The sequence below is a fragment of the Nitrospirota bacterium genome, assembly GCA_016235245.1.
Taxonomy (GTDB): Bacteria; Nitrospirota; Thermodesulfovibrionia; order Thermodesulfovibrionales; family UBA6898; genus UBA6898.
In genome coordinates, this window is sequence record JACRLO010000035.1 from 1 (window position 1) to 57,671 (window position 57,671).

Consider the following 57,671-nt stretch of genomic DNA (forward strand, 5'->3'; position numbering starts at 1 on the left):
TCATTGCCCGTCACATTCCAGTACAGCTCATCATACTCGTTAAAGAATCCGAGCTGGTGGTCAGTGGTATATGTCAGTTCATACTCATATATGCCGGGGGCAAGGGTTACGTTATCGCTGCCGATGTAGGTCCTGATCCCATTCTCATAATCCTTCGTGGCATACGGCTCCGGCTTTCCGCCCCTCTTGACGCCGACCATACGGAACCCCACTTTTCTGATCTTGCCTGAGGCCTCTTCATATTTTTGCGGGAAATCCCTGTAGATGCCGTGTTTGATCTTGATCGCTTCACTGCGGATGACAATGGTCTCGGTAACCGTCAGATGTGCATCCTCATGCACCGTGATATCGCTATGAAAGCTGAGGATCCGCTCGTCTGCCTGCGCAACGGGAACAAGCAGACAGAAGAGGAAAAGCAGGGCCAGCAGGCGGGTCTTCATGCCTTATTTATCGAGGCGAAGGCTGATGACCAGCAATACAATGCCGTCAGCCAGCATGAGGAGATTAAGGATTGCGCTCTGGCCATGCAGGGTCCGGAACTTTTTTCTGAGCTGATCATCAGGAGAGGTCTTTTCAAAAGAGGCGATCTCCTGTTTGACTCTTTTAATCTCCGGATGCAGTCTGACACTCACATACAGCGACAGTATGACAGCCGCGGTCAAAAGGAAAAGAGACAGGTTGTAACCGGGAACCGCCCTGTCCTGAACAGAGAGCAGAAAAAGTACAAGGGACAGGACAGCGACAATTATGGAAAAAAGGAAATACGAGGGGAAGAGCTTCCCCACGATATCGCCGGCCATATCCTTGCCATAGGATTTGAAGATCACCGGCGTGACAACAAAGGTGAAGAGAAAAATGCCGCCGACCCAGAGAGAAAGTATGAGGGTATAGAGATGGGTTAGTATCGTTTTCATGGAGACATTATAGCCTAAACTCTATCGGTAATGAAGACGCAGGACCGGCACAGCAGCCTGTACCGTTAAACAGACCTGTATTTCGAGCCAAATATCAGGTAGAGTATAGGAGTATGCGTTTTGACGAACTGAACATCCATCCAAAGGTCCTCGAAGGAATACAGGCTGCGGGATTTTCAACATGTACGCCTGTCCAGGCCTTGACCCTGCCGGAAGCCCTGAAAGGGCGGGATATTGCGGCTCAGGCGCAGACCGGCACCGGCAAGACTGCCGCATTTCTGATCTCGGTATTTTCAAGGATGCTTACCATGCCTGCTCCGGGCCAGGGACCTTCGCCGCGGGCGCTGGTTATTGCGCCTACCCGCGAACTGGTCGTTCAGATTGAGGCAGAGGCAAAACTGTTGGGCGGCTTTACAGGATTTACGATCGTCTCTGCCTACGGCGGCATTGACTATCTGAAGCAGAGAGATGACATCGCCAGAGGGGTTGATATGCTGATCGGCACACCAGGCCGGCTCATCGACTACCTGAAGCAGAAGGTCTATAGTCTGAGAAAAACCCAGTTCCTTGTTATTGACGAGGCTGACCGCATGTTCGACATGGGTTTTATCGCTGACCTCCGCTTCATGCTCAGGAGAATGGCGCCCTACAACGAGCGGCAGTCCATGCTCTTTTCAGCAACCCTTTCAAACCGCGTCATGGAGCTCTGCTATGAACATATGAACAACCCCGAGCGGTTTTCCGTAACGCCCGAACAGATGACGGTCGATATTATCGAGCAGGAACTGTATCACGTGAGCAAGGAAGAGAAGTTCGGCCTTCTTCTGGGACTTCTGAAGCGGGAGCCGGGCGGCCACTATATTATCTTCTGCAACATGAAGTCCACCGCAGACAGGCTGAAGACGCTGCTGAACGCCAATGAGTATCCTGCGGCAGCCATCACCGGAGACCTTCCGCAGGACAAGCGGATCAAGGTGCTGAACCGCTTCAAAAGCGGAGATCTCGCGATTCTGATTGCAACTGACGTTGCCAGCAGAGGCCTGCATGTCGATGGCATCACCCATGTGATCAACTATGACCTTCCCCAGGATTCAGAGGATTATGTCCACCGCATCGGCAGGACAGCACGGGCGGGTGCAGGCGGCAAGGCGATCAGCCTGGCCTGCGAAAGCTACGTGCTTTCGCTCCACGACATAGAAGAATATATAAAGAAAAAGATACCGACTCTGCCCGTAACCGATGAGTTGATCGTTACCGATTATAAAAGAGTATCGTTGCATCAGCCTCAATCGCGAAAAGGGCCTCCTTCTCGCGGGAAAAGACCTTCAGATAAAGGGACAAAAAAATATACGTCCGGATCTGGCAGCAGGAGCACTGGCTCCTCAGGATCAGAAAGCCGCCGCAGACCTGACAGCCAAAAGCGGGCCGGGAAAAAACCTGCGTCTCATGCCAAGCCTGAGCCATCCGGCAGATAGCAGCGATTCAAACACGCAGTTTTCGAACGCTTATTCGTGAAGCAGGGCCAGTTGACAATGATGGTTCATTTCATATAATATCTAAACATTGCAACTATCAAATGCACGAGGAGGCATCCATGTCAGACAAGAAATTCGTTTTTACCCTGTCGCACACAACTACCAACCCTATTGAAGTCCTTGGCATTATGAAAATCGCTTCGAACATCAAGGCCTTTTCGGACGAGTCAGAGATCGCTATTTTTCTTATCGGAGAAGGAGTTCAGTTGGCAAAAAAAGGTGTTATTGAGAATATCTCGATGGAGTTTGAGGGCAAGCAGGTCAATTTCGGCGAAATGCTCGAACTACTGGTCGATTTCGGCGTCAAGTTCTACGTCTGCCATGCCTTTATGCCTGGTTATGGTCTCACCCCGGAAAACATGATTCAAGGGGCAGAGATCAAGTCCAGCTCATATCTTGGAGAACTGCTTCTTCAGGGATACATACCCTTCTCACTCAGCATATAGGCTTTCATTTCGAAAAAAAAAGGCTCCCATGGAAACATGAGGAGCCTTTTTTTTGACTGCAGGAGATTATACAGAGTCGATATCGTCGTACAGCGATGATTCTGTCGAATAGTAAGGGACTTTTTCCGAAGAGATATATTCATAGACACCGGCGGCAACCGAACCCGCAACCATGCCTGCTGTTGCCCCCAATAGACTGCCCTTTGCAGGATGCTTCCGGTCAGACAGCATGCCCATCGCTGTCCCTGCTGCAGTCGCAATTCCAAGCCATATGAGATATCGTGTTTTATTCATCCTCTCCTCTTCAAAAAGCAGTATAGAATACCACGAACGCCTGCATTCGGACAAAGGATATAGACAACATCTGCGCGATACTCCTTCCAGTGATATAATGAACTCATCATGACACCACAGCACGGAAACATGCTCTCCATTGCCTGGCTCTGCGCTGCCCTGGCGGCCATCCTTGCAGTTGTCGCGATAACCGCCGGGTTCGGCACACGGATAGGCTGGTGGGGATATAGGACAGGGCTTTCGCTCCTGAAATGGTCAGCCTGCGCTGAGCTTGCAATTGCAGCCTTCTCACTCGCAGGCAGTATCCTTGCCGCTTTCCGGGGTGGCAGCAGCGGACTTCCTCTGTATCTCCTTGCGTTCGTCATCAGCATTGCTTCGGTCATTGTTCCGTTTCGCATGTATCTTATTTCCCGCAGCGTGCCGGCGATCCATGACATCACTACGGACACGGAAAATCCTCCGCAATTCAATAGAGTCCTCGGCTTGCGAAAGGGCGCACTGAACCCGGCCGAATATGGAGGCCCTGAAATTGCACAACAGCAGAAAAAGGCATATCCGGACATTGCACCCCTGACGCTTGAAGTCCCTCCGGAGAAGGCCTTTGACCGAGCGCTTATCGAAGCAGGGAAGCAGAGATGGCAAGTTGTGAATGCTGACAAAGGCAATGGTCTGATCGAAGCCACGGATACGACATTCTGGTTCGGGTTCAGGGACGATATTGTAATCCGTATCACCCCTGAGGGAAACGGCAGCCGCGTCGATCTTCGCTCATTGTCTCGCGTCGGCAGGAGTGATGTTGGAGCGAATGCAGGCAGGATACGCAGATATCTGAATGCCCTGAAAAAAGGAGCTTAACCATGTTCCTTAAAATAGGCCACCGCGGAGCCGGTGCGTATGAGATCGAAAATACGGTTGAGAGCTTTAAGAAGGCTGTAGAGCTGGGCGCCAATGCCGTTGAACTTGATGTAAGGCAGTCAAAAGACGGGCATCTGATCCTCTCCCATGACGATAACCTCAAGAGAGTATTCGGGATTGACCTGCCCGTCCACGAAGCTTCATTGGCAGAGCTGAAAAAGACGAGCGGCAACAAAATGATCACCCTCGAAGATGCACTTCAGGCCTTGGGCAGCAAGGTCAAAAAGATCCTCGTAGAGTTGAAGGAAATCGGGCATGAAAAGAAGATCCTTGATACGATCAAGAAAGAAAAACGTAAGGGAAAGGTTATCATCGTCTCCTTCCATACCGAGGCACTCGACGCTGTACGAAAACTCGACCAGGAGATCGAGACCGGACTGATCTATACGAAATTCAGGAACCCCATAGAAGCGGCATTAAAGCTTCAGGCCCAGTATCTTGTTCCTCTTTATCGCTTCACCCATACCAGGGATATCGAAAAGGCCCATAAGAACAACCTGAAGGTGATCGTCTGGACCATCAACACAGAAGAAGAAGCACGGACATACAGAGCCAAGGGAGTTGACGGCATCGCAACCGATAAGCCTGATATCTTTCAGGGGATTTCGTGATCATGCCTGCCAGCCCGCTCTCCATGCCCTTTGTTGCCTTCCTTATTTTCACCCGGTAAAATAGATAGCACATATTTACTTCCGGCGACCTGTAGGCATTAACTATCTCTCGCCCCACGTAACAAGGATTCAGTTTAGCTGCGGAAAGAAAGTTCAGGGGAACTAAAAAGTCACTATGGATATATATAAAGAGATTGCGCGGCTCAATCCGCGGCAGGAAGAAGCGGTCATGCAGACTGACGGGCCCCTCCTTATCCTCGCCGGAGCCGGTTCAGGCAAGACCCGGGTCATCACGATGCGGACTGCCTACCTGATAAAGACCGGCATCACCAGGGCAGGCTCTGTCCTTGCCGTCACCTTCACCAACAAGGCGGCAAAAGAGATGCGTGAGCGGGTGAAATCCATGCTGAAGGGAGAGGCCGGCACGCCGGTTATTTCCACCTTTCACTCCCTCTGCCTCAGGATACTCAGGCGTGAGATCGAGCATCTCGGGTACCGGAAAGACTTCACGATCTATGATACGTCCGAACAGGTCTCGCTCCTGCGGAACATCCTGTCTGACATAAAATTCTACGATAAGACATTCAAACCGGAAAATATTCTCGAAAGAATCAGCAGGACAAAAAATGATTTTTCAGCTCCCGAGGCAACCGCATCGGACAAGCCCCTTGAAGAGGCCTCGGCCATGCTCTATCCCAGGTATCTCGATGCGCTCAAATCGCTGAATGCCCTCGATTTCGACGATCTTCTTCTGCTGACGCTGAAGCTCTTCAGAGAGCATCCTGATGTGCTTGCGCAGTATCAGAATATGTTCCGTTATATCATGGTGGACGAGTACCAGGACACAAATAAGGTGCAGTATGATTTCATTAAACTTCTTGCAGGCGAGAGAAAAAATCTCTGCGTGGTCGGCGATGACGATCAGTCCATCTATGGATGGCGGGGAGCCAACCTCGGCAATATCCTCCATTTCGAAAAGGATTTCCCCGGCACAATCATCGTGAGGCTTGAGCAGAACTACCGCTCTTTCGGCAATATCCTGACTGCGGCAAACAGCGTAATAAAGAACAATAAAAGGAGAATGGCAAAATCCCTCTGGTCTGCACGGGGAGAGGGACCGAAGGTCAATATCCTGAAGGCGCGTGACACAGAGGATGAGGCAGCATGGATCGTTGACAGGATCGCGACGATCAAACTCGAAAAAAATACCCCCTACGAGCATTTCGCCGTAATCTACCGCGCAAATATCTTTTCCCGGCCCTTTGAAGAGGCACTCAGAAAACAGCGCATACCCTATTCCGTAGTCGGCGGAACAAGCTATTTCGAAAATAAAGAGATAAAAGACCTCGCGGCGTACCTCAAGATCATCGCCAATCCTTCTGACGACTTGAGCCTGCTGCGGGCGGCAAATGCGCCGAAACGGGGTTTGGGCCCTTCTGCGCTGGGCCTGCTTTCGGAATTCAGCCGCGCCCATTCCATAAGCCTTCTCGATGCCTTTGGCAGGGCAACCGAGGCGCCCGGCCTGGGACCAAAGCCTGCGTCATCAGCCAGGGCCCTTTTCAGCCTGCTTGGGCGATACCGCGACCTGTTCAGCAAAGGCAGAGAAATGGACAAGACGCTCAAGGCCCTTATCGATGAGGTCAATTACCGCGATTATATCAGTGAACTCTACAAAACCCCTGAGGTCTCATTCAGGAAGATAGAAAATCTCGATGGTTTTGCCGAGTCTGTGCGTCACTATGAATCCGCTGAAGTATCACCTTCTATCCATGGATTTCTTGAAACCATGGCGCTCACTGACCTGATGGATGAAAAGGAAGAAAAAGGCGGCTATGGCGTTACGCTCATATCGTTCCACTCCTCCAAAGGTCTTGAGTTCCCTGTCGTATTCATTGCAGGCGCTGAAGAGGATATCCTGCCGCACAAGAAGTCTGCGGACACTGAGGGAGGCCTGGAAGAAGAACGAAGGCTTTTCTATGTAGGGATAACACGGGCAATGCACGAACTGTATATCACCTATACAAACCAGAGAACGAAATACGGAAAAGAAGCACCCTCAAGCCCCTCGCGCTTTCTTGACGAACTTCCTGAGGAGGTCGTTAAAAAACTCGATCGTTTCGAGAAACTTTCCCCTGAAGAGGAAGAGCTCTATGCCAGGAAGTGCTTTGCAAACATACGCGCCAAATTAGGAAAATAAAAGGAACCAATGAACGAATTGCATATATCCATAATCGCAAAAGAGCTTGGCATAACGCCTTCACAGGTAAAGGCAACAAATGCGCTGCTCGATGAAGGGGCAACAATCCCCTTTATCTCCCGGTACCGCAAGGAGGCGACCGGAAGTCTTGACGAGGTCGCTGTCGCTGCCATCAGGGACAGGCTGGAGCAGCTCAGGGAACTGGATAAACGGCGGGAGGCGATCCTGAAGTCTTTGGAAGAACGCAGCCTGCTTACCGATGAGTTAAAAGCAAAGATCGACAGCGCTGATTCCCTGACCATCCTTGAAGATATCTATCTTCCCTTCAGGCCCAAGCGCCGCACACGGGCCATGATGGCAAAGGAAAAGGGGCTGGAACCTCTTGCCGCCGCCCTGTTTGTACAGGAAGAGATGGATATCGAAACCGCGGCCTCTTTGTATCTGGATGAGGAAAAAGGCGTGGCCACTTCAGAGGAGGCCCTGGCCGGAGCGCGGGACATAATTGCCGAATGGATCAGTGAGGACCAGGAAGCGCGTCAGAAGATGCGGGAACTCTATGCCTCTGAAGGCATGCTGCGGTCAAAGGTGATGACCGGCAAAGAAGAGGAAGCAATAAAATACCGTGACTATTTTGACTGGGAAGAACCCATAGCAAAGGCCCCTTCGCACCGGATCCTTGCGATCCGCCGGGGAGAAGCTGAGGGTTTCCTGATCATGCGCATAACCCCTCCTGAAGATGAAGCGCTTAACGTTCTTGAGGCGCTCTTTCTGAAAGGGGACAATGCGGCTTCCGGGCAGGTGAAGCTTGCCCTGCATGACAGCTACAAGAGGCTGCTCACCTCTTCCATGGAAGGCGAGACCCGTCTTGCTGCCAAGAAACGGGCTGACGAAGAGGCGATTCGCGTTTTTGTCGAGAACCTGAGGCAGCTTCTGCTGTCCCCTCCTCTGGGCAGAAAAAGCGTGCTGGCCATTGATCCCGGCTTCAGAACAGGCTGCAAAGTCGTCTGTCTCGACCAGCAGGGGAAGCTTCTCCATCATGACACCATTTATCCCCACTTCTCCGATAAAGGCATTGGCGAGGCAGAAGCCAGGATCAAAGACCTCTGCAGCCGCTTTACTATTGAGGCGATAGCCATAGGCAACGGCACAGCAGGAAGAGAGACCGAAACGTTTGTCAGAAGTCTCGGTCTATCGCCCGCCATACACATTGTTATGGTGAATGAAAGTGGTGCATCGATCTATTCAGCATCAGAGGTGGCGAGAGAGGAATTCCCTGACCTTGATCTCACCGTCCGGGGATCAGTCTCGATCGGCCGTCGTCTCACCGATCCTCTTGCCGAACTGGTGAAGATCGACCCTAAATCCATTGGCGTTGGCCAATACCAGCATGATGTCGATCAGACAGCACTCAGGAAAAGCCTTGATGATGTTGTCAGCAGCTGCGTCAACGGTGTAGGGGTAGAAGTGAATACCGCAAGCAGACAGCTCCTCACCTATGTATCAGGGTTGGGGCCGCAGCTTGCAAAAGGCATTGTTGAATACCGCAATGAGCACGGCCCTTTCAGGTCGCGTGAAGAACTGAAAAAAGTTCCGCGCCTGGGTCCGAAGGCCTTTGAGCAGGCAACAGGGTTCCTCCGTATACGGGACGGTGGAAACCCTCTTGATAGCTCAGCAGTCCATCCGGAAAGCTATCATATTGTCGATGCCATGGCACAGGACATGGGCTGTTCAGTGGTTGACCTGATTAAGGACAATGGCCTCAGACAGCAAATAGACCTCCCCCGATACGTGACGGATACTGTTGGACTTCCAACGTTGAACGATATCATGTCAGAGCTTGCCAAACCGGGACGTGACCCCAGGCAGCAGTTCGAGTCGTTTGCCTTTGCCGAGGGAGTGCAGAAGATCGAGGACCTGCAGCCGGGCATGAAGCTCCCCGGCATTGTCACGAACATCGCTGCATTTGGCGTCTTTGTGGACATTGGAGTACATCAGGACGGTCTTGTGCATATCAGCGAGCTTGCAGACAGGTTCGTGAAGAACCCGGCAGACGTAGTGAAGGTCCATCAGAAGGTGACGGTTACGGTGATGGAAGTCGATCTGCAGAGAAAACGCATTTCGCTTTCGATGAAAAGTCCTCAGACAGACAAGGCGGCTGTCGCAGGGAAGAAAGACCCCGTGTCATTGCCGAAGCCTGAAATAAAGCGCGAAAAAAAGGACAGGCAGCCGGTGCAGTTTTCGAATAATCCCTTTTACGAGGCATTCAGAAAAAAATAATGCATACTATTTTAAAACAGCGACAGGAGTAGCTATGGATATTATTCTTGACGACAGAGAGATACGCATTCTTGGCTGCCTTATTGAAAAGGAGCTGACAACGCCCGAGTATTACCCCCTGTCTTTAAACAGCCTGACCAATGCGTGCAATCAGAAGTCCAACCGTAATCCAATGGTCTCCTATGACGAGGCCGTTGTACAACAGGGACTGGAGGGGCTGCAGGCAAAAGGTCTTGCGCGCAAAACGCACACTGCAGGCAGCCGTGTCGACAAATACCTGCATACCTTCCTGGACCGATTTGATCTGTCAAAGCAGGAAATGGCAGTCCTCTGCGAACTTATGCTGCGAGGTCCTCAAACCGCCGGAGAGATCCGTTCCCGCGCCGAGAGGATGTCACCCTTTGAAAGCCTTGAGGCCGCAGATGAAACCCTGCGGGGGCTGATGGAGCACGATCCTGCGCTGGTATTACATCTGCCGCGGGAGACCGGGAGAAAGGAACGGAGATTTATCCATCTTCTTTCCGGTGACAGCAGTGTTGCAGCCGACGCCGATCAGCCGGAAGCGGCTTCAGCACCTCCGATGAATACGGAACAGCGTCTCCGCATTATGGAGGAAGAGATTGAAAAGCTGACTGCCGAGTTGAAAGAGCTGAAACAGGCCTTCGCAGAGTTCAGATCACAGTTCTGATTCTTCGCCGGAAACGCGCCCGATGGCAGACATGGCCTCAGTGCTGATATCGAAAAAACTGACCCCATACCCCGTTTCATGTTCGTCAGGCAGGATACGCACGACCTCACCGGCGACAGTCAGCTGCCTGCTGCCTGCTACCGAAAAGGTGCAATGGACCGTCGCTCCCTCCGGCATTACTGCTGAGGATCTGAAGAAGAGGCCTGCGGTGCTGATATTTTCGATCATGCCCGTGAATCGTTTCCCCCGCGTCTGACATTCCAGCCTGATCTTCACAGGGACCCTGCAGGTCTTGCGTGGAGCGATATTCAGCAGGCGATGCGCCTCCTGCAGCAATACGGCAACGGAAACCGGCATGGTCACATGGGCATTGGCGTTGCTGCTTACGCAACGTTCGATTTCAGATTCCTGCGCCGCGCATACGAGAAGTATCGAAACGCTGCGCGTCCCCGCAGTATCCCGTATCTGTCTGCAGAGTGCCTCTCCGCTGAATTCGTCGTCAAGGTGCGCGATGATAAGGTCTGCACGTACGGCCCGGTGCAGGGCAAGCGCCTGGCTGTTAGAGCTCGCAGTCCGTATTCTCACATCAGACCTGCTCAGGAAGCTCTGCTCCGGGACCAGAAGAGCATAGACATCTTTCGCAACAATCACATTTTTCATGATGTATCTTTCTATAGTATATCTCATCAATGCGGCTGATTGCCCCTTTCCCCTCTCAAGGTATGCTAAACTTTCTTACTTTTTTACAGAACGCAATACCAATGACAGACCAGAGCCGACTCCATGATAATTCTTATTAATCCGCCTGTTGCAAAGCCGTGCGAGCCTCCGGCAGGCATTGCCCGCTTGTCAGGTATGCTCAACCGGCACGGCGTTGAACACACACTGTTGGATGCAAATATCGAGGGGCTTCTCTACCTCCTGGGACTACCCCTTCCCTCCGGGAACTCAGACAGTGCCTGGACAAAGAGGTCGTTCAGGAATTGCGGACAGAATATTTCTGCCCTCAGAGATCCCCGTCTTTACCAACAGCTCGACCGCTATAAAAGAGCCGTAAAGGATATCGGCAGGGTGCTCCATGAAATCAGCCCCTCAGGCATATCCGTCGGTCTGGCAGATTATGCTGATCAGGGTCTCTCTCCGGTAAAGAGTGCGGACCTTCTCATGGCAGCAGACAAGCCCAGGGCAAATCCTTTTTATCCCTATTTTTCAGCGAGACTGCGTGAGCTTTTCAGCAGGAGGAAACCCGCCATGGTCGGCATATCCCTCAATTATCTGAGTCAGGCCTTATGCACCTTTTCGATGATCGGCTTTATGCGAAGAGAATTCCCCGGATTAACGATAGTCCTGGGCGGAGGGCTTGTCACCTCGTGGATGAAGAACCTTGCCTGGCAGAACCCCTTTGCCGGTCTTGTGGATCACGTTATTGCAGGGCCGGGAGAATACCAGCTTATTGCGCTGCTGGGGAAGACCTCGGAAGAGGAGACATGGCCTCTTCCTGACTATCAATCACTTCCGCGCAATGAATATCTTTCGCCGGGCTTTATTCTGCCCTACAGCGCCTCCTCCGGCTGTTACTGGAACAGATGCGATTTCTGTCCCGAAGAGGCGGAGCAGAACCCCTACATCCTGATCCCTCCAAAACAGGTGATCAGCGATCTGAAGGAGTTGGCAGCAAGAACCAATCCGTCCCTGATTCACCTGCTCGATAACGCCATAAGTCCTGCTCTCCTTGAAGCTTTTTGCGAGGAAAAGCCGGGCGTACCCTGGTATGGCTTTGCACGCGTCGGCAGACATCTTGCTGATCCTGAATTCTGCATGGCTCTGAAACAGGCTGGCTGCGTCATGCTTAAGCTCGGCATCGAGTCTGGCGATCAGGGAGTGCTTGACGCCTTGCGCAAAGGAATAAGCCTTGAAATGACTTCGGTTGTTCTTAAAAATTTGAGGCAGGCTGGGATAGCCACCTATGTATATCTTCTCTTTGGTACGCCGGTAGAAAATGAGGCATCGGCAAGAAAGACCCTTGAATTCACGGCCCAACACAGCGACTGCATCAATTATCTGAACCTTGCGATCTTCAATATGCCGGTCTGCAGCAAGTCCTCCGCTGAGCTGAAGATGAGAAACTTCTCGGAAGGAGACCTTTCACTTTATACTGATTTTCAACATCCGCAGGGTTGGGACAGAAAAAAGGTTCGACTCTTCCTCGACAGGGAATTCAAACGGCATCCGGCCGTTGCCTCAATCCTGAAGAAGGAACTGCCGGTCTTCACCTCAAACCATGCACCGTTTTTTAGAGAATGAACTGGAAGAAAACTAGCCAACCGCTCGCCTCCAGATACAGAGGGCTCGCTAAACTGCATTTAATCAGCGGCCGGCTGCCTTTATGAGCACCGCACTCACGGCAGGGTCAGCGTGAACAAGGTCTAAGGGTGTGCGGCCGTCAGGCAGTTTTTTGCGGGCATCAGCGCCCGCATTCAGCAGAGTCAGGACTGCGTCTGCGTTTCCGCTTGCAGCCGCAAAAAAGAGCGGCGTCCAGCCGTGAGCATCTGCCGCATCGACCTTGACACCTGCCTCAAGAATACGACGGATCATTGCGGCATCGCCCCCTTCAGCCGCCTTGTGGAGGGCGTTTCTTCCGTTCATATCAGCAAGACCGGCATCGGCACCGGCGTTAAGCAGAAGCATTGCGGTTTCGGCATGGTTGCCCTGCACCGCAAGCAGTAAGGCGGTATTGTCACTCAAATTGCTCACATCAGGATTGGCTCCAGCCTTAAGCAGCGCATCCACTGCCCTATCCGCCCCCATCCGTGCAGCGACCATCAATGCCGTCGTACCCTGATCATCGCGCACATCCAGAAACACCCCGGAGCGAGCCGTCTTATTGATGCTCACCGCATCGTTCGCCCTTGCAGCTTCGAAGAGATGGCGGACTTTTTTGACCGCCACAGGGCCGAGTATCAGATGTCCTGCCGAAAAAAACCATATTAGTGCAGCAATCGTACAGAGAAAAACTGCCTGACCTATTGCAGGCGGCAGGGGCTTTACCTTTCGAGGCGCACCTGCAAGGGGGTCTCTGCCCATCACTTTTGTTACGATCATGCCCGCAATGCTGAGCACCGCGAGCACCAGCAGAACCCACGAGGAGACCTTGCGGCGGATATCAAGCGGATGGAGCAGCATAGCGTTCTTCTTTGCCTTGTTCGCCAAAAATCCGCTGATAAGTGAAAGGTCCTCCCGGTAGGGATACGGCAGTATGCTGTCGCCAAGGAGCACAAGCTGCTCAGGCACGCTCAACATTCCAAAAGCATTGCGGTATGCCGAGGAGCGCACTTCCTTCTGAGTCAGAGAGATTGCCTGCATCTTTACCTCGCGGAGGTTCCGGACCGTCCTTTTCAGCAGGGTTATATGGCCGCCAATACGCCAGGCATTCACCGCAGTGACATTGCCATTATCGTCTCTTCTGAGTGAGAGCGTCGACTCGGTGCCGAGCAGCAGCCCGGCAGCCAGCATAATGAGGATGAAGATAATGCCGATGATTCTGGCAGCTCTTCTCTGCGCTGCGCCCCTTGATTGTCTGGATTCTCCTGCCATGTTATCCCCCTGAGTTTTCATATACCTTCCATACAGTCGTCACTGACATTCCCCGGACGACTCTTCTCCTGCACAGGAAACAATGTTCGCCAGAAGGCCGAGCCGGTTGCTCGGCTTTCCCCTGCAGAGCATTTTGGTTTCCTTACCGGTGGACATGTCCGTAATGAGCAGACCGCTCTCGTTGATTACGGGCTTCATGTCGCCCTCGTAATCACTGAAGACGGAATAGTCATACGTGCCGTTTCTGAAGCCGAGCTCGGTCCGGTCAACGCGGGCCCGAACGTAGTGCATATAGGTAAATTTCCTCTGCGAACCGCTTTGGTCTGACGGATATTTCAGTTCGATTTTCCCCGGTGCGCCGAAGCGGTATTGGATATAGCCTTTCTCTTTTGTCAGCGGTCTGGACGCACAAAGCGAAACTGTTTTTGACGAGCCCTTCATGCTGCAGTTGAAGATGGTATCTTCGTCCGGAAGACAATGGGTCTCCGCTGCAAAGGCACTGAGGGCGGAGAGAGCCGTGAGGATAAAGGGAAATATTTGCACAGCGATGTGTTTCCCGATCGTTTGTAATGGCATGGTCATTATTATACGCAAGAGATCTGTTTTCTATCTCTATGTGCTTCGTGGTTTTAGTCTGCGCGTCGGAGGCGCATTCCACGGGTCCTCCGGCCAGGGATGTTTTGGATATCTGCCTTTCAGTTCCTTCCTGACCTGCTGATATCCGCTGTTCCAGAACCCCTCCAGATCCTGGGTCACCTGCACAGGCCGGCGCGCCGGTGAAAGAAGATGCAGGAGTATCTTCACGCTGCCCCCTGCAATCGTCGGCGTATCAGCAAGGCCAAAGAGTTCCTGAAGTTTGACCGCAAGCACGGGAGTATCTCCTGCCGCATAGTCAACTGCGATACGGCTTCCGCTCGGCACGGACAGATGCGTTGGCGCCTGTTCATCAAGGAACTGCTGCTGCCTCCAGGAAAGCTGTGCCCGAAGAGCAGGAAGGAGGTCGAGGCTCAAAAGGTCCTTTGCGGTGCGCATGCTGCCAAGCCATGGCAATAGCCATTCCTCGGGCTTCGAAAGCAGGTTCTCATCCGAGAGGTCAGGCAGATTCTCCTGCGGGAAAGCCCTCCTGACAAGGCTGAGGCGCGCCCGGAATTTTTTTGCCTCACTGCTGAATGAAACAGTGGCCTGACCATTCCTGATCGCCTCACAGATTATCGGCAGGACCTCATCTGCCGCCGGAGAAAAAGTCTTTACCGAAAGCAGCAAAGCTCCAAGACGCTCTTCTGATGCGGCAATAACCCTTCTCTCCCTCTTGTCCCATTCGATTCTGCGCAGCGTCTTAATGCTGCTGCCGCATTCCTGGCGGATGAGAGGTTCTGAAAGAGAAGCGGCAATATGCACCCTGCCCTCTGTCTTAACTCCTGCGTCCAGATTCACGGCCACGATATAGGGACTTCCGGCAAGGGCGCTCTCCGCGGGCAGCCGCACACCCCTTCCCTGACTCAGCAGAAAACAGCCGTTGACTTCTTCACGCCTTTTAGCGATGCGGTCAGGGAAAGCAGAGAGCAGAATCCGGGGGACCATATCCGGATCAGAGAAGTGTCTATCCCCGTCAGCATTGCCGGTTTCTGCTATAAGCCTCAAAAGCTGACTCGATGTTCTGTCCACAGCCCTCAAACCCCAGAGGTCAGCTGCATAAGGCAGTTCTTTGGTTCTGCGCCACGCATACAGCATCTCTATTCTTGTTCCGATATCCGGCTCGCCGGAGACAGAGGGGCTGCGCTGGATAATATCCCTCTCTGAGACAATTGCGGCCAGGTCGGCACCAAGGCGTGGGCAGCCGAGTTCAACAGCTCTCAGCAGCAGTCTGCCAAGCCGGGGATGAAGCGGCAGTCTTGCCACTTTCCTGCCCAGAGCAGTCACTGAATGTGACTCATCAATTCCCCCCAGATTGTAGAGCAGGTGTCTGGCTGATTCAAGGGCTGAAACCGGCGGAGCATCCAGCCATGCGAGCATGGAAGGTTCCTTCACTCCCCATAGCGCAAGCTCCAGCAGAAGCGATGACAGGTCGGACACCAGGATCTCCGGCGGGGTAAAGGGTATCATGGATTGAAACACGTGCCTGCTGTACAGACGATAACAGACACCGGGAGCAAGTCTGCCCGCCCTGCCCTTCCTCTGCTCGGCTGACGCCCGTGAGACATTTACCGTAATCAGCCGGTTCATGCCGGTTGATGGATCATACTGCAATCTGCGTGTCAGTCCGCTGTCTATGACGACCGTCACACCCTCAATCGTGAGGCTTGTCTCGGCAATGTTTGTCGCAAGCACAATCTTGCGCCGGGGCGATGGCAGGATGGCCTGCTCCTGCTCTTCAAAAGGGAGATCTCCATACAGGGGATGAACCGAAATATTTCCGCTTCTGTCCGGGATACTCTTCCTGAGCACATCGCTGCACTGACGTATCTCACCGGAGCCGGGCAAAAAAACGAGTATATCGCCAGAAGTTTCCTTGAGCGCACTGACAACAGCATCGGTAATTCTCTCCTTAAGAGGTCTCTTCCCGGTTTCTCCGATATATCGTTCTTCAACAGAAAAAGCCTTGCCGCAAGAGGAGATGACCGGCGCATTGCCAAGGAGGGCTGCAATCGGGCCACAGTCAAGTGTCGCAGACATAATGAGCAGTTTCATATCAGTTCTCAGACCCTTACGGATATCCAGGCAGAGGGCAAGGGCAAGGTCAGCATGAATGCTCCGTTCGTGGAACTCATCGAAAATGATCATCGCCACACCCTCAAGGGTCGGGTCTGTCTGAATGCGGCGGGTAAGAATACCCTCGGTCACTACTTCTATGCGCGTCTTGTCGGAGACACGCCTGTCAAACCGGATGGTATAACCGACCGTCTCTCCGACCTGCTCGCCGATTGTCTGAGCCATCCACCGGGCCGCAGATACTGCGGCGATCCTGCGCGGCTCAAGCATGATAATGCGGCCCTGGCCGGGCGGGACACTCTCTAACAAGGCCAGCGGGACTCGGGTCGTTTTGCCGGCTCCCGGCGGCGCATGAAGAACAACGGAACTGCTGCACGACAACGCTTCTTTAAGCGATGGAAGAATATGGTCAATAGGACAGGCTTTCATAACAGGCGTCGCGCCGGCGATATATTACAGCGCAACCTTAAATTCCAGCTCTCTGGCCCCAAAAAGAACGCTTTTTCTCGCCACTCTTACGGTAACCGTATCGCCTTTCTTCCGGTAAAACAGATGGATCTTGATATCTTCGATCGCCTCGATCTTCTCGCCGTCAAGAGCGAGGACCAGATCATCGGTCTTGAGTCCTGCCTTTTCTGAAATGCTTTCAGAAGAAAAACCGCTTATGCTGACAGCCTTGTTCTCTTCTTTCAGCATGACGCCAAGCTTCGGCGATTCGGTGAATGGCAGCGCAGAGGGATAGAGGATATAGTCAGCAACATCTTTTTCAAGATCGTCCGAGTTCAGGATCACCGAGTAGTCCTTTCCGTTGATCCTGTGCGAACGCTTTGGGATGCCTGATCCGAAGGCCATATGCCCTGATCCGGCCAGCACCACAACCTGGTACCCGGGATTTTTTATCATGAACTCGTTCAGGTTATGGGCCATAGACTCGTCCCAGAGCACCTGAGACTGATAGAAGAAGTCAAAGTTCCTTGCCTCTGATCCTGCGTGCCGGTCAAAGAATCCCCTGAGCCTTTCTTTATACTCCATGTCAGAGAGGTCCATATCCTCAGGCAGGTCCTTCATGTCCTCGTTGCTCAATGCCTGAAGCCCTTCTTTTGAGACCTTTGTCACGATCTCTTTCCGGATGTTCAGGGCTATGACCGGGATCCTGTTCTCACGGGCAAAGAGTAGTATTTCACGATAAAGGTTGTAATCAAACCCCCACCGCTTGAAATACTCGGATTTTTTAAGAAAAATCTTCTCATCGGTCGCTCCCGAGATATAATCATCAAGTGCCTTCTGAAAAGGCTTCTGAAACATCTCCATGCCAATGGCAAGTTTTCTGTTCTTCCTGAACAGCTCCCTGATCACCTGATACTGGTTGCGGTGATGATCAAAACGGTCATGCAGTTCACCGACATAGACAATATCCTTATCGCTCACCTTCCCTATTATCTGACTCAGGGCAGTGAGGCGCACGACTTCAACCGCCGGAATTTCATTGGCCAATAAGACTCGTATGCCCTGTTCGCTTTTATCGATGGCCTTGGTGATATTGCGGCTGTTCTTAAAGGCCAGGGTGCTGTATTTTCCGTAATGGGTAACCCGCTTCAGATACTTCCCGGTATCAGCTGCAGACGCGGCACTGAAAATGGCAATGACACTTTTTCTGCTGTAGGGATTCTGCTTCATGACCAGCGCAAAGTCTCCCTCCGGCATATCGACCTTCGCATATAGCCTCTTGAGCAGCTCTGCATCGTGAGGGACAAGCAGTGATGACCTTTTAATGTCCTCATAGTTCAGGTCATCCTCCTTCTTTGCAGTAAACCCGTTGGCCTTCAGAATATCTCCGAGGTCATCATAAGCCTTCTCCCTGTCTTTGGGGAGAACGAATATCCTGTTGGGGTCGCCAAGGAGCCTTGCCAGGACCGGTGCGATCTCATCGTTCGTCAGTTTTCGGAAGAGGTCATACTGTTCATCAAAAACCAGTTCAAGCGGCATATCCGTTGTCTCAACTTCGAAAGATGAAGATTCCTTCCCCACGTCAAAGATCGCGCGCATATCTCCCTTGTCCGTTTTAAGCAGAACAGGGAGCTGAAATCTCCGGGCTGTCTCCTGCGAAACGCCAAATGATATATGTGCCTTAGAACCCTCATACCTCACCATAACGTCTTTGATCTCAAAAGCCAGGACCGCTTTTTCCTCAACCCATTGGTTGAAGAACCAGTCGAGCTTTTTTGCAGAAACTATCTCAAAAGCAGTCTGCAGGTCAGTCCAGGAAGCCTGCCTGAACCTGTTCTTTCCGAAGAACTCTTTCAGCGATTTCCGGAACATATCCTCGCCGAGCAGGCCCTTCAGCGCATGGAAGACCATGGCTGTCTTGCCATACCCAAGGGAAGCAGTTGCCCTGTCAATCCGCGAGATGAAGTCTTTCAGGGCAAAATCCTTTTCCGGTGATATCGCGCTTTGATAGTTGACCAGTATCTGTTTCCGATATTCGGCACCCTTGCCCTTCATCTCCTCATATTGATAGTCGGCAAGATAAGTTGTCAGACCTTCAGACCAGTTTCCGCCCTGACGGTCAACCGAGACGGCATTGCCGAACCACTGATGCAGTATTTCATGACCCAATGATGTTTCGACGATGAACGGGAGTCTGACAACATCCCGTCCCGGGAGCGTAAAGGTCGGCATGGAATAGCCCGTAGGAAGGATATTTTCGACAACAGAAAAACGCTTATAGGGGAACGGCCCGATCAGGTCTTCATACATGGCAATATATTTTTTCGCATGCTCCAGATAGCCTCCGGCCAGTTCCCTGTCTTCAGGAAAGAAATAGGTATAGACATCGACTGCCCGGTGACGTTCTCTGCTGACCGCATACGGGCCTGCGATGAGATTGATATTGTCTGCAGGATGGTCCAGCAGAAAAGAATATTCCTTCATGCCGGCAGATGCCTCTTTTACCACGATATCGTCAGCCTCAGACAGGGCCTCGAACTCCCGCGGCACGAGTGCAGAAAGCCTGAACCGGGAAAGTCCATCAATTGACGGATACCAGCCATTGGTCAGCGCGATCCCTCCCGGAGCGACGAGATTGGCGGTTTCAATGCCGTCTTCCTGGCCGCTCTTCTGAACCAATGCATACGATACCTCATACTCAAGGATCAGGACGGTTGGGGCAGTATCGGCCTTCAGGCTGATGGTATCGGCATCTTTCTGTATGTCTAACGGTCTTCCCTGAACAAGGGCCGATCGTATGGTCAGGCCTTCAATATATACAGTCCAGGCCTTGCCCGGCGGAAGGTCTATGCTCGATTTTCCGATGAGCCTGTTCTTCTCAAGGTCAAACCGCACCTGCAGGGTATGGAGTGGCATAAAGTCTTCAGCCCCTGATAGTGCAGGAATTGCAAGAAACAGCAACGAGAGGACTAGTGCTTGTATCCGGTTCATGGACTGGGATTCTCCTTAAAACAGGGCATTTCGAAAAAAAGTAGTGCATGCTCAATTATAGCCTTTTGCTGCGGATCAGACAAAAAACAGTTATTCTGCAAAAGAGGAAATCAATCGGGCATAGACCGTCTCAGCGGTCGATGCAGCATGTACCGGTATCTTGATACGTGCAGCTCCCCGTTCAGCGTAATAGTCGATAAGCGGTGCTGTCCGGCCATGGAATATCTCGAGCTTTTTTCTGATCATCTCATCAGCGTCATCGGTCCGCTCTGTCCTGTCGCCTCCCGTGTTCTGCTTTATCCGGGCACAGACGTCTTCGGCTGTACACTCCAGGACAAGAAGACCGGCAACGTTCACCAGTTCTGCCATGTCCCTTGCCTGCCCTGTGTGGCGGGGCAGGCCATTAAGGATAAGCAGATCGGCTTCATTAAAACAGCGAACAGCAAAAAAATTCCTGACAATCTTCGCTGCAAGAGGGAACTGCCGGTCCTCAAGAAGCAGTCCCTTACTCAATACATCCTGAACGAATTGATGTTCGCTTTCGGTAAAACCATCAGGGACAAAGTCAGCATCGGCAATGGACCGCAATTCATGGCCAAAATCAAAGTGATGGCATTTCCGGCCTGCCATGCCATGCTCTTCGATATAACTGCCCAGAGGAGTCTTTCCTGAACCGGTAGGCCCTATAAGCAGCACAGCCTCTGCGGAGGTGTTTATAGGCTGCATGGATTCATTCGTAACCCGCGCCCCCTATTTTTTGTGCAGCGCCCTTTCAACGGTCCTGATGGCACAGAACTCTCCGCACATGCTGCATACCTCGGTCTCTGTAGGCGGGACCTCTGCCCTCCACTCCCTCACCTTGTCAGGGTTCAGGCTGCAGGCTATCTGACCGTTCCAGTCCAGTGCCTTCCGCGCCCGTGCCATCTTCATGTCAGCATCCATGGCGCCTTTAATGCCTTTGGCGATATCAGCGGCGAGTGCCGCAAGTTTTGATACGATAACGCCTTCTTTCACATCTTCTATGGTCGGGAGCCTGATATGTTCAGACGGTGTCACATAGCAGAGAAAGTCTGCTCCTGCCGCTCCTGCGACAGCGCCGCCGATGGCAGCAGTAATGTGGTCGTATCCCATGCCGATATCGGTAACAAGAGGGCCAAGCACATAAAAAGGCGCACCCTTGCAGATCTCTTTTTCGATTTTAACGTTCAGCTCGACCTGATTCAGAGGCACATGGCCAGGGCCCTCGATAATGACCTGCACGTTCCTTTCGACTGCCCTGTCTCGCAGTTCGCCAAGCGTGAGCAGTTCCTCAAGCTGGGTGCGGTCGGTTGCATCGGCAAGACATCCCGGACGCATACCGTCGCCGAGACTCAGCGTCATATCATACTTATATGCAATATCACAGAGCCTGTCATACTGTTCATAGAGCGGGTTTTCCTTTTCGTTATAGATGATCCACTCAACGAGAAAAGAGCCTCCCCTGCTCACCACATCAAGGATTCTCCCTTCGGACTTCAGCCGCTCAATCGCCTTCATGGTAAGGCCTGCATGTGCCGTGACAAAGTCAACACCGTCTGCAGCATGCTCCTCAATAACCGCAAAGAGGTCGTCCGCTGTCATCTTTGCAATCGAGCCTTTCTGCGCGACGGTTCTCACAATCGTCTCATAAATAGGCACGGTTCCGACTGCCACAGGAGATTTCTTCAGCATCATCTGCCTGAGTTCCCTGATCGGTCCCCCGGTAGAAAGGTCCATCACGGCATCAGCGCCATACTTCACCAGTACCGCAAGTTTCTCCATCTCTTCCTCGATAGAGATCCTGTCCTTTGACGTTCCGATGTTTGCGTTGATCTTGGTGCGCATGTTTTTGCCGATGCCTATAGGCGTTATCTTGTGGTTGCGATTGATCGGGATCACGCTTACGCCAGATGCAATGTCTGCTGAAAGCTGCTCAGGCGTCAGGCCTTCGGAGGCGGCAACAAGCTTCACCTCGTCAGTGATCGTCCCTTTTTTTGCCAGTTCAAGTCTTGTCATGATAGTTTCCTCACAAACTCCTCTGTAGTTTTTTGAATATCGTCTGCTGTCAGGACCGCTGAAATAAGCGCTGCCCCGTATGCTCCCTGCGCCAAAACTTCCCCAATTCTCCCGGCGGTAATGCCGCCTATGGCAAAGACCGGGATCATACAATTTTCTGCTGCCTCAGCCAGAACAGGTAAGCCGACCGGTCTGCCGTACTGCATTTTTGAAGGCGTTTCATACACTGGCCCCATTGTCATAAAATCAGCACCATCTGCTGCAGCCTGCCGCGCCTCATACAGGCTGTGCGTCGAAACGCCGATCATCAATTTTCCTTCTGATGCCTTAAGTGCTGCCTGCACCGGTATGCTCCAGCCGCCGAGATGTACGCCATCTGCATCCGCTGCAAGTGCTATATCAACCCGGTCATTGATAAAAAGCTTTGCGCCATATCCCGCTGTCAGTTCTCTCATCTGATATGCCAGCGCAAGAAGATCCCGGATGGCAAGGTCCTTTTCCCTCAATTGAACAGCTTTAACGCCGCCCTGGAGAGCCTTCTCAATTGCTTCCAGCATCTCATCCAATGATCCAAAGAGCTTCCTGTCTGTTATGAGATACAGTCTGAAATCAACAACAGTGTTGCTTATCACGCGTTACTGATTACGCATCACAGCCTCTAAAGCATTCCGTCAAAGGGGCTGCTCGCTGTTGCATAGAGCTTCCGGGGAATCCTTCCTGCCTTGTACGCAAGCCGGCCGGCAAGAACGCCATGCTTCATGGCCAATGCCATGGCGATCGGGTCTTTTGCCCCTGCAATTGCCGTATTCAGCAGGACCGCGTCACAGCCAAGCTCCATCGCAAATGCAACATCCGAGGCTGTGCCTACTCCTGCATCAACAATAATCGGGACCGTTGCCTGCTCAAGAATAATCTTGAGGTTGTAGGGGTTCCTGATCCCGAGGCCTGAGCCGATCGGCGCAGCAAGAGGCATGACCGCGGCAGCGCCTGCATCAACAAGCCTTTTTGCCATAATGGGGTCGTCATTCGTATACGGAAATACAATAAAGCCCTCTTTCGCCAGTATCTCGGTTGCCTGAAGCAGGCCGATAACATCCGGGAAGAGCGTTTTTTCATCGCCGATGACTTCGAGCTTTATAAGATCAGAGACACCAGCCTCACGGGCAAGCCTTGAATATCTGAGAGCATCTTCAACCGTGTAGCAGCCCGCAGTGTTTGGGAGGATTTTGTATTTCTTCGGATCAATGAAATCCAGAAGGTTTTCTGATTTTCTGTCTGTGATATTGGTACGCCGGACTGCAACCGTAACCAGATCAGCACCCGAGGCCTCAATGGCCTTCTTCGTCTCCTCGAAATCCTTGTATTTACCTGTTCCGACCCAGAGCCGGGACTTGAACTCTATTCCCCTGATGATCAACGTATCTTCCATGCCTTCTCCTTGCTTTCTGTTCCTTTGTTGTTACTCATCACCCATCACGCATCGCCCATTACCGCCTTATCATCCTCCGCCCACAAAGTTGACGATCTCGATCACATCTCCGTCATTGAGCCTGAACTGCTCATACTCTGTTCTTCTTACGATGACCATGTTCACATCAACAGCTACCCTGCCGACCGTAATCTTCAGTTCCTCAAGCAGCTCCTGTACAGTCGCTGCCCTGATGTCGTCTCTGTCTTCTCCGTTAATCTTCAGCCGCATAAAACAAAAAACCGCATCCCATTCAGGATACGGTTGCCTTTTCTGATCAATTCCCTGTTTCCTCCGTCGGAATTATCCGTATCAGGTTCAAGGGGTCTCTCCCGCTTTACCGAGAGACTCTCAGGCATAAACTGCCTCCCCCAAGGGTTGATGTAAGTATAGTGAAGCGCTCTGCGCAAAGTCAACGAATGGTGTTAATCTTATGCCCCAGACAGCCTGCGCCAAAGCCGTTGTCTATGTTCATCACCGCAATTCCTGGAACGCAGGAATTGAGCATGGCAAAAAGCGCAGTGAGGCCATTGAAACTGGTGCCATAACCGGTCGAGGTCGGCACCGCAATGTTCATCTTTCCTGTCCATCAGCCGGTGAAGGCCGGCGACACCTACATCGTAGACTGTTGTTACGCTGCTCCCAAGGAACGCTGCCGTTACGGCAGCCTCTTCAGCCACAGGGATATCCGAGGTTCCGGCGGTAAGGACAAGGACGTTCCCTGCCTTCTTTTTTTGCTCCCCTACCGCGATAACACCTGACAAGGCATGAAAGACCGCACCGTTGAGCTTCAGGGATCTGTATATCTTCTCCGTCGCTTTGGTAATCAGGAAGCTTTTGCTCCTCTTATACATTGTTTGTGCGATCGCAGCCACCTGTTTTTCGGTCTTGCCTGAAGCAAAGATCACCTCAGGCACACCCTGTCTCAGATGGCGGTGGTGGTCGACCATGGCAAAGGAGATATCTTCATAGGGAAGATGCCGCATCTTCTTAAAAGCCGCTTCTACCGCCAGCGTTCCCTCGCTGACCGCATGAAGAATATTTTTTATCTGATCAGTATTCATACAATAACCTGCCCTCCTTGACAACCTCGGGATATTGATACGATCCGTCAGCCTTAAGAATAGTATACAGAGACAAAGAGGAGCAAGCCGGGACCTGAAAAGCGGCTGTGAGACCCGTTCCGGTGACATCTTTTTTACACCCTTCCTGTATAATATAGCGTTATTATGACGAATATATTGAGAATTGCCGGCAGATATGCGTTATCCACGCTCAGAGAAATGGGCAGAATGTTCCTGTTCCTCCTGAGCGCTCTTGAGATGATATTCAAGCCGCCCTTTAAGTTCAGACAGCTACTGCAGCAGATGCGGTTCTTCGGCAATAAATCAATGCTCGTCATTCTCCTGACCGGGTCTTTTACCGGCATGGTGCTGGCCCTCCAGCTGTACTACATTCTCAGAAAGTTCGGCTCCGATGCCCTACTCGGCCCCGGCATAGCGCTCAGTCTCATCCGCGAACTGGGACCTGTCCTTTCTGCCCTTATGGTGACAGGAAGGGCCGGATCAGCTCTTACCGCGGAAATAGGCATGATGAGAATTTCAGAGCAGATCGATGCACTTACTGCCATGGCCCTCAATCCGATCCGGTATCTGATCGTTCCGAATATCGCTGCAGCGTTGATCGTCTTCCCTCTGATCACTGCAGTATTCGATGTCATCGGCATTTTCGGAGGATATCTCGTCGGCGTGAAGCTTCTGGGCATCAGCGGCGGCACATACTTTTCCCTTATGGAGGATTATGTCGAGATGAAAGACATCCTCCTGGGGCTCTACAAATCTATCAGTTTCGGTCTCATTGTTGCCTGGATTTCCTGCTATAAAGGCTTCAATTCAGGATTCGGGGCTGCAGGTGTAAGCAAGGCAACGACAGAGGCCGTTGTTCTGTCATCGATATTGATCCTTGTATGGGACTATGTACTCGGATCATTTCTTATTTAGATAACAGGGGAGACAAAAAAGAAGAGCTATGATCGAACTGATCGGTCTTTATAAATCATTCAAAGGTCAAAACGTGCTGAAAGGCGCAGACCTGCTTATTCCAACCGGCAAGATCGTTACGGTCGTGGGCAAGAGCGGATGCGGCAAGAGCGTCCTGGTAAAACATATCATGGGTCTTCTTAAGCCGGACTCAGGTCAAGTCCTGATAGACGGTGTTGATATCACAAAACTGACGCTGGCTGAGCTCGACCGGATACGGGAAAAGCTCGGTGTCCTTTTTCAGGGCGGCGCATTGTTCGATTCCATGACCGTAGAGGAAAATGTGGCCTTTCCCCTGAAAGAAAAGACCAGGATGGGCAAAGTTGAGATACATGACAGAGTGATGCGGGCGCTCGAGGATGTGGGTCTGGGCGACAGGGGGAGCAAATTCCCGGAGGAATTAAGCGGCGGCATGAAAAAACGTGCGGCCCTTGCGCGGGCACTCATAACAGAGCCATCCCTGGTGATCTTTGACGAACCGACAACCGGTCTCGATCCGGTCATCACGAGTTCGATTCATAAACTTATAAAGACGACCCATGACAAATACGGGTTTACGGCAGTGATCATAAGTCACGAGGTCCCCGGCATCTTCAGCATTGTCGACAAGGTGGCGGTGCTGCATAATGGAATCATTGAACAGGCCGGCACTCCCGAGGAGATCAGGGACTCGACCAACCCTGTCGTAAAGCAGTTCATCACCGGCTCGCTTGAAGGGCCGATAGATATTTTATCCTAATGCACGAGGAGAACAACGATGAAAAAATTCGATCTTGAACTTGCAGTGGGCATTTTCCTGCTGATAGGAATTCTTTCAATCGGCTACCTTTCGGTCAAACTCGGCCATCTGGACCTCACCGGAAAAAGAGGCTATACCCTCCTGGCCGAGTTCGAAAAAGCCGGAGGGATTAAGCCTGGCGCGGTTGTCGAGATAGCCGGCGTGGAAGTGGGCTCAATAAAAAATATTCGCCTGAGCAATAATGCCGCATTGCTTGAACTCACCCTCGATGAAAGCGTAAAGATCCATGACGATGCGATAGCCTCCATCAAGACAAAAGGGCTGATCGGCGAAAAATTCATACAGATAACTCCGGGCGGCTCGGATAACATATTGCCTACCGGCGGAAAGATCAGAGATACGGAGTCAGCGGTAGACATTGAAGAACTCATTTCAAAATTCGTATTCGGAAAGGTATAGTCCCATGAAAAAAAGCATTTTCTCACTCGCCCTTGTTACCATCATTGCCGTGATCGCGCTCACCGGCTTCCCGCCCTGCGCTGACGCAGGCGCACCGACCGACCAGGTGAGAGAAACCGTTGACGCTGTTATGGATATCCTTGGCGACAAGGAATTAAGGAAGCCGGAAAAACAAAAAGAGCGGCGCGACCGCATCCGCCAAACCGTCATCAAGCGCTTTGATTTTGAGGAGATGGCAAAACGATCTCTTGCCGTCCATTGGAAAGATCGGACACCTGCCGAGCAGAAAGAATTTGTAGCCCTGTATTCCGATCTCCTTGAAAATACGTACATCCGGAAAATTGAGCGGTACGAAAATGAAAAAGTCGTCTATTTTGACGAAAAATTGGACGGTGATTATGCGGTGGTAAAGACAAAGATCGTTGACAAAAAGGGGCTTAGCATCCCGGTTGAATACCGGATCATCAGGAAAAAAGATAAATGGGAAGTATATGACATTATTATCGAGGGCGTAAGCCTTGTGAATAACTACAGGACACAGTTCACTCAGATTATTCGGGCAGGTTCCTATAACGACCTGGTAAAGCGTTTAAAGGAAAAAGCAGTTAAATAGTCAGTGGACGATCACTCCCGGATTTTATTTCTCCGGTACTGCTTATACATATCCCGTATGGAAAAGTAGGGATCCACGGCAGATTCCTTAATGTCTTCATAATCGCCGATCTTGAAGGAAGTATCATTGACCCTGTCAAAGGTCCTTACGGCAATTGCATCCCTCGCCGGAGTTATATACCCTATCGGGTCCACGAAATAGTCGCCGACCATTCCTGCCGTATCCCTCAGCGATGAAGGCCCCAGGAAGGGCAGGACAAGATAGAAGCCCTCGCCTATTCCATACGAGCCGAAGGTCTGCCCCAGGTCCTCTTCGCTGGTCCTGAGTTCAGGGTGTCTCGAAGCGATATCGAATAATCCGGCAACGCCAACCGTGCTGTTAAGAACAAACCGGGCAAATTCAGTTCCAGACTTATTAATTTTAAGTTGCAGGAGCGCATTGACCAGCCTCACCGGGCTCTGAATATTATCGAATACATTCCGGACTCTTGTCCGACCCCATTCCGGCACGATAAATCCATAGACACGGGCAGCAGGTTTCAGCACCCAGAAATAGAGTTTATCATTAAAGGTAAAGAAGACGCGGTTTATCGGTTCAAGCGGATCCGCAATATCCTCGTTTTCCTGGGGACTTTCAGCGCTGATATCCCGTTCCGGCGTTCTGTCTGCCGCCCCTCTAAAATTCATATTCATGGCTACATCGATGCCCTGCAGTTTTTCATTCCCCTTATCCGCACCGACAGAAACATTGCCGGCATCTGCAAGCACCGTATCTCCTGATGACATGCCCGCCGAATCGGCATCAAAGGCATTCTGCCCGACGGTATCAGATACGATGACCGGCACAATAGAAAATGCTGCATATGCCTTAGCCATCGGCTTTTGCATCAGGACATAGAGATTATCGCTGACAACATAATACGACTGCGCAGAGGCCCCAGGCATTACAGAACTATCATCGAAAACAGTCGAGTCGGCGGGTTCAGGACGGGCATTGTCCTGCTTGTCAGGCACTGCTGCATGCCGGGCGATGGAAGTGCCCTGCATACATGACAGAAAAACCGCCAGAACAGCCGCCAACAGCAACCAAAATCTTTTATATGATTTCATGGATAATACCGGCCTTTTCACAAGTAATGAAGCATATACGTGTATGCGCTATTGTACTATAAATTGTGTTTTTTGACTAACACTGTCTGGATGGTATATATTTTCTTACGTGGGAGCGATGTCCCTTTGGCCGTTATACGGGTCCATGGCAATACTATCCGTGGCAATTCCCGCTTCAATTTGCTGATGTTATTTGTTCTTATCTATCAGAATCGCTCCAGGAACTCATCCGTTGCAGAAACCTTTCTTCGATGGGAGAGTTCAATGGTATGAACCAGCAAACAGGAGGTACTTAATGTCTTCTAGCTCAACGTTCCTTAACAAAACAGCTCGTTTTTTGGCGGTATTAATCGCCGGTATATCCCTGACGTTGCCGTTTCTGGCAACGGTTTCAGATGCTCAGGGGCCAAAAATTTCGCAAGAGTCTGTTGATCTTCTTACAAGAACAGGCAGGGCAATGGCAGAGGTAACCGCTGCGGTCAAGCCGGGCATTGTAAACATCCTGACAACCAGAACCGTTAAGGTCGGCAGCGGTCAGGACCCCTTCCTCGATGATCCGTTTTTCAAGAGGTTTTTCGGTGACCAGTTCGGTCGTCAGAAACAACAGCCCAGGGAACAAAAGTCTTCCGGTCTTGGATCCGGAGTCATTGTCTCCCCGGAAGGATATATCATCACCAACTCCCATGTGGTCAAGGATGCTGATGAGATCAAGGTAACGCTCACAGACAAAAGGGAATTTATCGGAAAGATTATCGGGTCTGACCTGAAGACCGAGATTGCTGTCGTAAAAATTGATGCGACCGGCCTTCCTACGGTTCCCTGGGGCAACTCTGACAAAGTGCAGGTCGGCGAGGTTGTCCTTGCCGTCGGAAATCCCTTTGGCCTTAATCAAACCGTTACCATGGGCATTGTGAGTGCCCTCGGAAGAGCAAACGTCGGCATCGCTGACTACGAAGATTTCATCCAGACAGACGCAGCGATCAATCCCGGTAACTCGGGCGGTGCACTCGTCAATGTCAAGGGTGAAGTTGTCGGCATCAATACCGCCATATACAGCACAAGCGGCGGGTACCAGGGCATCGGCTTTGCCATCCCGAGCAATATGGTTAAGTCGATCATGGAAAGCCTCATTAAGAAAGGCAAAGTTGTAAGAGGGTGGCTCGGTGTTTCGATCCAGAAGATCACCCCGGATCTTGCGAAGCAGTTTGACCTGAAGGATGAAGTAGGCGCTCTCGTAGGAGACGTCGTTGAAGACGGCCCCGCGGAAAAGGCCGGACTGCAGAGAGGAGATATAATTTTCGAATATGACGGCAAAAAGATCGAAGAACCCTCAATTTTGAGGAATATGGTGGCAAATACGCTTCCCGGGGAACAGCATACCATAAAGGTCTTAAGAGACGGCAAGGCAAGGTCCATGACGATCACGATTGGCGAGCTTCCCTCTGATGCCCAGCATTCGGTTGAGGCCGGTGATTTTCAGAATGCCCTTAAGGGAGTCAGTGTTCAGGATATGAATCCCGAACTCGCAAAAAAGCTGAAGGTCCCCGACAAGATCAAGGGAGTTATCATCAGTGACGTAGAAGAAAACAGCGTCGCAGCAGGGGCCCTGATACAGGGAGATGTGATTCAGGAGGTTAACCGCAAGAGGGTTCCCGATGTGAAGAGCTACAAGGATGTTGTTGCCAAAATTAAGAAAGAGGAATCGGTTTTGCTTCTCATCTTCAGGGGGGGGTCTTCCCTCTTCGTTACGCTCTCGCAGAAATAGTTTCCGCAGCAAGAAAGGGCCGCTGAGGTTTTCTCAGCGGCCTTCTTTGTTTTTTACCGTTATAGTCGTTTTTCCTGGAGGTCCTGCAGAAAGTCGTTGACAGGCAGTGCTTCAATGCCGTCTTCTGTTTGAAATGGACGATCTCCCATGAAAGCCACTATTCGGCGCTTTATGCCCTTCAGTTCTGCGATCGTCCTTAATCCGCCAAAGTCGCGGTTGCTCAAGGTCTCTTTTGCCTTAACTTCAACTGCAGTGAACTCTTTTCCCCTCTGAATCAGGAAATCCACCTCACCGCCGCCCTGTGCCGGCGACCAGTAGAACATGGCATCGTAGGAAAGCCCCAAAGCACTGCCAGGTTCTCCGTAGGCCCTGAGCAGATTAGCTATCCAGCCCTCAAACAATGCACCACGCTCTGTCTCTCCGGGGTGATGGTACTCGCGACGAATTGCTCTTACCACTCCGGCATCGGTCCAGTAGAGTTTTGGATGCTTGCGTTCTTTTGCTCGCAGACGGCCTTCAAAGGCGGGTAACTGCCATGCTAAATGAGTATCTGCAAGAATACTGATATAACCTGCAACGGTGGTACGTGCTACTCCGGCATCTCTGGCCAGACTGGATATGCTTAATACCTGACCATGAAAGAGGGAGGCTACGGGCAGAAAACGCGCAAAGCCGGGAAGATTTCGGACCAATGCTTCGGCCTGAATTTCTTCTTTAAGAAACAACTGCACATAAGCATCGAGGCTTTCAGGCTTGGATGGCGCCTGCCATATTATCGGCAGACTCCCAAAACGAAGAACCTCATTCAGATCGAAATCACTTCCCAGTTCTTCAGGCAGAAACGGAAACATTATGCGTCGCAATGCGCGTCCGGCAAGCAAATTCGTGCCAGCTTGTTTCAACTTCTTTGCGCTCGACCCCAGGAGAACAAATCTGAGTTGCCGTTCCTCAATGAAACGGTGGACTTCGTTAAGAAGTGACGGCAGGCGCTGAACCTCATCCACAACTACTATCTGACCTGAGGGGGCTCGGAGCAACTCCCGGCCAAATAAGCGGGGGTCCCGCAAATAGCTCTGAAACAGCCCTTCATCGAGAAGGTCAAAGCGCAAGGCCTCCGGAAAGGTCTGCTTCACCCAACTGCTTTTCCCCACACCTCTCAGCCCAAAAAGGAAGAAACTGCTATCAATTGGCGGGTTCAGAAGTCTCTTGTACAAAGCTTTTGCCATTACGATGTCATTTTTACCATATAAATGACATCGATGTCAATATCTAACGAATAGCATGGCTAAGCATGCCCGGCGCCAATCCTGTTTGATTAGGACATCCGGTCCCTTATTAGATATACATCTGATAGCGGTCGCTTTTTCTCTTGACAGTCGTGGGCCTTATTGGTGTTAGCCAACTTTGCCATGCGGAGCTTAGCTTTGAGAATTAACATTGGTTACCCGTTTCTTAATGACCTTAATGACCCCCACTAGGAGCAGAATGAAGAAGGCTATCGTGAATCCACTTTTCAATATGGTGAACGTGCTGGATACGCCAACAAGCCCATGAGACACAGTTGGATATGACTTGATCAGTTGAATGATGCAAATATTTTCCAGATAGTCAAAGAGACCGCCAAAGAATGGGATTACAGCAAAGTTGATTATTTTTGAATCAGACGCATAGCCTTTACTGAAAATCCAGGTCAGAAGCAATGAATATGAAATGGCGAATAAGCCGGGATAGATAAAGTCCATAGGCAGTTGGCGGTAGAGATACATACGCCGCCCTTCAGGGCCTAATACTTCAAGCAGAGAGACTGCATATTCATATGAGTAGCCGGCAGGAGATAGATCAAACAACGCTTTTCCCGGTACAAATCTTTCGACAGCAGGAAGTGTATAGAGCAACATCGTCAGATAGACCGCCATCGTAGCTATGAAAAGCCCCAACACCAATTTTCCTGAAGCCCACTTTTTAAGAAGACCGACTACGTAATCCATGTGTATTCTCCATTTCCACACACTAGGCTTGATTGAACGACCGGCGTCACCCGCGCCGGAAAAAACCTTTGCCAACATCAAACCGGGATTAATCGGCGTCGGTGTGGACGCTTTTGTTCGGCTTTTTCATTTTCAATATGCCCCATCATATAAGATTTGCATCATCTCAATTTCATTCAAAAGATCAGTATCAACGATGCTCATGCTACGCTTTCGCCTAATTTGATTTATTCGAGCATTGATGATTTTCTTATAAATAGGATTTTCTGCCTTTAGTATTTTGCCTTTTTCTAATTCCAAATTATAAAAAGAGAACGACCCTCCATCCCATGAAAGTTTTTCTTGCCACGTGTAGCTCGCCCTGTGTTTAGGGTTGGTATCAGAATAATGGTATTTCAAGGCTGCTGAGATCTGTTGAGATCCTTTATTGTTAAACTCATAGTTCATCTTGAAATCTTCCAAATACCCACCGGCAGATGATATGTGATATGATGTTGTCTCAAAAAAGACGGGGACAAATTTATCAGCGTGCCAGCCCCAGTAGGAAAGTATTTTTTGTAATGTGCCTGTACCCGTATTGCCTTCAGATTCTATTCTGATAAATTTTATGCCGTTTCCTAATAAATCTTCATAGCTGATTTTCGCCATCTGATACCAAGAGGTAATTGTCAGCTGATTTCTCTGTTCGAATTCTCCATTAGTGTTGCCGTCATAAACCGTTATCTTTAAATCGTGGTCGTCAAAGGCAGATATAATACAGTTCTCCTTCTTCTTATCTTTGAGAGGCTGCATTTGGCACCCGTTCTTTACCGCAGCGCGTTTCGTCGCGAAATGTTTTGGCGGGTCATCATATGCGTATGCCCCTGTGGAAACAAAGACGAACAGGAGTATGGGTATAGGCAATAATTTATTCATATTTTTTATTTGGCAGCCGAACATTGTTTTTTATGCCGCTTCCATGTTTGTAGCGATTTTATTTTAACCGAACCTATCTGTCAATAAAAATATGCCCCAAATATGCTGCATGCGTTGATTATGGAGATTTTCTGCGATATAATACCGCTCAGGGACGTATTATGCTGCAGCGGTATAATTCGGAATAATATTATCCCTGGGGGATTTTATGTTTGGGGACTTTGAGCAGTATCTTTTTCAAAAGGCATATATTCAGCAAAAATACGTTCCCTACTACCTTAAATGGGTCTCATACTGCTATCTGTTTCTCGACCAGCCGGAAAATATCATCCTTACCTCAGATCAGATTCAATGCTATCTGAACCATATCGCAAAGACCCGCGAAGACTGGCAGGTCAAACAGGCCGAAACAGCTTTGAGACTTTACGGATATTTTCTCTCATTAAAAGGCGAGGCCCAGGCGGAAACTGCCATGAGGAGCACTTCTCCCACAAACAGGGATCTTTGGACGGAACTGGAAAGAAAGACTGGTGACGCTCTGCGGCTCCGGCGCAGATCCTACAGCACTGAAAAGACCTATATCGGCGATAGCAGACCTCCCTCCGACCTTACAGTCGCAGACATGCAGAACTTTCTCAGCTTCCTTGCAGTCGAACGGCGAGTCGCAGCATCCACACAGAACCAGGCGCTAAACGCACTCATATTCGTTTACCGGCATATTCTCGAAATAGACCCCGGCCCGGAGGAGATACGCTCTGTCAGAGCGCTTCCGAAGCGCCGCCTGCCTGTTGTGCTTTCCGGAACTGAAGTGCAGTCTCTCTTTGACCATCTGTCGGGGACGCATCTGCTCATGGCAAGGCTTATTTATGGATGTGGCCTGCGAATCAAGGAATGCATGCATCTTCGTATTAAGGACATCGACCTTGAGCGTGGTATTGTTACAGTCTGGGGCAAAGGGGACAAGGAGCGAAGGACGGTGCTTCCATCGTCCGTAAAGGATGATCTCATGAGCCAAATCAAGACAGTGAGAGTTGTCCACGACAGCGACCGTGAAAAGAACCTTAACGGCGTGTATCTGCCGGACGCGCTCGAACGAAAATATCCGAAGGCCGGAAAGGAGTGGGCGTGGTTCTGGCTGTTTCCTGCCCAGACCCTTTCAGTGGACCCCCTTAGTCATATCGTGCGCAGGCATTATATGCATCCTTCCTCGCTTCAGAAGGCATTCAAGGAGGCAGTTTTCAAGGCCGGCGTGACCAAGCAGGCCTCTGTTCACACCCTCAGACACAGCTTTGCAACGCACCTCATCGAGAAGGGATATGACATCAGAACGATTCAGGAACTCCTTGGCCATGAGGATCTTCAGACTACTATGATCTATACCCATGTGGCTAAGATGAATGTCCTTGGCGTAAAAAGCCCTTTGGACGGCTGACATTTCCACTATAGAAACCCTGTCACTTGAAGGAAGAGACCTAAATCTCGCGCTGCTGCTTTTTGACAGGCTGCCGCCGGTTGCCCACTCAGGTGTAAACCGGGGAAAGGTCTCCTACTTTTTCTTCTTCGTGATCCGGTTTTTTGAATCGACGAAAATAATCTTCGGCTTGATCTCTTTGGCTTTGGCATCCTCGAAGTGGCTGTAGCAAAAAATAATGACCTTGTCGCCGACAGCGCCCTTGCGGGCAGTCGGGCCGTTCAAACAGATCTCACCCTTCTTTTTGCCGGGGATGACATAGGTCTCGAACCGTTCGCCATTATTCATGTTGCTGATCATCACCTGTTCGTAGGGAAGGATATCCGTTTCCTTGAGGATCGATTCGTCAATCGTAATGCTTCCCTCATAGGCAAGGTTTGATTCTGTGACCGTTGCCATATGGATCTTTGTCCTGAGCATGCACCTCAGCATAGGGTCACCCCACGAGCAGTGGTCGGTAACGCATGGGAAGTAAAAACATCAAAGTGCCGGTTCTTCATGTAGCCAGTAGCCTTTCTCATTTACTCTATTATTTTCGGTACGCGGTAAAAGCTGTCTGTCTTATCAGGTGCGTTCATCAGGGCATCTTCCCGGTTAAGAGAGGGCCGTACCGTATCCTCCCTCATGACATTACTGATCGACAGGACATGAGAAGTGGGTTCAATACCTGTTGTATCGAGTTCATTAAGCTTTTCCACGTATTGAAGGATATTGTCGAGCTGGTTGCCATATCGGGACGCTTCCTCTTCAGTCAGCGCCAGGCGGGCAAGCCGCGAAAGATGATCAATAGAAATATTCATCCTGTTCAGATCTTCGTCAGATTGGCCATCTTCAGCGACAACCTCTTCAGTCCAATCTGGGGGAAATTAACCATTACCTTCTGCTCCTCACCATCACCATAGCAGTCACGTACAACACCTACCCCCCAGACAGGATGCTTTACCCTGCAACCGGCAGCGAAGGGAACATGAGTCTTTTTGACTTCATACTTCTTTCGGTTGTCACAGACAACCTTGATCGTCTGTGGTGCCGAAATTTTTTCGATCCATCTGCAGCAGGCCTTGGGGAGATCTTTCAGGAAACGGGACGGTTCCTGCTCCTGGAGCTTTGCATAGAGCTTTCTCTTGCGGGCACCGGACAAAAAGAGGATATCCTTTGCCCTGGTCATACCGACATAGCAAAGCCTTCGCTCCTCAGCGACCTCTTCAGGGTTGCCGATCGATTTAAAATAGGGAAGCAGCCCTTCTTCCAGGCCGGAAAGAAAAACAACAGGGAACTCAAGCCCCTTTGCGTTATGCAGCGTCATGAGAGAAATAACGTTGCCGCCGGATATCTGCTCATGGCTGGCCATAAGTGAGACCTTGTCAAGAAAATCCTGCATGTCCCGTCCTTCGCCGGACGCCATAAGTTCAATCACATTTTGCCTTCTTTCTTCGTCAAGCTTGCCAAGGCAATCGATTGTATCGGCAATCGCCTTGAGCAGATCGCCCGCGCTCTTGTAAGAGACGGAAGAAAGCTTATCGATGAGATTAACAAATGAACTCAGTTTATCCCTGGTGGAGGCGATAATGCCATTGCCTTTGATGCCCTGTCTGATGGCGTCGTACAGGCAGATTGACTTCTTCTTTGCCTCGTTCTCAAGCTTCGTAAGCGTGGCCGCGCCAATGCCCCTCGCAGGAGTATTGATGATCCTTCTCAGACTTACATTATCCTCATGATTCAGCACAAGGCGCACATACGCAATAATATCCTTGATCTCTTTTCTCTGGTAGAAACTGACACCGCCGACAATGTGATAGGGCAGACCGGTCTCACGCAGGGCGTCTTCTATCGCACGCGACTGAAGATTCACGCGGTACAGGACAGCAACGTCCTTGTATGCATAGGACCCTTTGAGATAAAGTTCCTTGATGACCTTTGCAATATGCTTTGCCTCTTCCTCTTCCGAACTGAGCCAGCAGAAATTGACCATCTCGCCGGTTCCCCGCTCAGTCCAGAGCTTCTTGCTTTTGCGGTTGGCAATCATCGAAATGATCGCATGGGAAGCATCGAGAATGTTCTGCGTAGAGCGGTAATTCCTTTCCAGCCTCACGACCTTTGTCTTGGGGAAGTCCTTCTCAAAATTAAGGATATGCTGAACGTCAGCGCCTCTGAACTTATAGATACTCTGGTCGTCATCGCCGACAGCGCAGATATTCCTGTTTTTCTGAGCCATCAGCTTTACCAGCTGGTACTGCGCATAATTAAGGTCCTGGAACTCGTCGACAAGCACATAGGGAAACTGTGCCTGATAGCGTTCGAGTATCCTGGGGTTTTCCTTAAGCAGCTTGACCGTAAGCATGATGAGGTCGTCAAAATCAACGGCATTGGACCGTTTCAGTTCGTCCTGATAGCGCACATATACCTTCGCCAGCTTTTCGTCAAAACCGAACCCTTCACCGGCAGAGAGAAATTCCTCGGGGCCCACGAGTGATGCTTTCAGGAGGTTCATCCGGGATGAAACGCCTTTATACAGTGCTTCATAAATCTTAAATTCCTTGAGAATATGTCTGATGAGCGTACAGCGATCGTCTTCATCATAAATCGAAAAATCATTGCCATAGCCGAGAGCATTGATATCCTTGCGAAGCATCCTGCTGCATTGAGAATGGAGCGTGCCTATCCAGGAAGAATTCATGTCCTTGCCCAGCAGACCCCTGACCCGTTCCCTCATCTCGTTTGCGGCCTTGTTGGTAAAAGTCACGGTGAGTACAGAATCCGGAGACATCTTTTTTGTCTTAACAAGATGAGCAAACTTATGGGTGATCACCCGCGTTTTGCCGCTACCCGCACCTGCCAGAACAAGGATCGGACCGTCATTGATTTCCAGAGCCTGTTTTTGTTGGGGATTCAAATCTTGCATGCGGACCTCTTTATACATCGATTTGCTGCTTGATATAGATTACCAGATAAGACCTCTGCAAATCCACTTTCCGCGCGCTTTCCGGCTGCTTTTCTACTCAACGGTGACACTCTTTGCAAGATTTCGGGGCTGGTCAACATCACATCCCCTGAGCACCCCGATGTGATAGGCGAGGATCTGGAGAGGTACGACAAGGAGCATGGACTGAAGATAAGGATTTGTGTCAGGCACTAAAATGCAGGTTCGGGCAATATCACAGACCTCGCCATTGCTTTCATTTGCTATGGCGATCACCTTGCCTCCCCTGCTGTTTACTTCCTGAATATTGGTAGTAATCTTTTCATGGAGCTTATCCCCCGGCGCAAGCACAACGACCGGCAGTTCTTCATCGATAAGCGCTATCGGGCCATGCTTCATCTCTCCGGCCGGATAGCCCTCGGCATGGATATAGGATATTTCCTTAAGCTTGAGCGCACCTTCAAGGGCAATAGGGAAATTGATTCCCCTGCCAAGATAGATGAACCCCCGTGCCTTGAAATAGTCCCGCGCAATCGCCTTGATCTTGTCCTCTGCCGTGAGCGCCCGCTCTATCTTGCCCGGCAGCAGAAGCAGCTCCTGCAGGAGTTCCTTTGACCTGTCCCGCGACACGGTTTCCCTCGTCTGGCCCAGGGCAATGGCAAGGAGATACAGTGACATGACCTGGGTCAGAAAAGCCTTAGTCGATGCAACGCCTATTTCCGGCCCTGAGTGCGTATAGAAAACGGCATCAGCCTCACGGGCAGACGTGCTTCCCACGACATTGCAGATCGTGAGCGTCCGCGCGCCCCTGAGCTTTGCCTCCCGCTGTGCAGCAAGCGTATCCGCAGTCTCCCCTGACTGGGTTATCACGATCATAAGGCTGTCGCATCCGATAAGAGGATCCCGGTATCTGAACTCCGATGCAATGTCAACCTCAACTGCCAAGCGCGCAAGGTCCTCAATCATATACTTGGCTATGAGGCCGGCGTGCCACGATGTTCCACAGGCCACGATATAGACCTTCTTTATCCCTGAGAGGATCTCCCGCGAAAGGCCGAATTCTTCGAGGTTCACTTCGCCGGTCTCGAGGGAAAACCTTCCGCGCATTGTGTCGGTGACCGCACGAGGCTGCTCAAAGATCTCTTTGAGCATAAAATGGCGGTACCCGCCCTTTTCAGCCATGGAAGGGCTCCAGGTTATGGCAGTCACTTCCTTCTGCACCATGGCGCCCTCAAGTGTTGTAATCATGACTCCTTCAGGCGTTATCACTACCATCTCTTCATCGTCAAGAAACATAACGTTCCTCGTATGGCTCAGAAAGGCCGGGACATCCGAAGCAACGAAGAACTCCCCCTCGCCAAGACCGACCACAAGCGGGCTGTCCTTGCGGACCCCCACAATCTTGTTCGGTTCTTTTTCGCTGACTACGGCAATGGCATAAGCGCCCTTCACTTCCCTGAGCGCAGCCCTGACAGCGTCTTCAAGAGGCAGATCCTCTGCATAGTCCCTGATGAGATGGCAAAGCACCTCGGTGTCCGTATCAGAGGTAAAGGCATACCCCTTGTCCAATAGCTTCTTCCTCAGAGGCAGGTAGTTTTCGATGATGCCGTTATGAACGATAACAATGTGATCAGACCGGTGTGGGTGGGCATTCTCCTCCGAGGGTTTTCCATGGGTTGCCCAGCGCGTATGGCCTATGCCGGCTCTGCCAAAAAGATTCCTTGATTCGACAATTGCCGCAAGTTCCCTGATCTTGCCCTTGCACCGCACAACCTCAATGCCTTTGCCGGTATGGAAGGCTATGCCCGCTGAATCATAGCCCCGGTATTCCAGCCGCTTCAGCCCTTCAAGCATAAGGGAAACGGCATTCCGGTTCCCGATATATCCGATAATCCCGCACATGTCAAACCCGTGACGCGTACTGCGTGAAACGTGAATAGTTCAAAGCAAACCTCATTTGCCGGCCTTCTTCCTGGCCTTGACCCGCTTCTTCGCCCAGTCTTTGATACTCCTCTGTTCTGACCTGCTGACCGCAAGGGACCAGGGAAGAACGTCCCTGGTGATCGTTGATCCTGCGCCTATGTAAGCGCCTTTGCCGATTTTCACCGGCGCCACAAACTGCGAGTCGCTGCCGACAAAGACATTGTCACCAATGATGGTCTGATGCTTTTTTTCACCGTCATAGTTACAGGTTATGGTGCCTGCACCTATGTTGACATCGCGGCCGATGACTGCGTCTCCGAGATAACTGAGGTGGGATGCCTTTGCACCCTTCCCCATGACGGCCTTCTTTAGTTCAACGAAATTTCCTATCTTTGCATGGGCTCCGATCGCAGAGCCGGGCCGGATATGCGCAAACGGGCCCACGCTTGCGCCCATGCCGACTTGAGAATCTTCGATCACCGTCGAGTCTTTGACCACCGCATGGTTATTGATACTGCTGCGGGAAATTCGCACATGGGGATAAATGGTCACGTTGCTGCCTATTTTCGTGCCGGCCTCGATGAAAACATTCGGATAGATAGTCGTGTCCCTGCCGACCGAGGCATTCGGATGGATAAACACCGAGGCAGGATCAAGGAAGTTCACACCCCCGGCAATGCATCTGCGTACAACACCCTGCCGCAGCACCTCTGATGCCCTGAGCAGCTCTTCCCGGGTATTCACACCCATGAATTCTTCCTCCCCGCCAATGGCAAAGGCAGATGTCCGCAGGTCCTGCCTGAGCGAAAGCGATACGATATCGGTCAGATAATATTCGCCTTTCTGCCTGTTCATATCCAGTCTGTCAAGAAGAGGAAAGACATCATGATTGATGGCATATACACCGCTGTTCACTTCATGGATCTTCTTCTGGCTGTTGTCAGCATCCTTCTCTTCCACAATAGCAAGGAATTTTCCAGTCCCTCCCCTGACAACCCTGCCATACCCCCTGGGGTCTTCCGCATGAAACGAAAGCACGGAAATGGCATTATTGTTCTTCCGATGAAGTAAAAGGAGCTGTCTGATCGTCTGCGGCTCAATAAGAGGGGCGTCACCGTTTAAGACAATCACGGTCCCCCTGAAGCCCTTCAGTGCCGGTATGGCGCTCCTGAGTGCATCACCCGTGCCTTTCGGCTCCTTCTGGATTACGAACTGAAGATCAGGAGCATCAACCTCTCTTTTGAGAATATCGATCTGTTTGCCGGCAACAACAATTACGCGCTCAGGTTTCAGCTTCAGGGCAGTGTCAATGACAGCCTGAAGCATGGGCATGCCACAGACCTTGTGGAGGACCTTCGGTAAAGAAGACTTCATTCTCTTGCCCTGACCTGCGGCAAGGATGACACAGGCGATTCTCATTCCATAGACTCCCCTATCCTGTGAGGCGCGGCTATCCCTCCTGAGAGGATGATCTTCATCCCTTCATCAACCGGGATATCCGTAGCAAAAACCTCCCCTTCAGATACCAGCACGATATCTCCCATATACAGGTTGTTCGTCGGCACATACACTGCCCTGAGGTTTAGTTCTTTGCCATTGCGGTCAGCCAGAACCGTGCGTTCTTTGGTAAGAAACCCAAAGGCATAGGCGCCCTTCCGCGGATACTCAATAATCACGACCTTCTTGAATGAAGATGTTTTGCTCTCCGGCGAAAAGGCATCTACCAGCTGTTTGATGGCTGTATAGAAGCTCTTGAATACAGGGATATTGAGAAATATGCGCTCAAAAAAGAGAATAATCTTTTTGCCGAAGACATTTGTCGAGACGATGCCGACGACAAAGATAAGAATAATCGCAGATATAAAACCGAGACCAGGCGTGTGGTATCCAAGTATCCGGTAATAGACAGGCTCAAGCAACCCATCAACAAACCGGAAGAACCAGGCGATTACGAGGATTGTGATTATTGCGGGGATCGAGATAAAAAGCCCGGCTATAAATTTTCTTTTAAACGTTACCCTGATCGAGGTTGCAGTCATGTTAGACCTTGCCATGGACCCCTGCAGATTGCTTTTCTGATATACACGATTCCCGTAACGACTTCACAGGCACCGGCTCACTTATTGATCTTCTCCGCCACATCATCCGGGATATCGAAATTTGCATACACATTCTGCACGTCATCGTTGTCCTCAAGGGCATCAACAAGCCGCAACATCTGCTCTGCCGCCTTTTGATCAAGAACAATATAATTCTTCGGAAGCATCGTAACTTCGGCAGACTCAAGGGGAATAGCTGCCTTCGCCAGCGCCTCTTTCACAACCGCAAGGTCTTCAGGGGCTGTTATGATCTCAAAGTTATCTTCTTCCGGATCGTTTTTCATATCCTCGGCACCGGCGTCAAGTGCCGCATTCATGACCGCATCTTCGGATGCACCTGACTTGCCGACCAGGATATAGCCCTTCTTGTCAAACATCCAGGAGACGCATCCCGACTCGCCAAGGCTTCCACCATTTTTTGACATGATAAAACGGATCTCGGGAACGGTCCTGTTCTTGTTATCCGTCATTACCTCGACCATTACCGCAACACCTGCAGGGCCATAGCCTTCATACAGGTATTCCTCATACGACATGCCCGGAAGTGCTCCCGTTCCTTTCATGATCGCCTTTTTTATATTATCGTGAGGCATATTCACTTCTTTGGCAGCGTCTATGGCAGTACGCAGGCGAGGATTACTGTCAGCGTCTCCTCCGCCAAGTCTGGCTGCAGTACTAATTTCCTTCACGATCTTGGTGAAGGCCTTCCCTCTCTTGGCGTCGGTGATCGCTTTCTTGTGCTTTATTGAAGCCCACTTCGAATGTCCTGACACAAAATCCCCCTGAAAAGTAATTGAAAACTAAAACATGAATTATCTATGTTTTTTATAATAATGGCAAGCAGTTCAGACTGTCAAGAAACCGGTCTGCAATCTAAAGGCCGTCAACAGGGTTCAGGGATTCTCTATGCCATAATCTTTGATCTTGGTAAGAAGGGTCTTGTAACTCACCTGAAGGATTTCTGCTGCCTTTGTTTTGTTTCCTTTCGTATCTTTCAGGGCCTTTGTAATGCGCTGCGTCTCGACAATACGGGTCGCCTCTTTCATTACCTCTTCGAGGGTCCCGTCCGCAGGGAGGTTCCTCAGAGAACTCTCGATTGCCATCTGTCTGTTCAGCACAATGTGGTCATCGGTAACCGTATCTCCCTCGCAAAGGATAATGCCGCGTTCAATGCAATTTTCGAGCTCGCGCACATTTCCCTTCCAGGGATAACTGATGAGAAGATCAAGGGCCTCCCTGGCAATACGCAGATGCGGTTTCTTCAGTTCACGGCAATATTTGCTCATGAAAAATTCGACAAGCAGCGGGATGTCATCTCTGCGTTCTCTCAATGGCGGAATAACGATCGGGAAGACGTTCAGCCGGTAGAAAAGGTCTTCCCTGAATAGCTGCGCCTCAACGGCCCTTTCAATATCCTTGTTGCTTGCGGCGACGATCCGCACATCAATCCTGATAGCCTTGATGCCTCCCACGCGTTCTATTTCACCTTCCTGTATAACTCGCAGGATTTTTGCCTGAAGTGTCAGGTCCATCTCAGCGATTTCGTCAAGAAAGATCGTCCCTTTGTCAGCGAGTTCGAACTTGCCAATCTTCCTGGCTTCCGCGCCGGTAAAGGACCCTTTTTCATGGCCGAAAAGCTCTGTTTCAAGAAGTTCCCTCGGTATGGCAGCACAGTTTATGGGAACAAAAGGGTGCCCCCTTCTACTGCTTAGGCTATGAATGGCACGAGCGAAGAGTTCCTTGCCCGTGCCGCTCTCGCCAAGGAGCAGCACCGTGGTCTTTGCAGAGGCAACCTTCTGGACTTTCTGGGCAACTTCGGTAATCGCCCTGCTGATCCCAATAATCTTCGGCATACCAAGCTTTCCCGTAAGTTCATCTTTAAGCAGGATGTTTTCGGTTATAAGCCGCTGGTTTTCAAGTGCACGCTTAATGAGAAGGAGAAGGTGGTCGGTATCGAAGGGTTTTGTAATAAAATCAAAGGCCCCCTCTTTCATTGCAGCCACGGCGGTCTCTACCGTCCCAAAGGCGGTCATCATGATTACCGGTGTAAACGGACTTTCCGCCCTTGCCGCCTTCAGCACCTCGATGCCGTCTTTCCGGGGAAGCTTCAGATCAGAGACGATGAGGTCAAAACGGCTTTCCCTGATCTGACGGATGCCGTCGCTGCCGTCACCCGCAACGGCAACGCGGTATCCCTCCGCTTCCAGGGTTTCCCGTAGCATCTGCGCCATGGAATCTTTGTCTTCTACGATCAGAATGGTCTGCATACGAGTATTACCTTATCAGGCCTGCATCCTGGCGTTCGTCAGACTACCGCCGCAGGTGCATGCCGACGGTGCCGGATTGAGACTGAAAAATGCCTTAAGCAGGGCTCTGATCTGCTGCAGGGAAGCCTTCATCGCAGCGACAACCTCTGTTGCCGAAAGTCTTCCTTCTGCTATGCCTGCAGCAACATTCGTCACAACCGCAAGACCGGCGAAACAGATCTCTAACTCGCGGGCAAGAGCGGCCTCGGGCATGCCGGTCATGCCTACTACGTCAGCGCCGATCAGTGCAAATTCCCTTATCTCCGCCGCAGTTTCAAGCCTCGGCCCGTTCACTGCGATATAGGTGCCTTTTCCCAGAACATGGACGGCGGCCTCTGAAGCAGAAACAAGCAGCATCTTTCTCAAGTCAGGACAAAAGGGTTCCGTAAAGTCAATGTGCACTACTTCATTTTCATCATAAAAGGTGGCTTCCCTGCCGCTGGTTCTGTCGATGATCTGATCAAGAAGTACAAGAGATCCCGGCCTCATTTCCTTGCTGATGCCGCCTGTTGCACCCACGGAAAGGATCCTTTTTACGCCAAGTTCCCGGAAGCCCCAGATGTTTGCCCGATAGTTTATCCTGTGTGGCGGAATATGATGTAGTGAACCATGCCTCGGAAGAAAAGCAATCTCCCTGCCCGACAGCCTCCCGATCCGATAAAGGTCGGAAGGCTCACCAAAAGGTGAACTCAGCTTCACTGATTCTATGATCTCAAGCTCAGGGATAGTATAGACACCACTTCCCGCTATTACGCCAAACTCAGGCACAAGATCTCCTTTTGTTTAGAAGGCAAACGCAGCAGCCCTGCAATACAATAGTGCTATAATAACTTACTTGGCACAAATGGTGAACAGAAAATGATCGAAAAAGAACTGCATCTTGATCTCCTGAAAAAGGTCCTCTCCCGGGGCGGAGATTATGCTGACATCTTCATTGAATCGCAAAAGACTCTATCGTTTGTCATGGAGGACAGCAGGATTGAAAAGATCGTATCCGGAACTGATGCGGGAGCAGGCTTTCGCCTTCTGCGCAGAGGCAAAACCTCCTATGCGTACCGCAATGACCTTTCCAGACAGTCATTGTTGCAGTCAGCCTCAGAGGCAAGTAAAATGGCTGCAGATATACCGGCGATAACCCCGACCTCACTGGCAGCCAGAAATTCTTCGGTACAGTTCACCATACCGTGTATGCCGGAGGACATTCCGCTTGAGAATAAAATTGCTCTCGTCAGGAAAGCCGACAAGATCGCAAGGTCCATTGATCATCGCATCAGGCAAGTCACTGTCACCTACAGGGATTCGGTCCAGGATGTTCAGACCGCAACCTCTGAGGGGTTCATTGCTGAGGAGCAGCGCGTCTATACCCTGCTCACGGTTCGGGTCATTGCAGGCTCAAATGGGATAGTACAGACAGGATACGAAGCAGTCGGCGGCTTTGCCGGTTTTGAACTTTTCGAAAAGGAACATATCGAAGAAATCAGCAGCAAGGCCGCAGCACGCGCTATCATGATGCTCGGCGCACGAAAGGCCCCGGCAGGGAGAATGCCGGTGGTGATCTCATCGCTTGCGGGCGGAACGATGATCCACGAGGCTATCGGGCATGGTCTCGAGGCAGACCTTGCGCAGCAGGGTCTCTCGGTCTTTTCAGGGAAGCTTGAACAGCGGGTGGCATCTGAACTGGTCACGGTCATTGATGACTCAACCCTCCCGGGCAGAAGAGGATCGTTTAGGTTCGACGATGAAGGGACACCATCGCAGCGAACGGTTCTTGTTGAACGAGGCATTCTTAAGAGTTTCATGTATGACAAGCTTACCGCCATGAAGGACAGGACCCAGTCAACAGGCAATGGCAGACGCGAATCGTATGAGAGCAGGCCTATTCCGAGAATGACCAATACCTATATAGCGCCCGGAGCTGATAATCCAGAGGATATTATCCGGTCAGTCGACCGGGGCCTGCTCGTGGTAAAAATGGGTGGCGGACAGGTAAATACCGTTACGGGTGATTTTGTCTTTGACGTCCAGGAGGGATATCTTATCAAAGGGGGCAGGAAAGACGAGTTGGTGAAAGGGGCAACGCTTGCAGGCAATGGTCCGGAAGTGCTGAAAGCGATCGATATGGTCGGCAGCGACCTTGGCTTTTCTATCGGAACGTGCGGCAAGGATTCACAGGGAGTACCTGTTACGGATGCGATGCCGACCGTCAGAATACCCGAAATTGTGGTAGGCGGGGCCTACGAATAACTGAGTTTCGTGGGCAGATACTGATGCAAAAATAAGACAGTTATTGTTATTTATCCACGCAACTTCTCATCATACCGTTTGAAAACAAAGAATATACACAGTGGCATTCTACTTGCATAATCTACCTTACATTATGTTGCGAGCACAGCGAACCATAAAAAATGAAGTGTCGTTTGAAGGTATAGGCCTCCACACAGGCAAGCATTCACGCGTGACGCTCAAGCCTGCTTCGCGTGATGCGGGGATAACCTTCATAAGAACGGACAAGCCTGCCATCATTAATGCTCATGTCGGAGCTGTTATTGATACTGCATTTGCAACAACCATTGGGGTTAATGGTGTAACAATCAGGACGGTAGAGCATATACTTGCGGCGCTGGCCGGGCTTGGAATCGACAATATCATCATTGAAGTGGCTGGTCCCGAGATACCTATTCTTGACGGCAGTTCAACAGAGCTTATCAGTTTTGTTCTCACGGCCGGCATAGCAAAACAGGGCAAGAAAAGACCATATTTGAGAATCAACAAGCCTTTTATTTTTGAAGATGGCCATGCGCATATAGCTGCGTTTCCCTATTGCGGCAGCAAAATAACCCAAAGCATCTTTTTCCATCATAACGGTATCGGCGAGCAGAGGATCAGCATTGACATTACCGAGGAGAATTTTGTAACAGAGATTGCTCCGGCCAGAACTTTCGGATTTCTAAAGGACATTGAATATTTGCGCAGCAATGGTCTCGCAAAAGGTGGTTCTCTTGATAATGCCGTTATAATGGGAGAAAACGGTGTAATAAATGCTTCTGGACTCAGGTTTACGGATGAGTTTGTGCGTCATAAAGTTCTTGATTCTATTGGAGATTTTTCCCTGATCGGGTTTCCGATCTATGGACATATTGTTGCGAGCAAGTCAGGCCACTCAAGCAATATCAAATTTCTCAGGAAACTTATATCCGCCCCGGAGATTTGGGATATTATTGTTGAAGAGCAGTTGTCTCCTGTCCATGATATGCAAATAAGTATTTAAAATCAATACGTTGTCAGAATCATCAAAATCTTTTTCCTAAATTTATTGAGCTTGTGCTAATATAAACAAAAAAAAGCTGGGGAATTGCTGTTCCCCAGCCATAGTAACCAAGTATCTTTTAACTATTTCTTCTTCTTTGTTGCTGCTGCCTTCTTCGGAGCTGCCTTCTTTGTTGCTGCCTTCTTCGCTGCGGGCTTCTTTGCTGCTGCCATGTTGGTCACCACCTTTCTTTACCCCAATTCAGGGGGATGTTGAGATTAAAGCTTCCCCATCAGGATGATCTTCTCTCCTGACAGGAGCTTTTCAAGCTCTGGGTCTCCGCTTTCCTTCTTGCTTTTGAACTCGGCCTCATCGATCATGGTCACGCTGATCTTTTTGATGAAGCGCTCTTCAATATCCTTGAGACCCTCAAGCGAGACTGAGCCGACTATCAGGACATTGACCGTGTCGGCCTCCTCACTTTCTGTATAGGGACCGAATATGAAAGCAATTTTTGCCCCTGTTGTCTTCAGCATCGCCTTAAGCGCACCTGTCACGCCAAGTGACTTTGCAATGATGCTCTTCAGTTCAGTAAAGAAAGGGGATTTTTTGTCGGCCTGGAAATATTTGAGATTTGCAACTTTCTTGCTTATAAGGATACCCATATTTTCAAGATTGTCGAGCTCTCTCTTGACACCGGAGGGGTTTTTTCTCAGAAGCGTGGCAATTTCCCTGACGTAGAACCGTTCGTCAGCATTATTTAGAAGCAGCGCCAGGACATCGGCTCTAATGGCCGATGAAAAAAGACTCTTTAGTGTATCTCGTGCCTGCTTGCTCATGTCTTGTGTATATTTATACAACAGGAGTATCCCACTTGTCAACAAAAAAATCATAAATAATAACAGATTGTTCAAATACTGGAACAGACCAATATTTACAAATAAACGATACTTGCGGCGAGATAAACGATTCTGCTGTTTGCGAGAACGACTGATCATTTTCCCTATATGACTATTACCAACCAGACAACAGTCATTGTCTAGACCGCATGCTTTGTTGACTTGAAGTGCTGGAAACACCAGCATCGATGCATTATCTATATGTTGGGGTCTGAAGTTAGTTACTACTATTTATAGGATTTTCAGTTGAACAGCAGATTGGCAATAAAGGCCTTTATACAGCGAGGTAAATGCTAAGGGCAGGCTGGCAGGATCAAAAATCCCTGCAACCTGCCCTTATTTGAAACTAAACAAAAAGCGTGGTATTTGAATTAAAAGAACTGCCGAGGAATGCCGCAACTCCGCCAAACTCGAGTCCGTCTATGAGATCTTCCTTTTTGATCCCCATCACATCCATCGACATCTGACAGACAACAATTTTAACACCAAACTCGATCGAAGTATCCACAAGCGACTGAAGCGAGGTGATATTTTTTTTGCCCATCATGTAATTGAAGAGCTTTGGCCCAATACCTGCAAAGTTCATTTTTGATGTAGGGAGATTTGCAGTCCCTTTCGGCCTCATCATCGTTACCATCTTTTCAAGAAAATTCTTTCCTGCGCCGGTCATGGTCGGCTTCTTCAGTACGTCGATACCCCAAAATGTCACGAAAATCGTGACTTCCTTTCCCATCGCAAGAGCTCCGTTGGCTATGATAAAGGCAGCAAAAGCCTTGTCAAAATCACCGCTGAAAAGCACCATAGTAAGGTTTGATCTATTGGCCTCAACCTTTTCCAGTCGCTCCTCAAGCTCTTTAATCTTCTCCTGGACTGCGTCTGTAGTCATAAGTCCTCCGCTACTTCTTGGTAATGATAACCGTAATATCCTTGCCGGTCTTCGTGAGACCGCTCATAGGATGACCAGTCTCTTTGGCCCACGCAATGATATCAGGCTCAAACCCGGCATCATCGCTGATAGCCTCAAACATGTCACCCGAAGCTCCTTTTTTTACCGCTGCTGCCAGCTTCATGATCGGCATGGGGCAGCTCAATCCCTTCAGATCCAATGTAGTCTTTGCCATGGTGTCCTCCTCAAATGTATAATTTTTATTATAGCAATAGTCAATAAGTTTAGCAACTAAAAAGAAGGCTGTGTCAGAAGCATTCTGACTGCAGTCAAATTCCTCGGGTCATCTTCCTCTGTCTTCTTTGGCGTCTCCAGAATCAGGGGAATATTGGGAAAAAATGGATGCAGAAGAAACTTTCTCAGCCCTGTTCTTCCAATCGTACCTTCGCCAATATGCTCATGCCTGTCGACACCCGAACCCATAGGCTTTTTTGAATCATTGAGATGAATAAGTCTGAGATGCTCTTTGGACATATATTTACCAATCTCCTGAGCCAAACCCTCTATGCCTTTTTCAGTGGCAATATCATATCCTGCAGCAAACGCATGGCAGGTATCGAGGCAGAGGCCCGCAATGAGATCAGATGACACCTTCTCTATAATCCCGGCAATATCTGCCATGTGCGAAGTAATATCTCCCCGTTCGCCGGCAGTATTTTCGAGCAGAAGACCTGCCTTCCATCTGCCCTGCCCAGCGACCTGCTTCAGAGCCTCCACTGCCCGGGCACGTGCGGCAGCAGGCAGATCCCCTGAAGCGCTGCCTGTGTGAAGCACCACATATTCGGCATCGATCTCGTCTGCAATATCCAGCTCCTGAATCACCATACGGACCGACTTATCGAAAAGCTCAGTTCGTGATGAAGCAAGATTAATAAGATAAGAGGTATGGATCACAACTGGCGATAAATCAAACTCCTGTTTCAGTTCCCTGAATCGCATAATCTCTTCAGGGGATCTTTTGGCCAACTCCCAGCCTCTTGGATTGTGGGAGAACATCTGAACAGAGGAACAGCCGAGGTCTCTTGCACGTTCAAGACCTTTGTCAATGCCGCCGGCAATGGAAATATGAACTCCGATCCTTCGTTCCATGATGGAGTATCATACCAAAAAAAGCCCCCTGATTATAAACCAGGGGGCTTGCATATGTACACGTTCACACTATTTTCGTTTTAATGGCCGCCGTGGATCAGGACAGGCAGGCATCGCACACACACATAGGTATCTTTGCCCTCATGCAGGCACGCCAGCAGCACTCTTTCCGTATCAGTGGCATTGCAGACAAAACATTGTGCCATGGTTATCCCTCCAGCTCATTAATTTCGTTAACTACCTTATCCGGGTCAAGATTATGCATCATGGCCCCGAAGGAAAGAGACTCTACATTAATGCCGGGACAGGTGAAGCACCCGCCGCCGAAATACTTCTGAATGATGTCCTTTGCTCCCGGCACATCCCTGATCACGTCTCCAATAAGAGTGTCCTTTGTTACAAGCTTCTTATCCGTTGCTGCCATCTCTTTATCCTCCTATGGTATTGGCGCTTCTATCGTTTCTATTTTACCTCAGGAGTTGTACGCATACTATGACTTTCATCATACGCATACAGCCGACATCCATATCAGCGATCTGACGTATGACGTTCATCATAGACACGCTGCGCATTCTGTTTTATGATGTAGGCAGAAATCATAACAGTATCCTGAGGAGGGAACATGGACAGATTTGTAAAGAACTTTATCATCATGAGTATTGTGTACCTGGCGGTTTCGACAATACTGGGTATCGTAATGCTGCATCATCCGCAGGCGCTTTCCTTCAAGTTCGTACACTCGCATCTCAATATGTTAGGCTGGGTCTCAATGATGATCTACGGCGTGGGATATCATATCCTGCCAAAATTTGCAGGAAAGTTTCTCAAATCTCCCAAACTTGCAGAACTGCAGTTCTGGGTCGCCAACGCGAGCCTGATCGTGATGCTGCTCTTTTATACCATGAATGTGATGAGCCCCGCATCGAGCTACATCACGATCGCTACTCTTGCAGGCGTTGCGCATGCATTTTCCATAGGGATCTTCTTCTATAACATGCTGGCAACGCTTCTGCCTGCAGCCCCCCCGCCTCAGAGATAAGTCAAGTTATGTCAGGGATCTCAGCTTTTCGAGGTCCCTGATGATGATCTTTCCGGACTTTGCATTGATTAGACCTGCCTTGGCAAGTTTGCTCATGGTCCTGATGGATGTCTCAACGGTCGTGCCGACCATCTCTGCAATATCCTGCTTGGTGAGCTTCATGGTAATTGCAATTCCTTCAGAAACCTTCTCGCCCGATTTTTCTGAAAGCTTGATAAGAAGCGATGCGATCCTCGATTCGACCTTCTCAAGGGCAATGTTCTTCAGGGTTTCATGGGTATCCTTAATCCTGTCACCAATATTCATTGCCATGCAGTACATAAGGTTTGGCAGTTTATCCATGAGGGAAAGCAGGTTCTTTCGCGAAATTTTCAGGACCTCACTGTCTTCCATGGCTACCGCATTGGCAGGATAGGGAAATCCGCGAACAACGGCAATGCCCCCGAACATCTCATGAGGCGAGATGATCTCAAGGATAATCTCCTTGCCCTCATTCGACAGCTTGGTAATCTTGACCTTCCCTGTTTTTACGATGTAGAGCCACTCAGAGGAATCTCCTTCAGAAAATATAGACTCTTTTTTCGCAAGAGTCTCACTCAGAAGGTACCGGGAGAGCTCTTTAAGCTCTTCCGAACTTAACGTGCTGAAAATAGAGACTTTTTTTAAGTCAAACATGGCACCTTATCCTCCGTGCACTTTTTATAATTATAATTAATAGCCAGCCTAATTTTTTTCTTGACAAGCCAATTGAAATCTGGTTACATATAATCAGTAAGCGCCTCGTTACCTCCCCTAAGCTGCTGTCCATTTTCCACGGACAGCAGCATTTTTTTATCTAACATCTGCCAGTTCATACTTTCTTGATCCAAGTCCAAGCTTTTCAGCCTCCTCCACCTGCATAAGATACGGTTTGTCATGCAGCTTCATAAGAATGTCATCACCCTTCCGGAGCCCGTGGTCATCAGCAAGTGACTGCTCAAGCGGACCGGCCTTCAGTAACATATCAATGCTCGCCTGCTCTATTGCAACCAGATCTTCAGATACCAGGATACCTAAATCCTGAATTACAGGGACATCTGCAGAGGGCATACAATCACATTCAGGCTGTATCTCGGTCAAGAAATTGATGTAAAGGATCTTCCTTGCTTCAAACGTTCCGATGACTGCTTTTGCCGCCTCAGCCAGCGAATGCATAAACCGCTGATCATCACCAGGAAGGGTCAGGGACTCGTTCTGACAGACCCGCTCACACCTTCCGCACCGCCAGCAGATATCGCGGTTCCAGACGATCTCATCGTCCTTGAATGTAATGGCATCAAGCGGACATACCTCCTTGCACTGAAGGCAGAGTTCACATTTGTCAGAATTCCAGACAAGCTCTCCTTCGCCGATCGTATGCATGGCGCCTCTGCCGCATTTCCATCCACAGGTGCGGTGAGAACTGCTCACGCCTCCCATGGCAAGATTCTTTATCGCTCCAGCGTACCCGGCATTAATATGGCCTTTTACATGGGAACATACGACCATGGCCGGGACGTCATGGACCAGAGACGCAACCGCTATCTGGCCGAGTATCTCGCCTGCCTTGACCATGATGCTGTCGTTGCCGTACAGCCCGTCAGCAATCACCACAGGGGCTCCGACGCTCAGATGGTTTATACCGTTCTGGTTGGCAACCTCAAGATAGTCCAGCCCCTTTATTCTTACCGTATCGGTAACAAAAGGCTTTGCGCCTATCCTTTTGAGCGCATCAACAACCTTTCTGAGAAAAACCGGCCTCACAACCCTGTGGGCTCCCTCTGAACCAAAATGTGTCTTCACGGCAACCCATTCTTCCGGGCTGAAATAGTTCATCAACCCTATCTCCTTCAGGAGCTGTTCAAGCTTCCCCGGCATACTGTCATCATATTTCCACTTTCTGGCACGCGCCGATGCAAAATAAACCTTTGCCATGATCGATCTCCTCTTTAGCCTTCAAGGCTCTTGTCGTACAGCTCTTTTTTGCTGAAGCCATAGGCCTCGCCGATCTTTTTTGCCGATTCCTTTCTACCCATACCCTTCCTCATTAATTCCTTGACCTCTTTTAAGGCATCGTCCATATGCAGTTCCCCTTTTTCAGGTCTGCCTTCAAGGATAATCACATATTCTCCTGCAATAGTTGAATGCTCAAGACCTTCCAGGACTGCAGAGACCGTGCCGCGAAAAACCTCCTCATGGAGTTTGGTCAGCTCCCGTATCACCACGATATTCCGCTCTCCGATCACGTCCGCAATGTCTGCAATCGTTTCAAGGATCCGGTGCGGCGCCTCGTAGAATACAAGCGTCCGCTGTTCAAGACTGACCCGCTCAAGCATCTTTCTCCTCTGCGTCTCCTTTGCAGGGAGAAAACCGCAAAAGGTAAATTCCTCGGTCGGAAACCCTGAAAGAGAAAGTGCGGTGATCACTGCAGAGGGTCCAGGCACGGGAACAACGCGAATGCCCTCTTCAACCGCTTTTTTTATAAGCACGGTCCCAGGGTCTGAAATGCCGGGAGTGCCGGCGTCGGAGATAAGGGCAACAGACATGCCATCCTTCAGCCGCTGGAGCGTCTCCTCAGCCTTGACCTTCTCTTTTTCGCCCCAGTAGCTGACCAAAGGTTTCCTGATTTTAAAGTGGTTCAGCAGCTTAAGCGAATGGCGGGTATCCTCTGCTGCGATGAGATCGACCTCCTTGAGGATACGCAATGCGCGCAGCGTAATATCCTCCAGGTTGCCGATCGGCGTTGAGACTATGTAGAGCGTGCCTTTCATCCCGAAAAAAGGCACCCGAAAGGGGCAGCAAGAGAGGAAAAAAGGCCACGGGTCTTCACTGCTGGTTCAGCATCTTTTTCAGTCTTCTGTCGGTCTTCACAATCTCGTCCGCATCATCTCCGGCAAGTTCCCAGGTATACTCGTCCCTGGGTGACCGTTTCAGCTTGATCTTTACCGGTTTTTTCGGTTTTATCTGCTGCAGTTCAGGCTGCTTTTTAAACTGAAATCCGTCCTTCTCCGCAGTAGAGACAGAGACCGGGGCCAGAAGCATAACTGCTGCAATCAGCAGACCATACATACGCATCAGTAACTCCTGTATCTGTTTGTGATCGGGAATCGCCAGTCCCGGCCAAAGGCTCGCCCTGTTATCTTGATGCCGGGAGGGGACTGCCTTCTTTTGTATTCGCTTCTGTCTACCATGCCGATAATGCGTTTTGTCTGCTCTTCCGTAGCGCCAAGACCAAGAATATCATCAAAGCTGAGTTCATATTCAATGTATGCCTTGAGCACCGGATCAAGCTGATCATAGGGAGGCAGAGAATCTGTGTCCTTCTGGTTCGGCTTAAGTTCCGCAGTTGGCTCCTTTATCAGAACCCTCTCCGGAATAATCTCTTTTTTGTGCACGGCGTTGCGCCACCTGCAGATATCATATACAAGGGTCTTAGGGACATCCTTGATCACGGCAAATCCTCCCGCCATATCACCATAGAGCGTTGCATAGCCAACGCTCATCTCTGATTTATTGCCTGTGGTCAGCACCAGCCAGCCGAACTTGTTGGATAATGCCATAAGAAGATTGCCGCGTATACGCGCCTGAAGGTTCTCTTCGGTAGTATCCATCACCTTGCCTGCAAATTGCGGCTCCAAAACTCTCATATAGCTTCCCATGATACCCCTGATAGGAAGTTCCACAATTCTGATGCCGAGGTTCAGCGCGAGCTGTTCAGCATCCTCCCGGCTCTCCTTTGAGGTATAGGGCGAAGGCATGAAAATGCCGGTTACGTTCTCCCTGCCTATGGCGTCTGCTGCAATGGCTGCAACAAGCGATGAGTCTATGCCGCCGCTCAGGCCGATGACAACACCCTGGAACCCGTTCTTCCTGACATAGTCAGCCGTGCCTAACACCAACGCGCCATATACTTCTTCCTCTCTCTCCCCGAATGATTCTATCCGAGGCATAGGCAATGCCTTTCTCTTTGTATGGTCAGGAATTGAGACGCTGATCTTCTTTACGCAGCGGACAGATTCTGTCTCCTCAGTATCCACAGGCAGAAGGTCCTTCCGGTATTGATGCACTCTGCTTACATCAATATCGAGCATCATCATGGCCTCGTCGAACTGTGCTGCCCGGGCAATCAGTCTGCCCTCGTAATCATAGACCATACTGCAGCCGTCGAATACGAGTTCATCCTGGCCGCCGACCGCATTAAGATATGCAATAAAGACCCTGTTTTCGCGCGACCGCTCTTCAAGGATCTTTTCCCTTGCCGCAGGCTTCCCCATCTCGTAGGGAGACGCATTGATATTGATGATCAGCTCTGCGCCTGCGCGCGCCTGGGTGAGCGCCGGGCCCTGCCTGTGCCAAATATCTTCGCAGATGTTCAGACCGACCTTCACGCCGTTCATGCGGTAAACCGGGAAGCGGTTGCCCGGCCTGAAATAGCGGACCTCGTCAAAGACACCATAGTTGGGCAGCAGGATCTTGTGATAACTGTCTTTCATCCTGCCGTCTGCTATTATGGCTGCCGCGTTATATAGATTGTTGTTCACACTGTCAACAAATCCTATGACAGCGGCAATGCCTGTTGTTTTATCGACGATCTTTTTGAGCGCTTCCTTATTGTCAGCAATGAATTGGGGTTTAAGGAGGAGGTCCTCGGGCGGGTACCCGGTAATGGCAAGCTCGGGGAAGGCAACAACATCAGCCTGCTGCTTTTTAGCCTTGCTGATTAAAGAGAGGATCTTTTGGGAATTACCCCTCAGATCGCCGACCGTCGAGTTCATCTGCGCAAGCGCAATGCGAAGCGTTTTCATGCATGATTCCTTTGCAACATAGGTACATAATAAAGCAAAGCAGGGCCTTTGTAAAGAATGAGAATCCCTGAAAATATGGCCAATAATTGTATGCTCTGCATGCAGACAGTCCGTTCCTCAAAGCCTTTCAAGGCGATAGGATCAGGATAAGGGCCTGTTGTCGTGATTCCGAAACAATACTGATTTGCAATATCCTGGCCCGGATATTAACGTGCCTGCAAGGGCCATTCGGTATCGCTGCGAAAGCCTTTTCGGCCCGATCAGTCCGCATACACTTATATGCGAATAATTGATACACTACTGCATGGAAAACTGGAAAGACAATGTCTCCTTCGTCCTTGTCGAGCCGAAGGAATCGGGCAATATCGGCGCGTCTGCCCGTGCGATCAAGAACATGGGGTTTATGAACCTCTGCATGGTGAACCCTCCGTCGCAGCTCACTGACGAGGCGCGCTGGTTCGCCTGTAATGCCCTTGATGTGCTGGAGTCGGCACGATCGTATCCTGATTTCAAGAGCGCGATCAGGGATAAGGCAATTGTCGTTGGCACAAGCAGGAGGACAGGCAAGCGCAGGGGCATGATCCTGCCGGTTGAGCAGGGAGCAGGAAAGATCATTGAGCGGGCAAAGGCAGGCAAGGTCGCCATACTCTTTGGCAGAGAGGCTAAAGGGCTTCTCAACGAAGAGGTCGACGAATGCGGTCTCCTGCTTACGATCCCGACGAGTAAAGAACACAGATCGCTTAATCTCAGCCAGGCTGTATTGATTGTTGCATACGAACTGCTGAAGGCAGGGTATGAAAGTCAGGGATTAGGGGACAGGGATCAGGGATTGACAAAAAAAAGAGGAGCGAGAAACAGCAGACAGAGACCGTCTCCCAAGATGATGGAATCAGGGGAATACGGCACGCAGCTCGTCAGTTACGAGGAGATCAGCGCACTCTATAACCGTATGACTGAAACACTGAAGCTGCTTGAATATATCCCGCGCGGTGACCGCGACCTTGAGGCAAAGATCATGCAAAATCTCAAACACTTTATCGCCCGCTCAGGCCTCACGGACTGGGAGCTGAATATGCTGCACGGTATTCTGACACAGATAGAGAAGAAGGTGAAGAACTGACTTAACCGTCATGCGCTACTTCTTTTTTTCTGGCCAAAGAAATCTCATAATCGCAAGCAGAAACGTAATCTGACTTCCCATAAATCCCGCAACTTCTGACAACATTCCGCCTCTTACTCCTGCTTTCCCTTCGGGAAGAGGGGGGACAGTATGCTCACCGGCAGGTTCAATGTTCGTTTCATCATCCCCGCAAGACTGGAAGCAACCGCAGAGGGAGAGAGATATGTTACATGAGGCTCTGCCGGAGTTCCGGTAACCCTGACCGGAACTGAAATCACTGAACCGCCCAAAAAAGTACCAACGATAGGCACCTTTCCGATAAACGAATTTACCTGCCTTAACGGCGCGACCATAACGTTCAGGTCGAGCTGGTTGTCCATGAGATTCAGCGAGCCCTGCGCTACGACCTCCATGACAGCGCTGTCAATAATAGCTTCCTCAACAACGAGGGTTCCCTTGCCGACTGAAGCCGTGACCTTCAACAGCTCATAGGCGAGCTCGCTCTTGTCGAGGTCTGGCATCTGCCCTCCGAGTTCCTCTCCTTTATTGAGAAAATCAAAAACCGTATCCAATGTCTTGTAGCGTGAGATGTTCCCCTTTTTTGCGGTCAGTTCGACCTTTCCTGAGACGATCTTCTTAAGATCCCCAGCCTTGCCGCTCCCCTTCAGATTACCCTTGAGCGTAAACCGTCCGGAGGCATCGCTTTTCCCCCTGGAGAGGCAGAGGATGGTGGGCTTCAACTCCTGATCTGTCGCTGTAAAATGGACATCCAGGTCCATTACGGAACCTGCTCCATCCTTTAAGAGGCTGACATCACCGGTCATATTGACACCGCAAAAGCCTGACCTCCCTATCCTGATATCGGTCTTATTGACGCTCAACATAAAGTCGGCATTAAACGGTGCGATCTGCATTCCCTGGTAATCAAACAGCTCTGTTTTCAGTCTGACAACACCATGCACGGTCAGCGGCTTTCTTTTCTGTTCTGTTTGCTGCGACTCCTTTGTGTTGTCACCATCCGGTGTTACGAGGGCATCCCACA

Annotated in this window: 53 protein-coding genes, 2 pseudogenes and 1 riboswitch (1 of these 56 running past the window's edge); of the genes and pseudogenes, 18 read left to right on the plus strand and 37 right to left on the minus strand. The window is 50.4% G+C overall.

The features are described 5' to 3' along the window. Both HZB31_14050 and HZB31_14055 read right to left on the minus strand, forming a co-directional pair. The coding region (locus HZB31_14050; GenBank protein ID MBI5849044.1) for a DUF2207 domain-containing protein at positions 1–440 on the minus strand (440 nt) is incomplete at its 3' end. A gap of 3 nt (positions 441–443) precedes the next feature. Continuing rightward, positions 444–914, minus strand: a complete 471-nt coding sequence (locus tag HZB31_14055) for a DUF4149 domain-containing protein (protein MBI5849045.1) — start codon at positions 912–914, stop codon at positions 444–446. 113 nt (positions 915–1,027) lie between these two features. Here HZB31_14055 and HZB31_14060 point away from each other — a divergent pair, with 113 nt between their 5' ends. Continuing rightward, positions 1,028–2,389 (plus strand): DEAD/DEAH box helicase, encoded by a 1,362-nt coding sequence (locus HZB31_14060; GenBank protein ID MBI5849046.1) that lies wholly within the window; start codon positions 1,028–1,030, stop codon positions 2,387–2,389. 119 nt (positions 2,390–2,508) lie between these two features. Then, positions 2,509–2,895, plus strand: a complete 387-nt coding sequence (locus HZB31_14065; protein ID MBI5849047.1) for a DsrE family protein — start codon at positions 2,509–2,511, stop codon at positions 2,893–2,895. Positions 2,896–2,961: 66 nt separating this feature from the next. Here the strand turns inward: HZB31_14065 and HZB31_14070 are convergent, their stop codons facing one another. Then, a complete protein-coding gene (locus tag HZB31_14070; protein MBI5849048.1) occupies positions 2,962–3,189 on the minus strand; it encodes an ammonium transporter in 228 nt (75 codons plus the stop codon). A 129-nt stretch (positions 3,190–3,318) separates the two neighbouring features. Between HZB31_14070 and HZB31_14075 the strand changes: the two genes are divergently transcribed. The 5 genes from HZB31_14075 (at position 3,319) to HZB31_14095 (ending at position 9,877) form a co-directional block, all read left to right on the plus strand. After that, complete coding sequence (locus HZB31_14075) at positions 3,319–4,044, plus strand: DUF1499 domain-containing protein (protein MBI5849049.1); 726 nt, start codon at positions 3,319–3,321, stop codon at positions 4,042–4,044. 2 nt (positions 4,045–4,046) lie between these two features. Then, complete coding sequence (locus HZB31_14080) at positions 4,047–4,715, plus strand: glycerophosphodiester phosphodiesterase (GenBank protein MBI5849050.1); 669 nt, start codon at positions 4,047–4,049, stop codon at positions 4,713–4,715. Positions 4,716–4,890: 175 nt separating this feature from the next. Further along, complete coding sequence (locus HZB31_14085; GenBank protein ID MBI5849051.1) at positions 4,891–6,912, plus strand: UvrD-helicase domain-containing protein; 2,022 nt, start codon at positions 4,891–4,893, stop codon at positions 6,910–6,912. A gap of 9 nt (positions 6,913–6,921) precedes the next feature. Next, complete coding sequence (locus HZB31_14090; protein MBI5849052.1) at positions 6,922–9,189, plus strand: RNA-binding transcriptional accessory protein; 2,268 nt, start codon at positions 6,922–6,924, stop codon at positions 9,187–9,189. Positions 9,190–9,223: 34 nt separating this feature from the next. Beyond that, complete coding sequence (locus HZB31_14095) at positions 9,224–9,877, plus strand: YceH family protein (protein ID MBI5849053.1); 654 nt, start codon at positions 9,224–9,226, stop codon at positions 9,875–9,877. On the opposite strand, the gene HZB31_14100 is transcribed toward HZB31_14095, so the two are convergent. Then, entirely contained in the window at positions 9,866–10,537 is a 672-nt protein-coding gene (locus HZB31_14100) for a response regulator (protein ID MBI5849054.1), read from the minus strand. The two genes, HZB31_14095 and HZB31_14100, sit on opposite strands and share 12 nt — an antisense overlap. Positions 10,538–10,663: 126 nt before the next feature. Between HZB31_14100 and HZB31_14105 the strand changes: the two genes are divergently transcribed. Then, positions 10,664–12,181 carry a radical SAM protein gene (locus tag HZB31_14105; protein ID MBI5849055.1) on the plus strand — a complete coding sequence of 506 codons (1,518 nt, stop codon included), beginning with the start codon at positions 10,664–10,666 and terminating at the stop codon, positions 12,179–12,181. Between the two features lie 63 nt (positions 12,182–12,244). On the opposite strand, the gene HZB31_14110 is transcribed toward HZB31_14105, so the two are convergent. The 9 genes and pseudogenes from HZB31_14110 to HZB31_14150 form a co-directional block, all read right to left on the minus strand. Further along, positions 12,245–13,471, minus strand: coding sequence for an ankyrin repeat domain-containing protein (locus tag HZB31_14110; protein ID MBI5849056.1), 1,227 nt, complete (start codon positions 13,469–13,471; stop codon positions 12,245–12,247). Positions 13,472–13,510: 39 nt separating this feature from the next. After that, positions 13,511–14,047 carry a hypothetical protein gene (locus HZB31_14115; protein ID MBI5849057.1) on the minus strand — a complete coding sequence of 179 codons (537 nt, stop codon included), beginning with the start codon at positions 14,045–14,047 and terminating at the stop codon, positions 13,511–13,513. Positions 14,048–14,083: 36 nt separating this feature from the next. Continuing rightward, positions 14,084–16,609: an ATP-dependent helicase HrpB gene (hrpB, locus tag HZB31_14120; protein MBI5849058.1), complete on the minus strand. Its 2,526-nt coding sequence runs from the start codon at positions 16,607–16,609 to the stop codon at positions 14,084–14,086. Between the two features lie 24 nt (positions 16,610–16,633). Continuing rightward, on the minus strand, positions 16,634–19,618 hold the full coding sequence (locus HZB31_14125) for a ChaN family lipoprotein (GenBank protein ID MBI5849059.1): 2,985 nt from the start codon (positions 19,616–19,618) through the stop codon (positions 16,634–16,636). Between the two features lie 90 nt (positions 19,619–19,708). Further along, positions 19,709–20,344 (minus strand): nucleoside monophosphate kinase, encoded by a 636-nt coding sequence (locus HZB31_14130; GenBank protein MBI5849060.1) that lies wholly within the window; start codon positions 20,342–20,344, stop codon positions 19,709–19,711. A gap of 24 nt (positions 20,345–20,368) precedes the next feature. Beyond that, on the minus strand, positions 20,369–21,652 hold the full coding sequence (gene thiC, locus HZB31_14135; protein MBI5849061.1) for a phosphomethylpyrimidine synthase ThiC: 1,284 nt from the start codon (positions 21,650–21,652) through the stop codon (positions 20,369–20,371). After that, positions 21,649–22,281 carry a thiamine phosphate synthase gene (thiE, locus tag HZB31_14140; protein ID MBI5849062.1) on the minus strand — a complete coding sequence of 211 codons (633 nt, stop codon included), beginning with the start codon at positions 22,279–22,281 and terminating at the stop codon, positions 21,649–21,651. The genes thiC and thiE overlap by 4 nt, the downstream gene beginning before the upstream one ends. Positions 22,282–22,310: 29 nt before the next feature. After that, positions 22,311–23,351 (minus strand): annotated as a pseudogene (gene thiS / locus HZB31_14145) (sulfur carrier protein ThiS). A 40-nt stretch (positions 23,352–23,391) separates the two neighbouring features. Further along, a riboswitch (TPP riboswitch) is annotated at positions 23,392–23,503 on the minus strand. Between the two features lie 29 nt (positions 23,504–23,532). Next, positions 23,533–24,184, minus strand: a pseudogene (locus HZB31_14150) (1-(5-phosphoribosyl)-5-amino-4-imidazole-carboxylate carboxylase). Positions 24,185–24,349: 165 nt separating this feature from the next. On the opposite strand from HZB31_14150, the gene HZB31_14155 reads away from it, so the two are divergent. From HZB31_14155 to HZB31_14170, 4 genes are read left to right on the plus strand one after another with little or no spacing between them, the layout of a single operon-like run. Then, positions 24,350–25,120, plus strand: a complete 771-nt coding sequence (locus tag HZB31_14155; protein ID MBI5849063.1) for an ABC transporter permease — start codon at positions 24,350–24,352, stop codon at positions 25,118–25,120. A gap of 28 nt (positions 25,121–25,148) precedes the next feature. Then, positions 25,149–25,898, plus strand: a complete 750-nt coding sequence (locus HZB31_14160) for an ATP-binding cassette domain-containing protein (GenBank protein MBI5849064.1) — start codon at positions 25,149–25,151, stop codon at positions 25,896–25,898. A gap of 18 nt (positions 25,899–25,916) precedes the next feature. Continuing rightward, positions 25,917–26,357: an outer membrane lipid asymmetry maintenance protein MlaD gene (gene mlaD, locus HZB31_14165; GenBank protein MBI5849065.1), complete on the plus strand. Its 441-nt coding sequence runs from the start codon at positions 25,917–25,919 to the stop codon at positions 26,355–26,357. A gap of 4 nt (positions 26,358–26,361) precedes the next feature. Beyond that, a complete protein-coding gene (locus HZB31_14170; protein MBI5849066.1) occupies positions 26,362–26,970 on the plus strand; it encodes an ABC transporter substrate-binding protein in 609 nt (202 codons plus the stop codon). A gap of 11 nt (positions 26,971–26,981) precedes the next feature. On the opposite strand, the gene HZB31_14175 is transcribed toward HZB31_14170, so the two are convergent. Continuing rightward, complete coding sequence (locus HZB31_14175; protein ID MBI5849067.1) at positions 26,982–28,016, minus strand: VacJ family lipoprotein; 1,035 nt, start codon at positions 28,014–28,016, stop codon at positions 26,982–26,984. 358 nt (positions 28,017–28,374) lie between these two features. Here HZB31_14175 and HZB31_14180 point away from each other — a divergent pair, with 358 nt between their 5' ends. Next, on the plus strand, positions 28,375–29,844 hold the full coding sequence (locus tag HZB31_14180) for a DegQ family serine endoprotease (GenBank protein MBI5849068.1): 1,470 nt from the start codon (positions 28,375–28,377) through the stop codon (positions 29,842–29,844). A gap of 59 nt (positions 29,845–29,903) precedes the next feature. Here HZB31_14180 and HZB31_14185 read toward each other — a convergent pair whose 3' ends face one another. From HZB31_14185 to HZB31_14195, 3 genes are all read right to left on the minus strand, one after another. Continuing rightward, positions 29,904–31,070 (minus strand): ATP-binding protein, encoded by a 1,167-nt coding sequence (locus HZB31_14185; GenBank protein ID MBI5849069.1) that lies wholly within the window; start codon positions 31,068–31,070, stop codon positions 29,904–29,906. 192 nt (positions 31,071–31,262) lie between these two features. Continuing rightward, the gene (locus tag HZB31_14190) at positions 31,263–31,832 is read right to left on the minus strand and encodes a hypothetical protein (protein ID MBI5849070.1); all 570 of its coding nucleotides are present in this window, start codon (positions 31,830–31,832) and stop codon (positions 31,263–31,265) included. A 132-nt stretch (positions 31,833–31,964) separates the two neighbouring features. Beyond that, positions 31,965–32,747 carry a hypothetical protein gene (locus HZB31_14195; GenBank protein ID MBI5849071.1) on the minus strand — a complete coding sequence of 261 codons (783 nt, stop codon included), beginning with the start codon at positions 32,745–32,747 and terminating at the stop codon, positions 31,965–31,967. A gap of 208 nt (positions 32,748–32,955) precedes the next feature. On the opposite strand from HZB31_14195, the gene HZB31_14200 reads away from it, so the two are divergent. Then, entirely contained in the window at positions 32,956–34,179 is a 1,224-nt protein-coding gene (locus tag HZB31_14200; protein MBI5849072.1) for an integron integrase, read from the plus strand. Between the two features lie 114 nt (positions 34,180–34,293). Here HZB31_14200 and HZB31_14205 read toward each other — a convergent pair whose 3' ends face one another. The 9 genes from HZB31_14205 to mtnP form a co-directional block, all read right to left on the minus strand. After that, the gene (locus HZB31_14205) at positions 34,294–34,650 is read right to left on the minus strand and encodes an aspartate 1-decarboxylase (GenBank protein ID MBI5849073.1); all 357 of its coding nucleotides are present in this window, start codon (positions 34,648–34,650) and stop codon (positions 34,294–34,296) included. 89 nt (positions 34,651–34,739) lie between these two features. Next, entirely contained in the window at positions 34,740–35,018 is a 279-nt protein-coding gene (gene gatC, locus HZB31_14210) for an Asp-tRNA(Asn)/Glu-tRNA(Gln) amidotransferase subunit GatC (protein MBI5849074.1), read from the minus strand. A gap of 5 nt (positions 35,019–35,023) precedes the next feature. Further along, a complete protein-coding gene (locus HZB31_14215; protein ID MBI5849075.1) occupies positions 35,024–37,120 on the minus strand; it encodes a UvrD-helicase domain-containing protein in 2,097 nt (698 codons plus the stop codon). Between the two features lie 93 nt (positions 37,121–37,213). Further along, entirely contained in the window at positions 37,214–39,040 is a 1,827-nt protein-coding gene (glmS, locus tag HZB31_14220; protein MBI5849076.1) for a glutamine--fructose-6-phosphate transaminase (isomerizing), read from the minus strand. A 51-nt stretch (positions 39,041–39,091) separates the two neighbouring features. Then, a complete protein-coding gene (gene glmU / locus HZB31_14225) occupies positions 39,092–40,480 on the minus strand; it encodes a bifunctional UDP-N-acetylglucosamine diphosphorylase/glucosamine-1-phosphate N-acetyltransferase GlmU (protein MBI5849077.1) in 1,389 nt (462 codons plus the stop codon). Then, positions 40,477–41,115, minus strand: coding sequence for a DUF502 domain-containing protein (locus tag HZB31_14230; protein ID MBI5849078.1), 639 nt, complete (start codon positions 41,113–41,115; stop codon positions 40,477–40,479). The genes glmU and HZB31_14230 overlap by 4 nt, the downstream gene beginning before the upstream one ends. A 62-nt stretch (positions 41,116–41,177) precedes the next feature. Then, entirely contained in the window at positions 41,178–41,933 is a 756-nt protein-coding gene (locus HZB31_14235; protein ID MBI5849079.1) for a YebC/PmpR family DNA-binding transcriptional regulator, read from the minus strand. Positions 41,934–42,053: 120 nt separating this feature from the next. Next, positions 42,054–43,427 carry a sigma-54-dependent Fis family transcriptional regulator gene (locus tag HZB31_14240; GenBank protein MBI5849080.1) on the minus strand — a complete coding sequence of 458 codons (1,374 nt, stop codon included), beginning with the start codon at positions 43,425–43,427 and terminating at the stop codon, positions 42,054–42,056. 15 nt (positions 43,428–43,442) lie between these two features. Next, positions 43,443–44,234 (minus strand): S-methyl-5'-thioadenosine phosphorylase, encoded by a 792-nt coding sequence (mtnP, locus tag HZB31_14245; GenBank protein ID MBI5849081.1) that lies wholly within the window; start codon positions 44,232–44,234, stop codon positions 43,443–43,445. A 90-nt stretch (positions 44,235–44,324) separates the two neighbouring features. Here mtnP and HZB31_14250 point away from each other — a divergent pair, with 90 nt between their 5' ends. Together HZB31_14250 and HZB31_14255 are read left to right on the plus strand one after the other, a co-directional pair. Then, complete coding sequence (locus HZB31_14250) at positions 44,325–45,710, plus strand: TldD/PmbA family protein (protein ID MBI5849082.1); 1,386 nt, start codon at positions 44,325–44,327, stop codon at positions 45,708–45,710. Positions 45,711–45,843: 133 nt separating this feature from the next. Further along, complete coding sequence (locus HZB31_14255) at positions 45,844–46,734, plus strand: UDP-3-O-acyl-N-acetylglucosamine deacetylase (GenBank protein MBI5849083.1); 891 nt, start codon at positions 45,844–45,846, stop codon at positions 46,732–46,734. 257 nt (positions 46,735–46,991) lie between these two features. Here the strand turns inward: HZB31_14255 and HZB31_14260 are convergent, their stop codons facing one another. The 5 genes from HZB31_14260 to HZB31_14280 all read right to left on the minus strand — a co-directional run bounded on the left by HZB31_14260 (position 46,992) and on the right by HZB31_14280 (position 50,071). Next, entirely contained in the window at positions 46,992–47,552 is a 561-nt protein-coding gene (locus HZB31_14260) for a winged helix-turn-helix transcriptional regulator (GenBank protein ID MBI5849084.1), read from the minus strand. A gap of 406 nt (positions 47,553–47,958) precedes the next feature. Beyond that, positions 47,959–48,498, minus strand: coding sequence for a DsrE/DsrF/DrsH-like family protein (locus tag HZB31_14265; protein ID MBI5849085.1), 540 nt, complete (start codon positions 48,496–48,498; stop codon positions 47,959–47,961). Between the two features lie 10 nt (positions 48,499–48,508). Further along, complete coding sequence (locus HZB31_14270; GenBank protein MBI5849086.1) at positions 48,509–48,733, minus strand: sulfurtransferase TusA family protein; 225 nt, start codon at positions 48,731–48,733, stop codon at positions 48,509–48,511. 56 nt (positions 48,734–48,789) lie between these two features. Then, entirely contained in the window at positions 48,790–49,647 is an 858-nt protein-coding gene (locus HZB31_14275; protein MBI5849087.1) for a deoxyribonuclease IV, read from the minus strand. A 208-nt stretch (positions 49,648–49,855) separates the two neighbouring features. Then, positions 49,856–50,071, minus strand: a complete 216-nt coding sequence (locus tag HZB31_14280) for a DUF1858 domain-containing protein (protein ID MBI5849088.1) — start codon at positions 50,069–50,071, stop codon at positions 49,856–49,858. A gap of 198 nt (positions 50,072–50,269) precedes the next feature. Between HZB31_14280 and HZB31_14285 the strand changes: the two genes are divergently transcribed. After that, positions 50,270–50,686: a hypothetical protein gene (locus HZB31_14285; GenBank protein MBI5849089.1), complete on the plus strand. Its 417-nt coding sequence runs from the start codon at positions 50,270–50,272 to the stop codon at positions 50,684–50,686. A gap of 6 nt (positions 50,687–50,692) precedes the next feature. Here the strand turns inward: HZB31_14285 and HZB31_14290 are convergent, their stop codons facing one another. The 5 genes from HZB31_14290 to HZB31_14310 form a co-directional block, all read right to left on the minus strand. After that, complete coding sequence (locus HZB31_14290; protein ID MBI5849090.1) at positions 50,693–51,361, minus strand: Crp/Fnr family transcriptional regulator; 669 nt, start codon at positions 51,359–51,361, stop codon at positions 50,693–50,695. Positions 51,362–51,517: 156 nt separating this feature from the next. After that, the gene (locus HZB31_14295) at positions 51,518–52,639 is read right to left on the minus strand and encodes a DUF362 domain-containing protein (GenBank protein MBI5849091.1); all 1,122 of its coding nucleotides are present in this window, start codon (positions 52,637–52,639) and stop codon (positions 51,518–51,520) included. 14 nt (positions 52,640–52,653) lie between these two features. Continuing rightward, positions 52,654–53,475: a 16S rRNA (cytidine(1402)-2'-O)-methyltransferase gene (rsmI, locus tag HZB31_14300; GenBank protein ID MBI5849092.1), complete on the minus strand. Its 822-nt coding sequence runs from the start codon at positions 53,473–53,475 to the stop codon at positions 52,654–52,656. 55 nt (positions 53,476–53,530) lie between these two features. Continuing rightward, the gene (locus tag HZB31_14305) at positions 53,531–53,779 is read right to left on the minus strand and encodes a hypothetical protein (protein ID MBI5849093.1); all 249 of its coding nucleotides are present in this window, start codon (positions 53,777–53,779) and stop codon (positions 53,531–53,533) included. Further along, entirely contained in the window at positions 53,779–55,509 is a 1,731-nt protein-coding gene (locus tag HZB31_14310; protein MBI5849094.1) for an NAD+ synthase, read from the minus strand. Before HZB31_14310 ends, HZB31_14305 begins: the two co-directional genes overlap by 1 nt. Before the next feature lie 304 nt (positions 55,510–55,813). Between HZB31_14310 and HZB31_14315 the strand changes: the two genes are divergently transcribed. Beyond that, positions 55,814–56,629, plus strand: coding sequence for an RNA methyltransferase (locus HZB31_14315; GenBank protein MBI5849095.1), 816 nt, complete (start codon positions 55,814–55,816; stop codon positions 56,627–56,629). Between the two features lie 113 nt (positions 56,630–56,742). Here HZB31_14315 and HZB31_14320 read toward each other — a convergent pair whose 3' ends face one another. Next, on the minus strand, positions 56,743–57,671 hold the 3' end of the coding sequence (locus HZB31_14320) for an AsmA-like C-terminal domain-containing protein (GenBank protein ID MBI5849096.1). The gene runs 2,377 nt beyond the window's last position; only the last 929 of its 3,306 coding nucleotides appear in the window; the start codon falls outside the window, past its right edge; it ends in the stop codon at positions 56,743–56,745.

Excerpts from the sequence above, each read along its gene's own strand:
- HZB31_14055 (MBI5849045.1), bottom strand. The coding sequence starts at position 914 with ATGAAAACGATACTAACCCATCTCTATACCCTCATACTTTCTCTCTGG.
- HZB31_14060 (MBI5849046.1), top strand. The coding sequence starts at position 1,028 with ATGCGTTTTGACGAACTGAACATCCATCCAAAGGTCCTCGAAGGAATA.
- HZB31_14065 (MBI5849047.1), top strand. The coding sequence starts at position 2,509 with ATGTCAGACAAGAAATTCGTTTTTACCCTGTCGCACACAACTACCAAC.
- HZB31_14070 (MBI5849048.1), bottom strand. The coding sequence starts at position 3,189 with ATGAATAAAACACGATATCTCATATGGCTTGGAATTGCGACTGCAGCA.
- HZB31_14075 (MBI5849049.1), top strand. The coding sequence starts at position 3,319 with ATGCTCTCCATTGCCTGGCTCTGCGCTGCCCTGGCGGCCATCCTTGCA.
- HZB31_14080 (MBI5849050.1), top strand. The coding sequence starts at position 4,047 with ATGTTCCTTAAAATAGGCCACCGCGGAGCCGGTGCGTATGAGATCGAA.
- HZB31_14085 (MBI5849051.1), top strand. The coding sequence starts at position 4,891 with ATGGATATATATAAAGAGATTGCGCGGCTCAATCCGCGGCAGGAAGAA.
- HZB31_14090 (MBI5849052.1), top strand. The coding sequence starts at position 6,922 with ATGAACGAATTGCATATATCCATAATCGCAAAAGAGCTTGGCATAACG.
- HZB31_14095 (MBI5849053.1), top strand. The coding sequence starts at position 9,224 with ATGGATATTATTCTTGACGACAGAGAGATACGCATTCTTGGCTGCCTT.
- HZB31_14100 (MBI5849054.1), bottom strand. The coding sequence starts at position 10,537 with ATGAAAAATGTGATTGTTGCGAAAGATGTCTATGCTCTTCTGGTCCCG.
- HZB31_14110 (MBI5849056.1), bottom strand. The coding sequence starts at position 13,471 with ATGGCAGGAGAATCCAGACAATCAAGGGGCGCAGCGCAGAGAAGAGCT.
- HZB31_14115 (MBI5849057.1), bottom strand. The coding sequence starts at position 14,047 with ATGCCATTACAAACGATCGGGAAACACATCGCTGTGCAAATATTTCCC.
- hrpB (MBI5849058.1), bottom strand. The coding sequence starts at position 16,609 with ATGAAAGCCTGTCCTATTGACCATATTCTTCCATCGCTTAAAGAAGCG.
- HZB31_14125 (MBI5849059.1), bottom strand. The coding sequence starts at position 19,618 with ATGAACCGGATACAAGCACTAGTCCTCTCGTTGCTGTTTCTTGCAATT.
- HZB31_14130 (MBI5849060.1), bottom strand. The coding sequence starts at position 20,344 with ATGCAGCCTATAAACACCTCCGCAGAGGCTGTGCTGCTTATAGGGCCT.
- thiC (MBI5849061.1), bottom strand. The coding sequence starts at position 21,652 with ATGACAAGACTTGAACTGGCAAAAAAAGGGACGATCACTGACGAGGTG.
- HZB31_14155 (MBI5849063.1), top strand. The coding sequence starts at position 24,350 with ATGACGAATATATTGAGAATTGCCGGCAGATATGCGTTATCCACGCTC.
- HZB31_14160 (MBI5849064.1), top strand. The coding sequence starts at position 25,149 with ATGATCGAACTGATCGGTCTTTATAAATCATTCAAAGGTCAAAACGTG.
- mlaD (MBI5849065.1), top strand. The coding sequence starts at position 25,917 with ATGAAAAAATTCGATCTTGAACTTGCAGTGGGCATTTTCCTGCTGATA.
- HZB31_14170 (MBI5849066.1), top strand. The coding sequence starts at position 26,362 with ATGAAAAAAAGCATTTTCTCACTCGCCCTTGTTACCATCATTGCCGTG.
- HZB31_14175 (MBI5849067.1), bottom strand. The coding sequence starts at position 28,016 with ATGCAGGGCACTTCCATCGCCCGGCATGCAGCAGTGCCTGACAAGCAG.
- HZB31_14180 (MBI5849068.1), top strand. The coding sequence starts at position 28,375 with ATGTCTTCTAGCTCAACGTTCCTTAACAAAACAGCTCGTTTTTTGGCG.
- HZB31_14185 (MBI5849069.1), bottom strand. The coding sequence starts at position 31,070 with ATGGCAAAAGCTTTGTACAAGAGACTTCTGAACCCGCCAATTGATAGC.
- HZB31_14190 (MBI5849070.1), bottom strand. The coding sequence starts at position 31,832 with ATGGATTACGTAGTCGGTCTTCTTAAAAAGTGGGCTTCAGGAAAATTG.
- HZB31_14195 (MBI5849071.1), bottom strand. The coding sequence starts at position 32,747 with ATGAATAAATTATTGCCTATACCCATACTCCTGTTCGTCTTTGTTTCC.
- HZB31_14200 (MBI5849072.1), top strand. The coding sequence starts at position 32,956 with ATGTTTGGGGACTTTGAGCAGTATCTTTTTCAAAAGGCATATATTCAG.
- HZB31_14205 (MBI5849073.1), bottom strand. The coding sequence starts at position 34,650 with ATGCTGAGGTGCATGCTCAGGACAAAGATCCATATGGCAACGGTCACA.
- gatC (MBI5849074.1), bottom strand. The coding sequence starts at position 35,018 with ATGAATATTTCTATTGATCATCTTTCGCGGCTTGCCCGCCTGGCGCTG.
- HZB31_14215 (MBI5849075.1), bottom strand. The coding sequence starts at position 37,120 with ATGCAAGATTTGAATCCCCAACAAAAACAGGCTCTGGAAATCAATGAC.
- glmS (MBI5849076.1), bottom strand. The coding sequence starts at position 39,040 with ATGTGCGGGATTATCGGATATATCGGGAACCGGAATGCCGTTTCCCTT.
- glmU (MBI5849077.1), bottom strand. The coding sequence starts at position 40,480 with ATGAGAATCGCCTGTGTCATCCTTGCCGCAGGTCAGGGCAAGAGAATG.
- HZB31_14230 (MBI5849078.1), bottom strand. The coding sequence starts at position 41,115 with ATGGCAAGGTCTAACATGACTGCAACCTCGATCAGGGTAACGTTTAAA.
- HZB31_14240 (MBI5849080.1), bottom strand. The coding sequence starts at position 43,427 with ATGCAGACCATTCTGATCGTAGAAGACAAAGATTCCATGGCGCAGATG.
- HZB31_14250 (MBI5849082.1), top strand. The coding sequence starts at position 44,325 with ATGATCGAAAAAGAACTGCATCTTGATCTCCTGAAAAAGGTCCTCTCC.
- HZB31_14255 (MBI5849083.1), top strand. The coding sequence starts at position 45,844 with ATGTTGCGAGCACAGCGAACCATAAAAAATGAAGTGTCGTTTGAAGGT.
- HZB31_14260 (MBI5849084.1), bottom strand. The coding sequence starts at position 47,552 with ATGAGCAAGCAGGCACGAGATACACTAAAGAGTCTTTTTTCATCGGCC.
- HZB31_14265 (MBI5849085.1), bottom strand. The coding sequence starts at position 48,498 with ATGACTACAGACGCAGTCCAGGAGAAGATTAAAGAGCTTGAGGAGCGA.
- HZB31_14270 (MBI5849086.1), bottom strand. The coding sequence starts at position 48,733 with ATGGCAAAGACTACATTGGATCTGAAGGGATTGAGCTGCCCCATGCCG.
- HZB31_14275 (MBI5849087.1), bottom strand. The coding sequence starts at position 49,647 with ATGGAACGAAGGATCGGAGTTCATATTTCCATTGCCGGCGGCATTGAC.
- HZB31_14280 (MBI5849088.1), bottom strand. The coding sequence starts at position 50,071 with ATGGCAGCAACGGATAAGAAGCTTGTAACAAAGGACACTCTTATTGGA.
- HZB31_14285 (MBI5849089.1), top strand. The coding sequence starts at position 50,270 with ATGGACAGATTTGTAAAGAACTTTATCATCATGAGTATTGTGTACCTG.
- HZB31_14290 (MBI5849090.1), bottom strand. The coding sequence starts at position 51,361 with ATGTTTGACTTAAAAAAAGTCTCTATTTTCAGCACGTTAAGTTCGGAA.
- HZB31_14295 (MBI5849091.1), bottom strand. The coding sequence starts at position 52,639 with ATGGCAAAGGTTTATTTTGCATCGGCGCGTGCCAGAAAGTGGAAATAT.
- rsmI (MBI5849092.1), bottom strand. The coding sequence starts at position 53,475 with ATGAAAGGCACGCTCTACATAGTCTCAACGCCGATCGGCAACCTGGAG.
- HZB31_14305 (MBI5849093.1), bottom strand. The coding sequence starts at position 53,779 with ATGCGTATGTATGGTCTGCTGATTGCAGCAGTTATGCTTCTGGCCCCG.
- HZB31_14310 (MBI5849094.1), bottom strand. The coding sequence starts at position 55,509 with ATGAAAACGCTTCGCATTGCGCTTGCGCAGATGAACTCGACGGTCGGC.
- HZB31_14315 (MBI5849095.1), top strand. The coding sequence starts at position 55,814 with ATGGAAAACTGGAAAGACAATGTCTCCTTCGTCCTTGTCGAGCCGAAG.